Origin of the sequence: Streptosporangium sp. NPDC051022, from assembly GCF_040683035.1 — a bacterium.
In the GTDB taxonomy this organism is placed as follows: domain Bacteria; phylum Actinomycetota; class Actinomycetes; order Streptosporangiales; family Streptosporangiaceae; genus Streptosporangium.
This window is the reverse complement of record NZ_JBFBCF010000012.1, coordinates 1-57,025: the sequence shown is the minus strand read 5'-3', so window position 1 is coordinate 57,025 and position 57,025 is coordinate 1. Positions and strand designations below refer to the sequence as shown.

48 protein-coding genes and 1 pseudogene are annotated in these 57,025 nt (G+C 70.6%); 10 read left to right on the top strand and 39 right to left on the bottom strand.

From position 1 onward, the window contains the following. Window positions 1-15: 15 nt before the first annotated feature. The 5 genes and pseudogenes from AB0N02_RS20695 to AB0N02_RS20675 all read right to left on the bottom strand — a co-directional run bounded on the left by AB0N02_RS20695 (window position 16) and on the right by AB0N02_RS20675 (window position 3,900). Window positions 16-796: pseudogene (locus AB0N02_RS20695) on the bottom strand (IS481 family transposase). A gap of 209 nt (window positions 797-1,005) precedes the next feature. After that, on the bottom strand, window positions 1,006-1,608 hold the full coding sequence (locus tag AB0N02_RS20690; RefSeq protein WP_363948769.1) for a class I SAM-dependent methyltransferase: 603 nt from the start codon (window positions 1,606-1,608) through the stop codon (window positions 1,006-1,008). A 51-nt stretch (window positions 1,609-1,659) separates the two neighbouring features. Further along, entirely contained in the window at window positions 1,660-3,078 is a 1,419-nt protein-coding gene (locus tag AB0N02_RS20685) for an MFS transporter (protein ID WP_363948766.1), read from the bottom strand. A 103-nt stretch (window positions 3,079-3,181) separates the two neighbouring features. Then, the gene (locus AB0N02_RS20680; protein ID WP_363948764.1) at window positions 3,182-3,415 is read right to left on the bottom strand and encodes a hypothetical protein; all 234 of its coding nucleotides are present in this window, start codon (window positions 3,413-3,415) and stop codon (window positions 3,182-3,184) included. After that, window positions 3,373-3,900, bottom strand: a complete 528-nt coding sequence (locus AB0N02_RS20675; protein ID WP_363948761.1) for an FAD-dependent oxidoreductase — start codon at window positions 3,898-3,900, stop codon at window positions 3,373-3,375. Before AB0N02_RS20675 ends, AB0N02_RS20680 begins: the two co-directional genes overlap by 43 nt. A gap of 89 nt (window positions 3,901-3,989) precedes the next feature. On the opposite strand from AB0N02_RS20675, the gene AB0N02_RS20670 reads away from it, so the two are divergent. Then, a complete protein-coding gene (locus tag AB0N02_RS20670) occupies window positions 3,990-4,592 on the top strand; it encodes an XRE family transcriptional regulator (protein ID WP_363948758.1) in 603 nt (200 codons plus the stop codon). A 170-nt stretch (window positions 4,593-4,762) separates the two neighbouring features. Further along, window positions 4,763-5,806, top strand: a complete 1,044-nt coding sequence (locus AB0N02_RS20665) for a DUF2776 family protein (protein ID WP_363948756.1) — start codon at window positions 4,763-4,765, stop codon at window positions 5,804-5,806. Between the two features lie 156 nt (window positions 5,807-5,962). On the opposite strand, the gene AB0N02_RS20660 is transcribed toward AB0N02_RS20665, so the two are convergent. Continuing rightward, window positions 5,963-7,339: a helix-turn-helix transcriptional regulator gene (locus tag AB0N02_RS20660; protein ID WP_363948753.1), complete on the bottom strand. Its 1,377-nt coding sequence runs from the start codon at window positions 7,337-7,339 to the stop codon at window positions 5,963-5,965. A gap of 247 nt (window positions 7,340-7,586) precedes the next feature. On the opposite strand from AB0N02_RS20660, the gene AB0N02_RS20655 reads away from it, so the two are divergent. Beyond that, the gene (locus tag AB0N02_RS20655; RefSeq protein ID WP_363948751.1) at window positions 7,587-8,189 is read left to right on the top strand and encodes an ATP-binding protein; all 603 of its coding nucleotides are present in this window, start codon (window positions 7,587-7,589) and stop codon (window positions 8,187-8,189) included. A gap of 124 nt (window positions 8,190-8,313) precedes the next feature. Here AB0N02_RS20655 and AB0N02_RS20650 read toward each other — a convergent pair whose 3' ends face one another. Further along, window positions 8,314-9,927, bottom strand: a complete 1,614-nt coding sequence (locus tag AB0N02_RS20650; RefSeq protein WP_363948748.1) for a M4 family metallopeptidase — start codon at window positions 9,925-9,927, stop codon at window positions 8,314-8,316. A gap of 76 nt (window positions 9,928-10,003) precedes the next feature. Between AB0N02_RS20650 and AB0N02_RS20645 the strand changes: the two genes are divergently transcribed. Beyond that, window positions 10,004-10,240 (top strand): hypothetical protein, encoded by a 237-nt coding sequence (locus AB0N02_RS20645; RefSeq protein WP_363948745.1) that lies wholly within the window; start codon window positions 10,004-10,006, stop codon window positions 10,238-10,240. 83 nt (window positions 10,241-10,323) lie between these two features. On the opposite strand, the gene AB0N02_RS20640 is transcribed toward AB0N02_RS20645, so the two are convergent. Beyond that, window positions 10,324-12,873: a collagenase gene (locus AB0N02_RS20640; protein WP_363948742.1), complete on the bottom strand. Its 2,550-nt coding sequence runs from the start codon at window positions 12,871-12,873 to the stop codon at window positions 10,324-10,326. A 482-nt stretch (window positions 12,874-13,355) separates the two neighbouring features. Further along, on the bottom strand, window positions 13,356-14,186 hold the full coding sequence (locus AB0N02_RS20635; protein WP_363948740.1) for an ATP-binding protein: 831 nt from the start codon (window positions 14,184-14,186) through the stop codon (window positions 13,356-13,358). A gap of 280 nt (window positions 14,187-14,466) precedes the next feature. Between AB0N02_RS20635 and AB0N02_RS20630 the strand changes: the two genes are divergently transcribed. Next, the gene (locus AB0N02_RS20630) at window positions 14,467-15,423 is read left to right on the top strand and encodes a LysR family transcriptional regulator (protein WP_363948738.1); all 957 of its coding nucleotides are present in this window, start codon (window positions 14,467-14,469) and stop codon (window positions 15,421-15,423) included. A gap of 22 nt (window positions 15,424-15,445) precedes the next feature. Here the strand turns inward: AB0N02_RS20630 and AB0N02_RS20625 are convergent, their stop codons facing one another. The 15 genes from AB0N02_RS20625 to uvrA form a co-directional block, all read right to left on the bottom strand. Next, a complete protein-coding gene (locus tag AB0N02_RS20625) occupies window positions 15,446-16,615 on the bottom strand; it encodes a UDP-N-acetylglucosamine--N-acetylmuramyl-(pentapeptide) pyrophosphoryl-undecaprenol N-acetylglucosamine transferase (RefSeq protein ID WP_363948736.1) in 1,170 nt (389 codons plus the stop codon). Between the two features lie 373 nt (window positions 16,616-16,988). Continuing rightward, entirely contained in the window at window positions 16,989-20,735 is a 3,747-nt protein-coding gene (locus AB0N02_RS20620) for an AAA domain-containing protein (protein WP_363948734.1), read from the bottom strand. After that, window positions 20,732-21,118, bottom strand: a complete 387-nt coding sequence (locus tag AB0N02_RS20615; RefSeq protein ID WP_363948732.1) for a hypothetical protein — start codon at window positions 21,116-21,118, stop codon at window positions 20,732-20,734. Before AB0N02_RS20615 ends, AB0N02_RS20620 begins: the two co-directional genes overlap by 4 nt. A gap of 698 nt (window positions 21,119-21,816) precedes the next feature. After that, window positions 21,817-22,164: an RNA polymerase-binding protein RbpA gene (locus tag AB0N02_RS20610; protein WP_012892502.1), complete on the bottom strand. Its 348-nt coding sequence runs from the start codon at window positions 22,162-22,164 to the stop codon at window positions 21,817-21,819. Between the two features lie 79 nt (window positions 22,165-22,243). Further along, window positions 22,244-22,474 carry a preprotein translocase subunit SecG gene (gene secG / locus AB0N02_RS20605; RefSeq protein WP_363948730.1) on the bottom strand — a complete coding sequence of 77 codons (231 nt, stop codon included), beginning with the start codon at window positions 22,472-22,474 and terminating at the stop codon, window positions 22,244-22,246. Window positions 22,475-22,606: 132 nt separating this feature from the next. Next, window positions 22,607-23,392: a triose-phosphate isomerase gene (gene tpiA / locus AB0N02_RS20600; protein WP_363948728.1), complete on the bottom strand. Its 786-nt coding sequence runs from the start codon at window positions 23,390-23,392 to the stop codon at window positions 22,607-22,609. Continuing rightward, complete coding sequence (locus tag AB0N02_RS20595) at window positions 23,389-24,591, bottom strand: phosphoglycerate kinase (RefSeq protein WP_363948726.1); 1,203 nt, start codon at window positions 24,589-24,591, stop codon at window positions 23,389-23,391. The genes tpiA and AB0N02_RS20595 overlap by 4 nt, the downstream gene beginning before the upstream one ends. Next, complete coding sequence (gap, locus tag AB0N02_RS20590) at window positions 24,591-25,595, bottom strand: type I glyceraldehyde-3-phosphate dehydrogenase (protein WP_363948724.1); 1,005 nt, start codon at window positions 25,593-25,595, stop codon at window positions 24,591-24,593. The genes AB0N02_RS20595 and gap overlap by 1 nt, the downstream gene beginning before the upstream one ends. Before the next feature lie 1,367 nt (window positions 25,596-26,962). After that, entirely contained in the window at window positions 26,963-27,943 is a 981-nt protein-coding gene (whiA, locus tag AB0N02_RS20585) for a DNA-binding protein WhiA (RefSeq protein ID WP_012892507.1), read from the bottom strand. A gap of 91 nt (window positions 27,944-28,034) precedes the next feature. Further along, window positions 28,035-28,979 (bottom strand): uridine diphosphate-N-acetylglucosamine-binding protein YvcK, encoded by a 945-nt coding sequence (yvcK, locus tag AB0N02_RS20580; RefSeq protein WP_363948721.1) that lies wholly within the window; start codon window positions 28,977-28,979, stop codon window positions 28,035-28,037. After that, a complete protein-coding gene (rapZ, locus tag AB0N02_RS20575; protein WP_363948718.1) occupies window positions 28,976-29,848 on the bottom strand; it encodes an RNase adapter RapZ in 873 nt (290 codons plus the stop codon). The genes yvcK and rapZ overlap by 4 nt, the downstream gene beginning before the upstream one ends. Beyond that, on the bottom strand, window positions 29,845-31,830 hold the full coding sequence (gene uvrC, locus AB0N02_RS20570; protein WP_363949199.1) for an excinuclease ABC subunit UvrC: 1,986 nt from the start codon (window positions 31,828-31,830) through the stop codon (window positions 29,845-29,847). The genes rapZ and uvrC overlap by 4 nt, the downstream gene beginning before the upstream one ends. A gap of 167 nt (window positions 31,831-31,997) precedes the next feature. Beyond that, complete coding sequence (locus AB0N02_RS20565) at window positions 31,998-32,441, bottom strand: Rieske (2Fe-2S) protein (protein WP_363948716.1); 444 nt, start codon at window positions 32,439-32,441, stop codon at window positions 31,998-32,000. Between the two features lie 244 nt (window positions 32,442-32,685). Beyond that, complete coding sequence (locus tag AB0N02_RS20560) at window positions 32,686-33,111, bottom strand: Rieske (2Fe-2S) protein (RefSeq protein WP_363948713.1); 426 nt, start codon at window positions 33,109-33,111, stop codon at window positions 32,686-32,688. Window positions 33,112-33,195: 84 nt separating this feature from the next. Continuing rightward, window positions 33,196-36,036, bottom strand: coding sequence for an excinuclease ABC subunit UvrA (uvrA, locus tag AB0N02_RS20555; RefSeq protein ID WP_363948710.1), 2,841 nt, complete (start codon window positions 36,034-36,036; stop codon window positions 33,196-33,198). Window positions 36,037-36,256: 220 nt separating this feature from the next. Here uvrA and AB0N02_RS20550 point away from each other — a divergent pair, with 220 nt between their 5' ends. Together AB0N02_RS20550 and AB0N02_RS20545 are read left to right on the top strand one after the other, a co-directional pair. Continuing rightward, window positions 36,257-37,063: a maleylpyruvate isomerase family mycothiol-dependent enzyme gene (locus AB0N02_RS20550; protein WP_363948708.1), complete on the top strand. Its 807-nt coding sequence runs from the start codon at window positions 36,257-36,259 to the stop codon at window positions 37,061-37,063. Further along, the gene (locus tag AB0N02_RS20545) at window positions 37,060-37,701 is read left to right on the top strand and encodes an MBL fold metallo-hydrolase (RefSeq protein WP_363948705.1); all 642 of its coding nucleotides are present in this window, start codon (window positions 37,060-37,062) and stop codon (window positions 37,699-37,701) included. Before AB0N02_RS20550 ends, AB0N02_RS20545 begins: the two co-directional genes overlap by 4 nt. 127 nt (window positions 37,702-37,828) lie before the next feature. Here the strand turns inward: AB0N02_RS20545 and pssA are convergent, their stop codons facing one another. From pssA to AB0N02_RS20485, 12 genes are all read right to left on the bottom strand, one after another. Then, complete coding sequence (pssA, locus tag AB0N02_RS20540; RefSeq protein WP_363948704.1) at window positions 37,829-38,665, bottom strand: CDP-diacylglycerol--serine O-phosphatidyltransferase; 837 nt, start codon at window positions 38,663-38,665, stop codon at window positions 37,829-37,831. Then, window positions 38,652-39,299 carry a phosphatidylserine decarboxylase gene (locus tag AB0N02_RS20535; protein WP_363948702.1) on the bottom strand — a complete coding sequence of 216 codons (648 nt, stop codon included), beginning with the start codon at window positions 39,297-39,299 and terminating at the stop codon, window positions 38,652-38,654. Before AB0N02_RS20535 ends, pssA begins: the two co-directional genes overlap by 14 nt. A gap of 128 nt (window positions 39,300-39,427) precedes the next feature. Continuing rightward, window positions 39,428-40,420, bottom strand: coding sequence for a TerC family protein (locus AB0N02_RS20530; RefSeq protein WP_363948700.1), 993 nt, complete (start codon window positions 40,418-40,420; stop codon window positions 39,428-39,430). Between the two features lie 242 nt (window positions 40,421-40,662). After that, window positions 40,663-41,880 (bottom strand): glycosyltransferase family 4 protein, encoded by a 1,218-nt coding sequence (locus AB0N02_RS20525; protein WP_363948698.1) that lies wholly within the window; start codon window positions 41,878-41,880, stop codon window positions 40,663-40,665. After that, on the bottom strand, window positions 41,873-43,522 hold the full coding sequence (locus AB0N02_RS20520; RefSeq protein ID WP_363948696.1) for a lipid II flippase MurJ: 1,650 nt from the start codon (window positions 43,520-43,522) through the stop codon (window positions 41,873-41,875). The genes AB0N02_RS20525 and AB0N02_RS20520 overlap by 8 nt, the downstream gene beginning before the upstream one ends. Next, on the bottom strand, window positions 43,519-44,385 hold the full coding sequence (locus AB0N02_RS20515) for a hypothetical protein (RefSeq protein WP_363948694.1): 867 nt from the start codon (window positions 44,383-44,385) through the stop codon (window positions 43,519-43,521). The genes AB0N02_RS20520 and AB0N02_RS20515 overlap by 4 nt, the downstream gene beginning before the upstream one ends. Window positions 44,386-44,389: 4 nt before the next feature. After that, complete coding sequence (locus tag AB0N02_RS20510) at window positions 44,390-45,355, bottom strand: copper transporter (protein WP_363948692.1); 966 nt, start codon at window positions 45,353-45,355, stop codon at window positions 44,390-44,392. Beyond that, entirely contained in the window at window positions 45,352-46,563 is a 1,212-nt protein-coding gene (gene steA / locus AB0N02_RS20505) for a putative cytokinetic ring protein SteA (RefSeq protein WP_363948689.1), read from the bottom strand. The genes AB0N02_RS20510 and steA overlap by 4 nt, the downstream gene beginning before the upstream one ends. A gap of 425 nt (window positions 46,564-46,988) precedes the next feature. Then, window positions 46,989-48,698 (bottom strand): DNA repair protein RecN, encoded by a 1,710-nt coding sequence (gene recN / locus AB0N02_RS20500; RefSeq protein ID WP_363948686.1) that lies wholly within the window; start codon window positions 48,696-48,698, stop codon window positions 46,989-46,991. A gap of 90 nt (window positions 48,699-48,788) precedes the next feature. After that, window positions 48,789-49,694 (bottom strand): NAD kinase, encoded by a 906-nt coding sequence (locus AB0N02_RS20495; RefSeq protein ID WP_363948683.1) that lies wholly within the window; start codon window positions 49,692-49,694, stop codon window positions 48,789-48,791. A gap of 25 nt (window positions 49,695-49,719) precedes the next feature. Then, window positions 49,720-50,538, bottom strand: coding sequence for a TlyA family RNA methyltransferase (locus tag AB0N02_RS20490; RefSeq protein ID WP_363948680.1), 819 nt, complete (start codon window positions 50,536-50,538; stop codon window positions 49,720-49,722). Beyond that, a complete protein-coding gene (locus AB0N02_RS20485; RefSeq protein ID WP_363948677.1) occupies window positions 50,535-50,708 on the bottom strand; it encodes a hypothetical protein in 174 nt (57 codons plus the stop codon). Before AB0N02_RS20485 ends, AB0N02_RS20490 begins: the two co-directional genes overlap by 4 nt. A gap of 617 nt (window positions 50,709-51,325) precedes the next feature. Here AB0N02_RS20485 and AB0N02_RS20480 point away from each other — a divergent pair. After that, window positions 51,326-51,673 carry an SCP2 sterol-binding domain-containing protein gene (locus tag AB0N02_RS20480; RefSeq protein ID WP_363948674.1) on the top strand — a complete coding sequence of 116 codons (348 nt, stop codon included), beginning with the start codon at window positions 51,326-51,328 and terminating at the stop codon, window positions 51,671-51,673. 226 nt (window positions 51,674-51,899) lie between these two features. Here AB0N02_RS20480 and AB0N02_RS20475 read toward each other — a convergent pair whose 3' ends face one another. Together AB0N02_RS20475 and AB0N02_RS20470 are read right to left on the bottom strand one after the other, a co-directional pair. Beyond that, window positions 51,900-52,937: an HAD-IIA family hydrolase gene (locus AB0N02_RS20475; protein WP_363948671.1), complete on the bottom strand. Its 1,038-nt coding sequence runs from the start codon at window positions 52,935-52,937 to the stop codon at window positions 51,900-51,902. A 25-nt stretch (window positions 52,938-52,962) separates the two neighbouring features. Then, window positions 52,963-53,304 (bottom strand): tetratricopeptide repeat protein, encoded by a 342-nt coding sequence (locus tag AB0N02_RS20470; protein WP_363948669.1) that lies wholly within the window; start codon window positions 53,302-53,304, stop codon window positions 52,963-52,965. 210 nt (window positions 53,305-53,514) lie between these two features. Here AB0N02_RS20470 and AB0N02_RS20465 point away from each other — a divergent pair, with 210 nt between their 5' ends. After that, a complete protein-coding gene (locus AB0N02_RS20465) occupies window positions 53,515-55,062 on the top strand; it encodes a DUF1015 domain-containing protein (RefSeq protein WP_363948666.1) in 1,548 nt (515 codons plus the stop codon). A 229-nt stretch (window positions 55,063-55,291) separates the two neighbouring features. On the opposite strand, the gene AB0N02_RS20460 is transcribed toward AB0N02_RS20465, so the two are convergent. After that, on the bottom strand, window positions 55,292-55,897 hold the full coding sequence (locus AB0N02_RS20460) for a hypothetical protein (RefSeq protein WP_363948664.1): 606 nt from the start codon (window positions 55,895-55,897) through the stop codon (window positions 55,292-55,294). Window positions 55,898-56,007: 110 nt separating this feature from the next. Between AB0N02_RS20460 and AB0N02_RS20455 the strand changes: the two genes are divergently transcribed. Further along, the gene (locus AB0N02_RS20455; protein WP_363948662.1) at window positions 56,008-56,934 is read left to right on the top strand and encodes an MBL fold metallo-hydrolase; all 927 of its coding nucleotides are present in this window, start codon (window positions 56,008-56,010) and stop codon (window positions 56,932-56,934) included. Window positions 56,935-57,025 lie beyond the last annotated feature (91 nt).

The following is a 57,025-nucleotide window of genomic DNA, read 5'->3' as shown; positions in this document are numbered from 1 at the left end:
GCGCGGACCGCTGGACTAGATGTATTTACCCGCAGGGTTGTTGACGCGACTGATGGGTGGCTGCCCGTCGAGTGCGGTATGGCACCGGTGGTAGTTGTAGGTGTGGAGAAAGTCCGCCAGGGCTTCGGTACGCTCGGCGTTGCTGGAGTACGGGCGTACGTATGCCCATTCGTCGAGCAGGGTGCGGTTTAGGCGCTCCACCTTGCCGTTCGCCTGCGGACGGTATGGCCGGGTGCGTTTGTGGATGATGTCGGCCGCGCTCAGAGTCCGGCCGAACAGCCCGGACCGATAGCAGGAGCCGTTGTCCGTGAGAACACGCTCGATGGTGATGCCATGAGCCGTGAAGAAGGCGTTCGCGCGCCGCCAGAATGCGGCGGTGGTCTCCTTGCGTTCGTCGGTGAGGACCTCGCTGTAGGCGAGCCGGGAATGATCATCGATGGCGGAGTGGATGAAGCTGTAGCCGATCACGGGACCGCCGCCCTTGCGCACACCGGTGGTGGCCTGCCGGTTGGCGAGGGCTTGCTGCCGGGACATGATCCGGTGGCCGCTCTCGGCGCAGCGCGCAGATCTGGGCTTCGGTATCGGTCGGGGTGCGGTGCGGGGTGGTCCGGGGCCGACTCGTGCGGTCGTACAGCCCCGCGTCGCCTTCGGCTCGCCAGCGCCGGACCCACTTGTGGGCGGTGGTGCGGGAGATGCCCATTTCGTCGGCGACGTGGGCGACGGGCCTGCCGGCGCGAACCCGGCCGACCAGGAGCCGTCTGCCGTGGATGGTGAGCCGGGCATTGGGATGGGACAAAGAGACCTCTGTTGTGTGACTGCTGTGACGAAGCTGCCGGGCTTGGCGACGGCGGCAGGCACTTCCGCCCTCGACGTCTTCAGCCCTGGTGTGTGGTGGGGCAGGTGACCATGGTGGGTGGCGCGGGTGTTCTCGCTCCCTTCGCCAGTGGGTGTGGGTAAGCCTTCCTCAGCGGGACTTCGATGACGACGAGCGCGGCGAGGGGGTGCTCACGGCAGGCGTAGTGCTCTCAGGACGGTGTCGTGGGAGTGGTGTGTGCCGGTGGGGGCCGGGGCGGTGCGGGGGCGGGTCTCGTTGATCAGGATGTTCCAGGTGGGGTCGAGGAGTTGGGCGATGTCGTCGGGTTGGTAGTAGTCGGAGGGGTCGAAGCCCTCCTCCTGGTGCAGGGCCAGGTCCGCGAGGGCGTGGGTGGCAAAGAGCAGCGTGCCGCCGGGGGCGACAGCGTCCAGAAGGCCGCGCAGCGCGGTGTGGCCCGGCTGACGCTTGAGCGGGAAGTAGTGGACGGACACCAGGTCGAAGGCGCCTGCCGGGGGTGGCGTGGTGAGGATGTCGGCCCGTGCCCACACCACGCGGTCCTGGACGTCCGTGGCAGCGGTGGCGGCGCGCCGCAGGGCGACCTCGGAGATGTCGACCGCGGTGACCTGCCAGTCGCGGCGTGCCAGCCAGAGGGTGTCGGCGCCTTCACCGCATCCGACGTCGAGCGCTCGGCCCGGTGGCAGGTCGATGGTTTCGGCGACGAGCACGCCGTTGGGGTTGCCGCTGAATACCTGGTCGTGGCTGCGGTACATCTCGTCCCAGCGTCGGACGTCCATGGCGCTCAGTCCTCTCCTTGGTTCCTTGGTGACGGTCGGTGTGGGGTGCGCTCAGGTTGCTGTCGTCGGCGTGGGTTTACTGTCTGTCGATCCCAACTGGCGTCCTGGCCGGACGATGAGGCCGCACGCGAGGGCAGCGAGGACGAACACCGCCACGGTCACCCAGAAGGCGACGATGTTGCCGTGTACGGATGCCTGCGCGGCGGCATCAGGGGGCTGGGGGTGGTTGGCGAGGTAGCTCGACGTGGCGCTGACGGCGATGGTGTTGAGCAGGGCGGTACCGATGGCGGCTCCGATCTGCTGTCCGGCGTTGACCATGGCGGAGGCGGCGCCGGCGTCGGTGGGGTCCACCCGGTCGGTGGCGAGGTTCATCGCGGGTCCGAAGATCAGGCCGAAGCCGGCGCCGGTGATCAGCAGTCCTGGCAGGATGCCGCTGGCGTATCCGCTGTGCACGGTGAGCCCGGTGAATAGCGAGGTTCCCAGCGCGGTGAGGAGGAACCCGCCGATGACGACGGAACGCGGTCCGGTGCGGGGCAGCAGGACGCTGCCGGTCACGATCGCCATGACCACCAGCGACAGGACCATGGGCAGGAACGCCACGCCGGTCATCAGCGGTGTGAAGGCGAGCACTTGCTGCAGGTGGTAGGCAAGGAACAGGAAGACGCCGAACATGCCGATGCCAGCGATCGCGACCATCAGATAGGCAGCGCCCCGGTTCCGGTCGAGCACGACCCGCATCGGCAGCAGGGGCTGGGCGACCCGGGTCTCGGTCCACACGAACAGTCCCAGGAGCAGCACGCCCGCGGCGAGCGCACCCAGGGGCACCGGGCTCGTCCACCCATCGCGCTCCGCCGCGGAGCATCCGTAGACCAGGGCAAAGACACCGAGCATGGAAGTGATCATGCCGGGTATGTCCAGGCGCGGGCGGGTTGATTCGGGGCTCTGTGCGGGCACCAGGGCCGAGGCCGCCGCGAGGACCACGGCACCGACCACCACGTTGACCAGCAGGCACCAGTGCCAGTCCAGGTACTCGGTCAGCGCCCCGCCGAGCAGCAGCCCGATGGCACTGCCGCTGCTGGAGACCGCGCCGAAGATCCCGAATGCCTTGCCGCGCCTCGTCTGGTCGGTGAAGGTCGTGGTCATGAGCGACAGCGTCGCCGGTGCCAGCAGGGCGCCGAAGAAACCTTGGAGGGCACGCGCGATGACCAGCATGACGAAGCCGTTCGCAAGGCCGCCCAGGACGGAGGCGAGGGTGAACCCGGCCGTCGCCAGGATCAGCATGCGCTTACGGCCGAGTATGTCGCTCAACCGGCCTCCGGCCAGGAGCGTGCCGCCGAAGACGAGGGCGTAGGCGGTGACCACCCACTGCCGGTCCGCGGTGCTGAAGCCAAGATCTGCCTGCACCGAGGGCAGGGCGACGTTCATCACGGTGGAGTCGAGCACCAGCAGGAGCTGGGCCAGGCTCAGCACGGCAAGGATCCACCAGTGACGGGATCCGGATGGACGTGCACTGTCCGCCCGGGTGGTGCGGTCAGCCGCGGTTGGTTCACTCATAACCGTCCTGCCTAGCTGGTCATTGATGCCGGGATGCGGCGGCCGGCGCCCGCAACGGGATCTGCTCGCCGGAGTGCAGGCGGACCCCGCTCAGCCGGTCCTCGGTGACCTCCAGACTGGTCACTTGACCGCTGGCCACCGTGATCCTGCGTGCGGCCAACTGCTCGGCCTCCTCGGCGGTGGGACGTGGGGCGGTGTGCAGCAGCAGGGTCAGCCGGTGGCTCCACTGGCGAAACAGCAGGGCCTGGTGCACCCCAGCGGGCTTGTGGCCAGGACACCGATCGGCTGGTCGCGGATCTCCCACCCGTGGCAGTAGGGGCAGTGCACCACGTCACGTCCCCAACGTGCCGCAAGCCCTGGCACGTCGGGTAGTTCGTCGGTGACTCCCGCAGTGGCCAGCAGCCGCCGTGCCCGCATCCTGCGACCGGTGTCGAGCTTGATCGCGAACCCGTTGCCGTCGCGTGCCGTGGACAGGGCCTGCCCCGCCTGCACGTCACCGCCGTAGCCAGCCACCTCGCGGCGTCCCGCCTCCAGCAGGTCACCGGGCGGAACCCCATCACGGGAAATGAGGCCATGCATATGCGCCGCCGGTGTGTTCCGGGGCCGACCGTTGTCGATCACCAGCACCGACCTTCGGGCCCGTCCGAGCATGAGCGCCGCGCTCAAGCCGGCCGGGCCTCCGCCGACCACCACTACGTCGTACTGATCACGGTTGTTGACCTGCGGATTTCGAGTCATCGTGACCACCTCCGACGCCAGGGTGCGCCCACATCAGCAATCGGGCAAAGTTCTTTGCAGAAAATGCAAAACACAGCCACAGTGAACGTATGAGTGATGACTTCGATGTGGTGCTGGCTGCGGTCGGGCCCCGGCTGCGCGCGTTGCGCCGTCGCCGCGGCGTCACCCTGACCGCTCTGTCGGAGACCACCGGGATTCCGATCAGCACGCTGTCCCGACTGGAGTCCGGGCACCGCAAACCGGGCCTGGAACTCCTACTGCCTCTGGCCAGGGCCTACCAGGTGCCGGTGGATGAGTTGATCGGCGCTCCTGCCGACCTCGATCCCCGGGTGTATCCTCAGCCGTTCACCCGGAACGGCATGACCGTCGTTCCGCTGACGCGTAAACCCGGTGGACTGCAGGCGTTCAAGCACATCCTGCCCGCCGGCCTGACCGACGGCCGCGAACCCGACCCCCGTTCACACGAGGGTTACCACTGGCTTTACGTCCTGCGCGGTCGCCTACGCGTCGTACTCGGCGACCAGGACTTCATCCTCACCGAGGGCGAAGTCGCCGAATTCGACACCCACCTTCCGCACTGGTTCGGTAACGCGGACGAACGCCCCGTGGAGTTCCTCAGCATCCTCGGCCCCCAGGGCGAACGCGTCCACATCAGAGCCAGTTACCGCCCCGATGATCTCCATCACCTCTGAACTCCAAAGGCGCTACGACCTACGGCGAGCCCACCGTTCACCCAGGCGGGCGCTCGCCTGCGGGATGTCAACAACGTTCGTGGTCAATACAACTAGATTGCAACGAAAGGGACAGCCTTAGACATCGGGGTAGGAACCGGGAATTCACCGCCGCGTCTGTCGGGGGAACCATGAATTTCGCGATAAGTGTGCTCTTCCGCGCCATCCCGCTGGTGATCGGGGCCGTCTGCCTCGCCTTCGGCCTCTACATCGACAGCGGCGGCACGGACGCCGACCATTTCGTCGCGGGCCATGTGAACATCGCGCTGACCGCGATCTGTTACGCGCTTTTCACGACCGCCGCGACGATCATCCGCCAGTTGGTTCACCGGTACAACCTGTTCTGGCGGATCGCCCTGCCGCTGTCGGGATACGTCGTCGCCCTGGCGACCATCGGCTGGGGAGTGTTCCTCGTGCTTCGGGGAGACGCCTCCAAGTTCGTCGTCGCCGGCCACGTGGTGCTCGGCGTCGGTCTCATCGCCGTGTGCGTGAGCACGGTCGCGACGGCCTCCACCGCCTTCGCCCTCATCCCGGTCAACGCCGCGAGGAGCCCGCAGGACGGTCCGCCGGAGGAGGCCTACCTGCGAGAGGTGGGCATGGTGCTGGTGGCCATCCCGATCGTCTGCGCCGTCGCGGGATTCGTCCTCGCCCTCGTCCTCATGGCCCGCGGGGGGAGCGCCGACTACGTCGCCGGACACGTCCTGTTCGGGCTGGCGGCGATCTGCGCCAGCCTGGTCGCGCTGGTGGCGAGCATCGTCCGCCAGGTCCGCAACGCCTTCGGCCAGGCCGAGCGGTACCGGTGGAGCTGGCTGGTGGTCCTCATGGGGACGATCAACCTCGTGCTGGGACTGTACGACCTGCTGAGCTCCGACCGGCCCTACCGCATCGCCCCCGGCTACATCCTGATCGGCCTGTCGCTGGTCTGCTTCAGCATCCTGTCCAAGGCGCTCCTGCTGGCCCTGGTGTGGCGCCGTTCCTTCCCGCTGGCCAACCGCATCCCCATCCTGCCGGTGGCCACCGCCCTGATCTGCCTGTTCCTCTCCGCCTTCCTGTTCGAGGCGGCCGTCACCGACACCCAGTTCTTCATCCCGGCGCGCGTGATGGTGGGCCTGGGCGCGGTGTGCTTCACCCTGTTCTCCATCGTCTCGATCCTGGAGGCCGGAACGTCCGGCTGAACACCTCCGCATCCTCCACCGGACGGTGTTCGCGGGCGCCGGTACGGCGAGCACAGGCAGGAGCGCGCCCGGCGCCGTCGAACGCACGCCACCCGCCGAACCCTCCCCGCCACCACATCGGGGAGCCCGCCCACCAGCCGGAGGCGGGACCGCTCCTCAGGAGGCGAGCTCGCCGTCGAGGTAGGCGCGGAACTCCCTGACCTGGATGGTCGTGCCGTACGGCTCAAGCCTGGCGGAGAACTTCCTGAGGCGTTCGACCGAGCGGGCGGAGGTCAGCGACCTGGCCATGGGGATCGCGGCCCGCGCCGCGTCGACGGCCTGCTCCACCTCACCCATGCCGAGATAGGCCTCGGCGGCGTTCACCCGGTTGAGCTGGGCCGATCGAGGCCGCTTCGTCGTGAACTCACGCACCGCCGACTCCGCGCAGTCGGCGGCCCGCCGGTGATCGCCCAGCAGCTTCCAGCACATGCCCATCTCCGCGGTCAGTTCCGGAGCGTCGTACCAGGCGATCCAGGCCGGATCGCGATCAGTGGCGCCCTGGGCGTATGTCCGCTCGGCCTCGGCAAGCAGCCGTTCGACCCGCTTGGCGCTGTGCGCGTCACCGGTCTCGGCAGGCCTCGCCTGCAGAGCCGTCGCCCACGCCTCCATGACCAGCAGCAGCGACATGGCGCGGGGCGGCGCCTGCACCTGACGGGCGGTTTCCACGGCTGCGCGGGCGAGCCACACCGCCTGGGCGGGCTGCTCCAGGTGAATCGCCTGATCCGTCATGCTCGTCATCACCCAGGCACCCGTCAGCGGGTCGTTCCCGGTCTTCGCCAGGGTGAGCGCCTGTCCGAAGTAGTGCTGGGCCTGACCGTGACGGTCCAGATCGAAGGCCGTCCAGCCCGCCAGCTGAGCCATCCCGGCCGCCGCCGTCATCAGTTCGGCCCCGACCCTGTCGTCGTACCGTCCGCGCAGCAGCGGGGCCACGGCGGTGTTGAGGTAGTCGACCACGGCCGGGCGCACCAGCCCGGCGCCGAACTGGTGGTCCATCTGCCCGAATGCCTGTCGCGCCTCGACGATCCGCCGGACGTCGGAGAGCCCGACGGCCGCACCTGCCCCCTGGTAGGCCGCCGATGCCGGTGAGGCGCCGTAGCTCCACGCCGACAGCCAGCTGCCGAAGGCCGCGGGCACGAACGGCAGCGCGGCCAGCAGGTGGCGCCGGTCCGGATCCACGTCACACCTCCACAGTCGCTCGGCTGTCTTGACCGTAGCCGCGAGCGACAGGTCGCTGAAGTCCGGAAGCAGCCAGGCTTGGGTGTCGACGGGGGCTCTCCCCTCTACCCATCGCTCGACCTCGGCCGGGTCGACCCCGAACACCTCGGCCATCCGCGCCCGGTAGACCGGGCGGATCTCCTGCCGCCCCCGCTCCCACCGGCTCCACGTCGTCGGCGACACCCACAGCGTCTCCGCCATGGCGTCCTGGCTCAGCCCCATCCGCTTGCGGGCGCGCACCAGCTCAGGCCGTCCCTCGCCACGCACCGTGTCATCCATGACCACCTCCGTCACACATCACTTCCGGGTGATAACCGATTGTCACCGGACGTGCCGCGCGACTCCACCCGCCGGGGGAAACGACAGGGAAACGACCACCCGGCGCGATGATCCACCCGGCGACCGGCGCGGGCCGTCCGCACCCGGCACCCCTCGGCGAACGGCGACGCCCGCCTCCGGACCTCGCCGCCCCCGTCCGGTCGCGTCTGCTGTCGAGCACAGTCACCGACAGCGATGGAGAGAGCACATGCCGCCACCCTCATACGGCCCCGGGAACCCGTTCGGCGTCCGGACGGAGCGCCTGGACGACTCCGCCCGCGGGACGGGCGCCCCGGGGAAGAGGCGGGACGACGTCCACATGCTGGTCAGGGTCCTGCGGCCCGGTTCGGTCTCCCGCCGTGCCCGCGCCGTCGTGCGCGAGGTGCTCCAGGCCGAGGGGATCTCCGGGGAGGAGATCGCCGACGCCGAGACCGTCGTGGCCGAGCTCGCCGCCAACTGCGAGTGGCACGCCCGCCCGCCGTACGAGATCCGCGTCCTCAGCCTGTGCGGCGTCCCCACCTGGTGCGAGCTGGTCGACGGCGACCCCGACCTGGGCTGGATTCCCGCCATGCTGGACCTGCCGCGCGCCCATCCCCCGCTGGACCTGCTCGCCGAGGGCGGCCGGGGTCTGACGCTGGTCCGCGAGCTGTCCCAGGGGCACTGCCGGGCCTACCCGACGACGACCTTCACCACGGACACCCCCGCCAAGGCCGTGGCATTCGCCCTCCCCACCCGCTCGGGCACCCGCCTGACCTGCCCACCCCTGCCGCACCTCGGCCGCCGCCCGGCTCGCGTCCGCTTGGAGCCGTGAGGCCACGGGCACGCCACGCGCACCTCACAGCGGACACCGGTGCCCCTGGCGTCTTCCAGGTCGGGGCACCGGTGGCACGGTACGTCCCGGAACCGGCGGTCACACCTCCGGACCGGTGGGCGGCTCAGGCGCAGGCCGGTTCGCCAGGTTTCGCGGGGACGTTGACGGCGGCCCAGGCGGCCTTGACGGCGTTCACCTCCGTGCACCTGCCCGGGTAGAGGGTCAGGGCGGCCTGGACGGTGCTCAGGCGCGCCTTGGCGTAGTTCCAGGGGGCGGTCTTGAGCTGGATGCCGTTGTAGAAGATCTCCCCCGCCTTGCGGATGCCGATGCCGGTCAGCGTCGAGGGCCCGGAGCAGACGGGGCTGGCGGGCTTGCCGGACGGGTTGGTGCCCTCGGCGAGCAGGTAGAACCAGTGGTTCTGCGGGCCGGTGTCCCGGGTGTAGGGGGTGTAGCAGTTCTGGTCGCCCAGCTGGGCGGGGTCGTACAGGTTGCGGATCGGCCCGTTGCCCAGCAGGTCGACCTCCTCGCCGATCAGGTAGTCCGGCTCGTCGAGCGCGGCCGGGTGGTTGACGTAGTGTTCGAGCAGCGTGGCGAAGATGTCGCCCGACGACTCGTTCAGCCCCTGGTGCTCCTGGCCGTCCCCGCCCGAGGAGCCGCTCCAGCCCGAGCCGGACTCCAGGAAGACCCGGTGACCGTACTCGTGCCCGACCATGTCCAGTGAGGTGACCCACTTCGTGCCCGCCTGGTTGCGGCCCAGGGCGACCCACCCGCTCAGGTAGGAGCCGACCACGTCCGGCATGAGGCGCGCCGGCGGGCTGTGGCCCTGCCCGTCGGTGCCGCTGCGCCCGAACCAGTCGCGCAGCATGTCCCACTGCTTCTGGGCGCCGAACACCGCGTCGACGCAGGCGGTCTCCTCACTGGCGGGCGTCCCGTCGCCCCAGTCGTCGCCCATCTTGGACTTGGTGATGCCGAGCGGGCCGACGTCGCAGCGCACGCTGGGGCGTGTCGGGTCGCTCATGACGAAGTAGTTGGGGCCGCCCGCGGTCTGGATGGTCACCGGGTCGCCGTTGTAGTAGCTGTGGCCGAGACCGTAGCGGACCAGGTCCTCGGACTCGAACACGGTCCCGTCGAGCGCGTCGACGAAGACGCGCCGGTCCTTGGGCGCCAGGTCGGTGCCGGCGCCGACGGTCACCTCCCAGGCCAGCCGGGGCCGCTCGGTCGTGGCGTGGACCAGCAGGCGGGGTGTGCCCACCTCGCGCACGGCCGCGAGCCCGGCTCTGGCGGCGGCCGCCGCCGCCCCGGCGCCGACGCGGGGGACGGTGGCGACGTTCAGTACGGCCCGCTGGCCGGTGGTCACGGTGTGGACCACGGCCCCGCTGCCGTCGGTGACCACGATCACGTCGCCGCCGTACACCGGCAGCCCGCGGTGGGTGCGCCGGTACAGCAGGTACCGCAGGCCGCGCGGGCCCGCCGTCACCACGGGCCGCTCGAAGGCGTCCCAGGGGCCCTTCCGCAGCTCTCCGGCCCGTGCGGCGAGTGCCCTGTCCGCGGCATCGGTCCGGGAAACGACGGCGGTCCGGGATGCGGTGCCGGCCCGCGAAGCCGTGGTGGTCCGGGACGGAGGCGCGGCTCCCGTCCCCGGGTCGGCGGCGGCCGTACCGCCCGACAGCGCCGGTGCGCCCACCGCCATCATCGCCGTCACGGCGAAGACTCCCAGCCTGGTCCTCGGGGTCGTCATCGGTGACTCCTTCTCCGTCGAGAGCGGCGGCCGTACCGGGCCGGACGTGACACCGGAAATGAACGGAAACAATCCAATGGATTTCCAGAAGCGCGCCACACGATCGTTTCAACTGGAAAATACAAACCCGGAGATCGGAAATCAATCCATCGGTCATTTTCGGTCAAAACGCGCAGCCGATAAATACGCGGCCACCCGGAAAGAAGACGTCACCGCAGCTCAGAGCAGATGTTTCCGGCGGGGAAAGCGGCTCACCGAAACCGCCGTCGGCCGCACGGCGCCGGTACGGCGGGCGAACGCCGCGAGAGCGTGAAAAGGCCGGGGCCGGACGTCGGTCCGGCCCCGGCTGACGGTGACGCGGGGGCGGCGGGCCGGCAGGAGCCCGCCGCCCCCGGGTCAGTACTGGACCTTGACCGAGGCTCCGGAGAAGGTCTGGGCGGCGTACAGACTGATGAAGTGGTAGCCGGCCCGGGGGTTGGCGATGGTCAGGGTCTCGGCGTTGCCGGAACCGGTCGAGCGCCGGGTGTGGTTCGAGGTGGTGGCCCAGGTGCTGTCGCTGTAGTAGAGGTCGGCGTTCCCGGTGCCGCCCGACGAGGTGATGGTCAGCGTCTTGGTGCCCGCGGGCACGTTGAGGTAGAGGTAGGCGTAACCGCCGGAGGTCGCCGACAGGTTGCTCCGCCGGCAGTTCCTGTCGAGCTGCCGGGTGTCGGCCCCCGTGCACTCGGGGGTGGACGAGCCCCCTGTCGACACCGTGACCTGCTGCGTGCTCGTCGCGGTCGCGCCCGCGTCGTCGGTGACGGTCAGCTTCACCGGGTAGGTCCCGTCGGCGCCGTAGGTGTGGGAGGGGTTGGCCGAGGTCGAGGACGTGCCGTCGCCGAAGCTCCACTGGCGGGACGCGATCGTCCCGTCGGGGTCGGTGGAGGTGTCGGTGAAGGTCACGGCGAGACCGTTGGCGGTGAAGGTGAAGGCGGCGGCGGGCGCCTGGTTGCCGCCGCCTCCGCCCGCGCAGGACCCCGACGCGCAGGCCGCCAGCCACGTCGACCAGTCGCCGTCGTAGCGGCTGCCGACCGTACCGGTCAGGAAGGTGCGGGCCGCGTTCCAGTTACCGGTCCGGTAGTGGCCGAGGACGGTGGTGACGTCGGCGGGGTGCTTTTCGAACATGTACCGGACGGCCAGGTAGCCCCAGCGGTAGATGCGGGTGGTGTCGTGGGAGTAGGTGGTGTTCCACAGCGTGCTGAGCGCGTAGGTGCGCTTGGCCGCCTCGGTGATGGCCGCGTCGTAGACGACCTTGCGGTAGGAGTAGGAGACGTACTCGGCGAAGCCCTCGATCCACCAGATGGTCGGGGTGGTGATTCCGGCGTTGAAGTCGCCGTACATGTCGTACCGGCCGTCGAGGTAGTGGGTGTACTCGTGGTTGAGGTTCCAGATCTCGAACGCGGGCCGTACCCACTCGGCCTCGTAGGCGATGAACCTCGGCTGGTTGCCCGCCGCGGCCGGGTCGCCCTCCAGGTACATGCCGCCGTTGTTGGTGTCGATGCCGAACATCGCGCCGGCGTAGGTCTGGTAGTCGGTGCTGGAGTCGAAGACGCAGACCTCGATGGTGGTGTTGTTGTCGCCGGAGACCGGCCGGTCACCGTCCTTGACGAGGTTGTGGAAGTAGGCGTCCTGGCTGGTCAGGCTCCGGCAGCTGTCGGCCAGCTGGGTCGCCGTCATCTCCTGGGCGCGGATCTTGATGCTGGAGCCGCAGGTGTAGTTGACCGTCAGGACGCTGGCGGCGAGGCGCTGCTGGAGGTCACAGGTGTCGTAGTAGGAGCAGTTGGCCTTGTCGTAGGAGTCGGTCATCTCGGCCACGCCGACCCACAGCGGAGCGGTCGTGCCGGTGATGCCGCTGCGGGTGAGCAGGTTCCTGGCCAGCGGCCGTACCCGGGTCAGCAGTGCGGAGTGCTGGAGGAACCGGGCGAGTTCCCGGCCCGCGTTCGAGGTCAGGTAACCACGGTCGGTGCCGAGCAGGCCGAGATGGTTCACCGCGAAGGAGTTGAGGGTGTCGAGCACGCTCGGGTCGGCCTGGACCGCGCTGACGAACGCCGGGACCTGGTGGCCGCGGAAGAGCACCGTGTAGACGTTGTTGACCGCGTTGAGCATCCACCAGGAGGCGTCGTAGGAGCTGTTGTAGCTCGTGAGCATCCGCTTGACAACGCCGAGGTAGCGGTCGTTCTCCTCGGCGCTGTCGATCAGGGTGATCGCCTCGGCGAGGACCTCGCCGTTGGCGTCGCTCACCGTGAAGGCACGGGAGCCGGCGAAGAAGGCGTCCAGACCGCTCTGGATCGCGGTCTTCAGCGTGCTGCCGTAGGTGCCGACGGTGGCCGGGTCGTACCAGTGCACGTAGTAGCCCGCGCGCAAGTACAGCACCAGCTGGGCGGTGCCCGTGGTGTTGTCGCCCGGATAGGAGCCGGCGTTGTCGCGCAGCGCGTAGGCGACCGTGGCCATCTGGGACTCGCGGAAGGCGTAGTAGGCGTCGCTCCCGCTCAGGCTGAACAGGGTGTTGACGCAGTCGGTGGTCGAGGCCTTGATCTGCTGGACGAGCGCGCTTCCCGAGCGGCTGGTGAAGTCGCCTGCGGCACACGCCGCCGCCGCTGATCTCGCCGAGGGACTTTCGGTCCGCATGGAGGGCTTCGGATGCTTCGTCGCGGTGGCGGGCTCGTCGTAGTCGTGGCGCAGCGCGTCCTTGGACGCCGAGGCCGGGGGACGGTCCTTGGCCGCCAGCGGGGACCTCTGGACGTGCCGCGCCTCGTCGGCGGCGGAGTACGCCTTGACCGGCGGGGGTTTCGGAGCGGCGTGCGCCGGGGTGGCCACCAGGCTCTGGAGGGCGAGCCCCAGGCCGAGGGCGAGTGCGAGCAGCGCCGACAGGCGGCTGCGCGGCTCGCGCCGGGATGGTGTGATCGTCACGTACAACCTCCGGGGGGAATCCATGGGACGGACATGAGGTTGGGTCGCTGGAACGGCCTGGGCCGATCGGAGTGGGGTCCGCGGCCTCGTCCCGCCGATCGGCGGGGGCCGTGCTTCCGTGGGGATCTCACAGCCGCGGGAGCGGGAACGACCTTCTGCCGGAAGTCTGGGGGTGGCACCCGGCCCGCACTCATAAAGAGGCACATAATTCTTGGCTATGGATCTAAGCCAGCAGACCCATATATGTATTGACGAGTCCACATAAATCAGCGCAAAACGCACAAAAAGAGGCGACCGGAGCGGTCGCCTCGGGCCGACGGATCACAGGCGGGGAACAACGGGGAACAACGGGGAACGGCAGGCGGGGAACACCGGCGAGAAGGAGTCAGAGCAGCAGGCCGGACCAGGCGGGTCAGGTCCAGGTCGGGTCAGGTCCAGGTCGGGTCAGGTCCAGGTCAGGTCCAGGTCAGGTCCAGGTCGGGTCAGGGAAGCGGGCCGGAGAACGGTGCCGGGACGACGGTGCCGCTCATGGCGACGGACTCCTCGCAGTGACGGACGATCTGCTCGACGACCTCGATCTCGTCGAACGGGGGATGGCTGGTGACTCCCCCTCCGGGCATCCGGTAGGAGAGTGACTCCTCACGGATCCAGATGTGCACGCCGGCGTGGACCCGGATCGCGGCCGTCCGCGGGCCCGCGGACACGTGCGGCCGCAGGCCGCGAATGGTCAGCAGCGCGCGGATCCGCTCCGCCGAGCGCAGGTGGGAGCCCGGCTCCGACCGGGCAGGGACCACACCGCCCGGACCACCGGGAAGCGGCACGGTGAAGAACACCGCTTTGCCCGCCGTCGGCCGGACACCGAGCCTGCTGCGCGTCGGGTGGACTCCCCACCGCCCGCCGTACCCGGCGGTCAGCGCGTCCACCACCTCCAGCCCCCGGCCGCCCGAGGCGTCCCACGGCGGGCGGGACGGAACCCTGCAGGGAGGGCCCTGGAGCGCGGAGTCGAACACCTTGATCACGACCTCGGGCCGGGCGCGCAGGCTCAGATACGCCCAGAGCTCCGGACCGCCGGACGACGGCCGCGTCCATGCCGCCCGGCAGGCGTGCAGGAGGGCGTTGGTGGCCAGCTCGGACGCGACCACCGTGGCGTCGTAGGTCAGGTCGGAGGGTATGCCGAACTCTCGGGACACGGCCCGTACGGCCGACCGCGCGACCTCGGCTCCCGTGCCGTCCAGCGGCAACGGCCAGGCGGGAAAACCGCCTTCGGCCAGGGGAGCGGGATATCCGTCGATCATCGGGGGCACTTCAGGCATGGTTGTCACCTTCGACCGGGCTCCGGGGGAACGTCGGCCTGCCGCCGGTGAACGGGCCGGAACGGGACGGGCGGCCTCGCCCGGCGGTCAGGAACACCTCGCGTCCCCTCACGCGGGTGTCGCGGATTCGTCAACGGCCAGGCCGTGATCGCAGCCGCGCGGTCCCGGACACTCCATTGCGGGGATTTCAGGGATCTTGAGGGTTCTCAAGGGGAGGGGCAGTCACAGTTTGCTCTCGACCCTCCGCCGACAGTCATTACTTGTCGCATAATCCTTGGCTATGGATCTCGATACGAGGCATCTTCGTATGATCTGCGCGATAGCCGAGACGGGCAGTGTCACCCGGGCCGCGGCCCGCATGGGTCTGTCGCAGCCGGCCATCACCAACCAGCTGCACCGGATCGAGAACCTCGTCGGCGGATCCCTGTTCGTCCGCAGCCGCTCCGGGGTCGAGCCAACGCCCCTGGGACGCCAGATCATCGCCCGCGCCAGGATCGTCCTGTCCGAGGTAGACGCGCTCTTCGGCGACATGCGCGGATCCCCCGGCCCGGCGGGCGTCCTGCGGCTGGGATGCGTGCACCTGGCCTGCGTGGCGAGCATCGTCAACCGGGTGGGCGAGACGCTGCCGGGGCGGGAGATCTCACTGCGCATCGAACCCTCGACGGTGTTGCTGGCCGAGGCTCTCACCCACGGTCACCTGGACGCCGCGCTGCTGGGCGTCATCGAGGGCTTCGACGTGACGCTGACGGCACCGGTGGTCAGCCGCACCCTCGTCCCCAGATACCCCATATTCATCGCGCTGTCCGCGGCCCATCCCCTGGCCGACCGTGAGGAGGTCGACCTGTCCGACCTGAGGGACGAGGCCTGGATCAGCCCGCCCGGCGCCGACGACGGATCACTCGCCGCGCTGCGGGCCTCCTGCCGTACGGCGGGCTTCGAACCGAAGGTGCTCTACGACGCCCCGAGCGGCGCGGCCAGGCCACTGGTCGCGGACGGGCACGGGGTCCGCCTGGTGGACCCCACCTGGCCTCCCGCGCCGGGTACGGTCGTCCGCCCCCTGGCGGGAGAGCCGCAGATCGCCAGGCTTGTCATGGCCTGGCGCAGGGATCGGCTGAGCGCCGAGGGGGCGACGGCCCTCTATCGCGGTCTGGCGGCCGCGTTCGGCGACCACATCGACGGCAATCCGGCCTTCAGCCGCTGGTGGAACACCCATCCCGAGGTGCATCCACTCCCCTGAGCCCACGGCCCGCGCCGGCGGTTCACCCGGCCTCGGTGAGGTCGGCCTCCTGGAGGATCACCTGAGCGAGGGCGTCGGCGGCGTCGAGGCGGCCGAGAGATCTGGCGGCCTTGGCCATGGTGACGCGGGCCTGGGAGTCGGCGAGCAGGGCGTCGAGTTCGGCGAGAAGCCGGTCGGGACCGGGACCGGCTTCGAGGAGCGCGTTGGCGGCTCCCGCCTCGACCAGGTAGCGGGCGTTCTGCCGCTGCTCGTCTCCCGCGGACGGGATCAGGGGAATCAAGACGGAGGCCTTGCCCACGGCGGTCAGCTCGGCGATGGTGCCGGCGCCGCTGCGGGAGACGACGACGTCGGCGGCGGCGTAGACGTGGGCGAGTTCAGCGCCGACGTAGGCCACAGGCTGGTAGCGGCCCGCCAGCTCGGGAGGGAGCGCGGCGGCGGTCTCGGTGAATTTGGCGATCCAGTCGGCACCGCACTGGTGCAGGACCTGCGCCCGGGTGAGCAGCGAGGGCAGGATCGCCTCGACCAGGGTGTTGATCTGGCGGCTTCCCTGGGCGCCGCCGGTCACGTAGATGAGGGGCAGCTCGGGCGAGAGCCGGAAGTGCCAGCGGCCCGACGGGGCGTTGCCGTTCAGCAGATGGGGCCGGACGGGGTTGCCGGTGACCACGGCCCGGTCCCGCGCCGAGGCGGGCAGGTGCTCGATCGAGGACGGGTGGGTGAGCGCGATCCGGGTGGCGAAACGCGCCAGGATGCGGTTGGCCAGGCCGAGCGCGGTGATCTGCTCGTGCATCACCAGCGGACGGCCGAGCAGCCGGGAGGCCAGTCCCAGCGGAACGCACACGTATCCGCCGGTGGACAGCACCACGTCGGGGCGGTAGCGGGCGGCGATGCCGAAGGCCTGCAGGACGCCGACGGGGATCCGGAACATGTCGGCGAGGTTGGTGAGCAGCTCGCGGGGGCTGGGCGAGCGCCGGAGCTTGCCCGCCTTGATCGCCCGGAAGGGGATGTCGTGCTCGGCCGCGATGCGGGCCTCCAGGCCGCTCGCCGTACCCACCCAGAGCACGTCGAGGTCGAGACCGCGGGCGGCGGCCTGTTCACGGACGGCCTCGACGGTGGTCAGCGCGGGGTAGGTGTGACCGCCGGTCCCGCCTCCGGTGACGAGCATCCGCAGGGGGCGACGGTTTCCGGCGTTCATGTGTGCGTGTCCTTCCAGCGTTGCGATCGTCCATGTCCTCGGCCGTGCCGACGTGTCCGGCGGCCCCGCGCACGCTACCCGGAGTCCCAATGAAGATCCAATTCAGCGTGAGTACGGCCGCCGCCCCGTCGGGGGGCGGGCGGCCGGTCACGGCACCCCGCCGTGCGCGGCGGGTGACCGTCCGGTCCTCACCCTGGTTTCCGGGGACACCGGAAACGATATTCGGCCTCAACTCCGTACAGCACCTTATCTTCCCGTATCCCCGGCATTCCCCCCGCTTTCACCACGATTCGCCCTCCCCTCGCGCTCCGGGACACAACGCTCCGGGACACGGTGCTCCGGGATGCGGCGTGCCGTCCGGCGGGAAGCCCTCTCAGCCGAGCACCTCACGGACGGCGTCGGCGTCGTACAGCCTCCAGGCCGGCAGCCTGGTGGCGCTCCCCCGCCCGTCCGGGGAGACCAGCAGTTCCCGGCGGCGCAGCATCAGGCGGAGGTGCCGCGCGTGGTCGGCGCCCTCGCCGGGTCCCCGGTCGAGCAGCACGGCGGTGACCCGGCCCCCGCTTTCCAGCACCGCGTCGACGCGGTGACCGTGCACGGTCCCGCCGAGCTCGACGGAGACGCCGGGAACGGCCCTGAACTCCCGGTACAGGCGTAGCAGCAGATCGTCGCCCTCGTCACCGCCCGCTCCCTCCGCCGCGCCCGCCGCGCCCGCGGCTCGCAGGAGCGCCGCGCCGACGCCACCGCGCTCACGCCACAGCTCCGGGTCGCCGACCACGACGAGATGGGACCTGGCCCGGGTGACGGCGACGTTCCAGAGGTTCAGCTGGCGGTCGACCCAGCTGATCGCTCCGGAGTGCATCCCCTCGGCCGCGACGAGGGAGAAGACCATCGCGTCGCACTCGCCACCCTGGAAGGTGTGAACGGTGCCCACCCGCACTCGCTTTTCGTGGGAGAGCCGCTCGCGAAGCGCCTCCTGCTGGGGTTTGAAGGGGGTGACCACCCCGATGGTCGCCTCGGCGGGCAGGTGCCGTACGAGGTAGTCGACGCACTCGCCCACCTTCTCGATCTCCGCCGGGTTCAGCCAGGATCCTCCCGAACGGGGACGCATCGCCTTGCCGGTGACGGGCGCCCAGGTGACCGCCGGGCGTGCCACGGCGGGCCGGGACCGGATGTCGGTGAGAACGGCCAGCCTGCCGCCGTAGAACAGGTCGTTGGAGACCTCGATGATGTCGGGGTGGCAGCGGTAGTGCTCGTCGAGCAGCATGCTCCCGCCCGCGGCGCGCTCGGCCGCGTGGAAGGCCGAGTGACGCCGGTAGGCCAGGCGCTGTTTCTCCAGCCAGTCGGCGCGCAGTCCGTTGTCACGCCGGATCGCCGCCTCGTGCTCGGGCCCGATCCTGGCGATGTGCGGCAGTTGCATGACGTCGCCGATGACCAGGGCGTGCCGGGCCCGGAACAGCAGGGGGACGACGTGGGGAATCGCGCACTGGCTGGCCTCGTCGATGATCACCAGGTCGAAGAGCGCGGGGTCGGGCGGGAAGCGGCGCGCCGACAGGCTGGTGACGGCCCAGCCGCGCACGTGGGCGAGCACCGCCCGTACCGCGGGCCAGTCGCTGCGCGGGCCGTCGGCCGCCTGCAGGAGCCCGGAGATCCCCTGGCGACCGGCTGTGGCCCCGGCCCGGACCGTGCTCTCCAGCAGCGTCGCCGCCGAGGCCTGGACGCTCGCCTCCGCCTCGCCGAGGGCCTCGGCCAGGGGCGTGTCGCCGCGTGCCGTACGGATCCGCTCTCGCCCCCGACGCCAGCGGCGCTCCGCGTCGGCGAAACGCGCGACGGCCGCGCAGGCCTCGGCGTCATCGGAGCCGACGGCCAGGCCGAGCCCGCGCAGCAGGCGGGTGCGACGCCACCGGCCGAGGAAACGCGCGCGGGCCGCGCGGGCGGCTCTGCGCTCCCACCGCGGGAGTCTCTCGTCGGCCCCGAGGGCCTCGGCCAGCGCGGGAGCGGCGACACCGAGCTCGCGGGCGTGCCCGTCCCTGTCCTCTCCCGCCTGGCGCAGCCGTCGCTCGGTGTGCGCGACCTCGGCGAGCTCCGTGCGCAGGGCGTCGAGCCCCTGACCGGCCAGGTCCACCTCCGCCTGGGCACCGAGGAGGGTGCGGACCGGCGGCGGGGTGGTGAGCAGCCGTTGGAGGGTGGCCGCCTCCTGCTGCCGGTAGTCCGTCTCGCCGCCGCGGGAGCCGGTGCGGACGACGGTGCCGGGGACAAGCCGTTCGCACCGCCGCCACACCTCGTCCACGGCCTGGTTGTTGGTCGAGGCGACCAGAACGCTCCGGCCGTTCGCCACCGCGGTGGCGACCAGGTTCGCGACCAGCTGGCTCTTGCCCGTTCCCGGAGGACCGGTGGCCACGGTGAGGCGGCGGGTCAGCGCCGAGCGCAGCACGGCGAGCTGCGCCTCGTTGGCGGGCAGGGGTGTCACCAGACGGATGGTCTCCGTGCTCTCGCCGGGCTCCCGAGGTACGGCGTCCGCCTCCGGGGACAGTGCCGCGAGCGCGGTCCGGGGGATCTGCGAGAGCTTTCCGGCGATGGAGGCGAAGTCCTCGAGCAGTTTCCTCGTCCTCACGGTGTCGCGGGGCATGAGGAAGAGCACGGCGGCGTTGCGCGCCCCGTGGGCGGGAGTGCGGACGTCGATGGGCCCGGCCAGCCGATCCGGTCTGAGCTCCTGGACGCACGGTAGCTCGAAGTCGTTGAGCAGCAGGTTTCGCAGGTCGACGGCCATCCGGTCGTGCTGCCCGGTGTGCCAGGTCGGCTGGTAGGTGAGGGCGAGCTCGGCGGCCTCCTCCGGACCCAGCCGGTCACGGGCCAGGCGCGGGTGGGGCACCACCGGCCCGTACGGCCTCAGCCGCGCCGCCTCCCCCTCGAAGACCACCTCGACCCGGCGCATGAGCAGCGGGGCGAACCGCGGCGACCGCGGGGAACGTCCCGTGGGCGACCCGGTGAGCACCACCGCCGGATATCCGGCCCACAGCTCCGTGTCCTGGGCCTTGCCGGCGGGGCTGTCGAGCAGCTCCGCGACCTCGGGGGTGAGCGGGGTGCAGCCGTCGTCGTCCACGTCTCCCGACAGGAAACGCTCGGGGCCGGTGAGGCAGACGTACGAACCGCCGTGGTCCGCCACCGTCAGCAGGGGCGTCTCCACCTCGTCGGAGATCACGCACCTGCGGTAGTAGTCCAGCAGCCTCGGCCAGGTGGGCGCCGCGGCGGACCCCTTCGAGGGAGGCGCGGCACCGGAGACGCCCGGCGGGACCGACGCGGGCTCGGCCGTTCTCCGGATCAGCGGGGCCAGGACCGGGGCGGCGCCCTGGGGACAGCCGGCCAGGATGATCCGGTCGTCGACGGCGAGGGCGGACTTGACCGGGATCTGCCGCCGGTCCAGGCCGCGCATGCGCCGGTTGACGTAGTCGAAGAGGTCGTCGACCGAGACCTGGCCCGCGCTGTCCCGGCCGGCCTTTCCCGTGCGCAGCGCCTCGACCAGCTGGGCGGTGAAGGCGGAGGGTTCGGGCCCGGCGGAGGTGTCGGCGCCGGAGTAGGAGTCCTCACCCGCCCTGGAGGAGGCGATCACGTAGACCCCCCTGCTGGACAGCGGGGCGGGCTCCGCCGACTTCGCCGCCGCCTGGGGCTTCCCGTCGCCGGTGCGCCAGCCCAGGGCGAAGCCGCCGCTGCGGCAGCAGTCGAGGACGGCCACCTTCTGCGGTGCCCAGCATTCCTCGAGACGCTCGTTGACGAAGCCCGCGCCGACCCCCGTCTCCGCGATCCGGTCGAAGTCGGTGTCCGCCGCCACGAAGAAGAACTCACCGGTGGACTGCGCCAGCCGGGTCCCGTGGCCGGTGATGTACAGCAGGGCCAGCTCGTTCTGCTCGCAGCCCTCGAGGAACTCGGCGATCTCGAAACGCATGTCGTCGGCTGTGGGGTCGGCGACCACCCGCACCGACGCGAACGCGCCGATGCTTCGATGCTCGACGACCTGCCGCATCTGCCAGAGGTCCGCGCGGGTGGACGGCAGCGCCCCGAACCGGCCGTCGGCGTATGTCTCCGTGCCGATCAGCAGGGCCTTACGGCGGAGCGATCCGCTCAACGGGCCTCCTCGTCATCGCGCAGGAACTCGCGCACCAGCCGCTCCTGAGCCGCGTCCGGGCGCCCCGAGATCTCAATCGAACGCTCTCCGTCGGAGAGGCTGACCTTGCGGTGGCGCTCGACCGCGCACCACTCCTTGATCGCCGTGATCAGCAGCTGGGAGACGGGCCTCGCCGACGCCGCGAGCGTCATCCAGAGCACCGCCTCGGCCGCGACCGCGCTCTTGCGCCCGTCGGCCGGGACCGCCCGGGTGACCTCGAACTCCACGGTGACGCCGTCGACCCTCACGAGCTCGTCACGGAGCGCGCGGGTGAGCCGCTCCTGCCTCAGGGAGTCTCCGCCCGTGAGGACCTCCAGTCGCACCGTCGATTCTGTGTTGTCCATGCGGTTTCCCTCGGTTCACGGAGCAGGTCGAAGACAGCGGGAGAGGACACCGGGAGCCTGGCGGCCGGGTATGACGGCGGCGGCGAAGTCATCCGGATGCGTAAAGCGAAAGGCGCCCGAATAATCCCGAGAAGATTATCGCCACAGGGGCGGAAATGTAGCACTTTCCCGTTCGATACGGCTTTTCCAATGAATCCACAGAGGGCGCGACACCTCATTCTCCAGCAGGGAACCCGAAGATCGCAAACGCGATTCCCGCTGCTCAACGCCCTGAGCGGATCCGTAACAACACCTTACGGTCAACCGAAAAAGCATTCCCGAGAGAGCCACGATGACGAATCCCGATTCACCGACAAGAGCCCCCGAGATTTGACCGGTTTACGGGACAGATCAGACAAAAGCGCAATATTGCCCGCATTTCAGCCTCGGTTCCGGCCCGTTCCCGGTTCTCTCCCTCACCACCGCGCCGTATCGGGACCGGGCCACCGGGACCGGGCCACCGAGAGCGGGCGCCCCCGCTCCCCCTGCTCGCGATTGAAGAGACCCGGACCTCCGTGGACGGGGAAAGCGCGAACCGCTGGAAAACAGGCGGGGGATACGGACAGGGCGCAGAGGATCCCCGCCCGGCGGCTTTCCTGGACGACGACATGCCGAAGGGCCCCCGCGGACGTTCCGCGGGGGCCCTTCGGCGTGCCGTACTAGTAAATGGGGCGCGAGGAGGAGCGCAGCCGCTCCAGGGCTTCGGCCAGGATCTGGGCGCCGTCCTTGTCGCTGCGGCGCTCCTTCACGTAGGCGAGGTGCGTCTTGTAAGGCTCGTTGCGCGGCGGCGCGGGCGGGTTGGCCTCGTCCTGACCGGCCGGAAGACCGCACCGGGGGCAGTCCCAGAACTCCGGCACGGCGGCGTCGCTGGCAAAGCTGGGACGCGTCTCATGCATGTTCGCGCACCAGAACGGAACCCTTACACGGGGAGCCGCCTCGCCACGCTCCGCCTCCCCCATCGGGCCGGCGCCGACACGGCTGCCACGGATCGCGTTGCCACTACCCACGGATGAACTCCTCGCTCGATGGCCCCTGCGCTCGTTTGGATGCGAGGGGCTGAACCACTGTCACGCCTGTCGTAGCCGATCAGGGCCTAAGGAGCAGACCCAGCGCGATGATGCACACGAACCAGACCACACCGGTGATGATGGTGAGCCGGTCAAGGTTGCGCTCCACCACGGAGGAGCCGCCGAACGACGACGAGAACCCGCCGCCGAACAGATCCGACAGGCCACCGCCCTTGCCCTTGTGAAGCAGAACAAGCAGCACCATCAGCAGGCTCGCCAGGATGAGAGCGATGGAGATTCCGATTGTCACCGTTGACCTGTCCCTGTGTGCGCGCGACCCGCGTCCGGGCGCGCCCCTTGTATGACGCCTGTGGCGTGACGATTCAAACTTGCTCTAAGAGGGTACGACCTGTTGTCAAGTCGTACCCTCCGAACGGCTCAGTCAGCCAGACATTTCGCTAAAGCGACAGATCTTGGCGAACTCTCCCGGGTCAAGGCTCGCGCCTCCGACCAGGGCTCCGTCCACATCCGGCTGAGCCATGATGCCGGCGATGTTGTCGGACTTGACCGAGCCTCCGTAAAGGATACGGACAGCCGCGGCCACCTCGCCGTCATACAGCTCGGCGAGTCGGGAACGCAGTGCCGAGCAGACCTCCTGCGCGTCGGCCGGGGTGGCCACCTCGCCGGTGCCGATCGCCCAGACCGGCTCGTAGGCCAGCACGATGGATGTGACCTGCTCCGCCGGAACCCCGGCGAGCGCCCCGTCGAGCTGCGAGACGCTGTGGGCCACCTGTCCACCGGCCTGACGGACCTCCAGCCCCTCCCCCACGCACAGGATCGGCGTGAGCGAGTGACGGTAGGCCGCCTTCACCTTGGCGTTGACCAGGGTGTCGTCCTCGTTGTGGTACTGCCGCCGCTCGGAGTGCCCGATCACGACGAAGGTGCATCCGAGCTTGGCGAGCATCGCCCCGGAGACGTCTCCGGTGTAGGCGCCTCCGTCGTGCTGTGACAGGTCCTGCCCGCCGTACAGCAGCCGCAGCTTGTCGCCGTCGACCAGGGTCTGCACGCTGCGCAGATCCGTGAACGGCGGCAGGACCGCCACGTCGACCTTGTCGAAGTCCTTGTCGTTGAGTGCGAACGCCAGCTTCTGGGTGGTGGCGATGGCCTCAAGGTGGTTGAGGTTCATCTTCCAGTTGCCGGCCATGAGCGGTTTGCGCGGCGTGCTCATCGGTCGCTCACCTCCGCCTCCAGCGCGACGAGTCCGGGCAGGGTCTTGCCCTCCAGATATTCGAGGCTGGCGCCGCCACCGGTGGAGATGTGCGAGAAACCGTCCTCGGGGAGGCCGAGCAGGCGCACGGCGGCGGCCGAGTCACCGCCTCCGACGACCGTGAAGGCCTCCGACCGGATCAACGCCTCGGCGACCGCCCTGGTTCCCCCGGAGAACGCCTCGAACTCGAAGACGCCCATCGGGCCGTTCCAGAACACGGTCTCGGCGTCGGCGAGCTTCGTGGCGAACAGCTCGCGGCTGCGCGGGCCGATGTCGAGGCCCTGCCTGTCGGCCGGGATCGCGGTCGCGTCGACGACCTCGTACCCGGCGTCCTCGGCGAAGTGCGTGGCGGCCAGCACGTCGACCGGGAGGACGATCTCGACGCCGCGCTTGATCGCCTCGCTGAGGAAGTCGCGCACCTGGTCGAGCTGGTCGCGCTGCAGCAGCGACTGGCCCACCTCGTACCCCTGGGCGGCCAGGAAGGTGTAGGCCATGCCGCCGCCGATGAGCAGCCTGTCCACCTTGGTGAGCAGGTTGCCGATGACACCGAGCTTGTCGGAGACCTTCGCGCCGCCGAGCACCACGACGTACGGCCTGGCGGGGTTCTCGGTCAGCTGCCTGAGGACGCCGACCTCGGCCAGGACCAGCGCGCCCGCCGCGTGCGGCAGGAGCAGCGGAACGTCGTAGACGCTGGCGTGCTTGCGGTGGACGGCGCCGAAGCCGTCGCCCACGTAGATCTCGCCGAAGGCGGCCAGCTTCCCGGCGAACGCGGCGCGCTCGGCGTCGTCCTTGGACTCCTCGCCCGGCTCGAACCGCAGGTTCTCCAGCAGGGCCACCTGGCCGTCCTGGAGACCCTCGACCACGGCCTGCGCCGACGGTCCGACCACGTCGGCCGCGAAGGCGACCTCGGCCTCCAGCAGCTCGCCCAGCCGCCTGGCCACGGGGGCCAGGGAGTACTTCGGGTTGGGCTCGCCCTTCGGACGGCCCAGGTGGGCACAGGCGATCACGCGCGCGCCCCTGTCCGCGAGCTCCTTGATCGTCGGCACCGAGGCCCGGATGCGGCCGTCGTCGGTGATGACGTCCCCGTCGAGGGGGACGTTGAGGTCGACGCGTACGAGGACGCGCCGACCCTTCACGTCGAACTCAGAGAGATCCTTCATCAGAGGTCGGCGCCGACCAGTTCGATGAGGTCGGCGAGGCGGTTGGAGTAACCCCACTCGTTGTCGTACCAGCCGACGACCTTGACCTGGTTGCCGATCACCTTGGTCAGACCGGCGTCGAAGATGCAGGACGACGGGTCGGTGACGATGTCGGAGGAGACGATCGGGTCCTCGGTGTAGGTCAGGTAGCCCTTGAGCGCGCCGGCGGCGGCGGCCTTGAGCGCGGCGTTGACCTCCTCGACGGTGGTCTCGCGGCTGACGTCCACGGTCAGGTCGGTGGCCGAGCCGGTGGGGATCGGCACGCGCAGCGCGAAGCCGTCGAGCTTGCCCTTCAGCTCGGGCAGCACCAGGCCGATGGCCTTGGCCGCGCCGGTCGAGGTCGGCACGATGTTCAGCGCGGCGGCGCGGGCGCGGCGCAGGTCGCTGTGCGGGCCGTCCTGCAGGTTCTGGTCCTGCGTGTAGGCGTGGATCGTGGTCATCAGACCCTTCTCGATGCCGAAGGTGTCATTGATGACCTTGGCCATGGGGGCCAGGCAGTTGGTGGTGCACGACGCGTTGGAGATGATCGTGTGGTTGGCCGGGTCGTACTTGTCGTGGTTGACGCCCATCACGACGGTGACGTCCTCGTTCTTGGCCGGAGCCGAGATGATGACCTTCTTCGCGCCGTTCTCGGCGTGCACCCTGGCCTTGTTGGCGTCGGTGAAGAAGCCGGTGGACTCGACCACGACGTCCACCCCCAGGTCACCCCAGGGAAGCTTGGCGGGGTCGCGCTCGGCGAAGGCCTTGATCGCCTTGCCGTCCACGATGATCTCGTCGGCGGTGCTCTTCACCTCGTACGGCAGGCGGCCGAGGATGCTGTCGTACTTGAGCAGGTGGGCGAGCGTGGCGTTGTCGGTCAGGTCGTTGACCGCAACGATCTCGATGTCCTTGCCGCTGGCAGCGACCGCACGCCAGAAGTTGCGACCGATGCGGCCGAATCCGTTGACGCCTACGCGGATGCTCACGGTGCCGATCTCCTCGTACGTCGTGCGCCGATCCGTCGGACCGGCGACTTGAGCTGGCTGAAACCTCAATCACGAACCCTATCGGACCCAAATTGGTTTAGACCACTTGCGGGGTCAAGTCCGTTCTCCCTAACCCCATGGGCAGGTATCACACCGTTCAAGTCGAGTGCCCGACTTGTCACTGTAGGCGGGAAAAACCCCAGAATGACCTGCTATGACATGGCGAAATTCACGGACGAAGGGAGCGCTGAAGCGAGCGATTCAGCCCCGGGCGACTCCGCACCCGTGGCACCGGCCGCACGGGGCGGCGGCGAGCGAGGAGCACCCCCGGACGGAAAAGCGCACCCCACCCGGAACACGGCCGGCCGGAAGACACCGTGCCCGAAACCCGCCTCGCCAAAAGCCCCCATCACGACCAACCTCAATCCACCCAAAAACACCAATCACCCACTAATCCACACAAAGTCCCCAGCCAAAACCCGCCTCACCAAAAACCCACTCCACGGCACCACGATCGACCCCAGACCCTCCCAAAGACACCCCCTTCACCTCCCGAGGGCCTCACCCGGAACCTGGCCTGCCCGACAACCCGTCACAGCACCCTGACTTCCCCAACCCGATCAAAGCCACCACCCACCCCACCCCCGGCCTCGGCTCCGACCCCCGAAAGCCCGCCCCGGAACCCGCCCGGCAGAAAGGATCATCACGACCGAGCCCGGCCCCGCCCAGTGCGGTGACCACCGCCGCCTTCACCGCCGCCCTCACCGTGTCCGAGACCGCCCGAGCACCGACACGATGTCCGGCGAAGCCCAAACGGATCCACACCGACGAACAGCGCCTCCCTTGGCGGAACACCCCGGCCCAGCACCGAAAGCCACCACGGGCCCCCAAGAGCCGCCCCCGGTCCCCGGACAGCCCCGCCACCACGATCCTGCGAACCGCTCCTCCCCTCACCCCGCCCGCAACCGCCCAAGCACCGGCACAGGGCTCGGCGAGGCGAAACGGATCGACACCGCCAAGCGGCATCCACCCCGGCGAACGCCTCCGCCCATAACACCAGAAACCGCCGTGAACCCCCCAGGAGCCGGTACGACGGTTGGCGAAACGGAGTGGGCCGACGCCGGTGAACGGTGCTCAATCCGGCGAACGCTCCCGGCCACGGCACCGGGAAGCCGCGCACCGGGAACCGGCACGGCCTCCCAGAACCTGATCCCGGCCGGTCCCCGTCCCGCGGACCGTTCCCGCGTCCTCCGCCCGCCCGGCTTCTCCGCCGGACCGCCCCCGGCCACGCCGGAGGCCGGCCGCAGATCCGTCCCGCACCGGCACGGCGAGGAGCCCGGCCACCGCGCCGGGGGCGCGGGCTAGGGCTAGGGCGCCAGCATGTCGACGGTGAGGTTCGCCTCGGTGTTGGGAATGCCGATGTCCTGGGCGCGCTTGTCGGCCATCGCGAGCAGGCGGCGGATGCGCCCGGCGATGGCGTCCTTGGTCAGCGGCGGATCGGCGAGCTGACCGAGTTCTTCCAGGGAGGCCTGCTTGTGCTCGACCCGCAGGCGTCCGGCGATCACCAGGTGCTCGGGAGCCTCCTCACCGAGGATCTCCAGAGCCCGCTGCACCCTGGCCCCGGCCGCGACGGCGGCGCGGGCCGAGCGCCGCAGGTTGGCGTCGTCGAAGTTGGCCAGCCGGTTGGCCGTCGCCCGCACCTCGCGGCGCATGCGCCGCTCCTCCCAGGCCAGCACGCTGTCATGGGCGCCCAGCCGGGTGAGCAGCGCACTGATCGCGTCGCCGTCGCGGACCACGACGCGGTCGACGCCGCGGACCTCGCGGGCCTTGGCGTGGATCTTCAGTCGCCTGGCGGAGCCGACCAGGGCGAGCGCCGCCTCGGGGCCCGGGCAGGTGACCTCCAACGACATGGAGCGGCCCGGCTCGGTGAGGGACCCGTGTGCCAGGAACGCGCCCCGCCACGCGGCCTCCGCGTCGCATGTCGCCCCCGCGACCACCTGACGCGGCAGACCGCGGACCGGGCGGCCGTGATTGTCGATCAGGCCTGTCTGCCGGGCCAGCGCCTCCCCGTCGCGATACACCCTGACCACGTAGCGCGATCCCTTGCGCAGTCCCGCGGGGGCCAGGACGAGCACCTCGGCCTTGTGCCCGAACACCTCGCCGATGTCCTTGATGAGTCTCCTGGCGGTGACGTTGGTGTCCAGCTCCGCCTCGATCACGATCCGCCCGCCCACCAGGTGCAGCCCGCTCGCGAACCGCAGGAGCGTCGACACCTCGGCCTTACGGCAGCAAGGCTTCAGGACTGGCAACCGGCTCAGCTCGTCCTTCACCACACCTGTCATCGCCATGCGCGTTCGTCCTCCCCCATACAGACCTCGTGCGGCCCGAGAAACCAGGCTCACAGAAGTTTCTCGCACTCCTGAGCGGCGCTGACCAGGATCAACGCTTCTCACGGAAAATCTCGTCCAGGACGGAGGCAAGACGTTGCGCATCGTGCCGCGGCGAGCCGTCCTCGTCGGCCACCTCGGCCAGGACCAGACGCCCGCCCAACCCGGCCACGGCCTTCTCCAGCTCCTCCTCGTCCTCGGCCACGCCGGTGTCGGCGAGCACCACGTCGATCTCCAGGTCCGGAGCGTGCTGGCGCAGCACCTCCAGGTGCTTCTGGGGCGAGAAACCGTCGGTCTCCCCTGGCTGCGGGGCCAGGTTGAGCGCGACCAGGCGGCGCGCCCGGGTGCGGTGCAGGGCGTCGGCCAGCTCCGGCACCTTGAGATGGGGAAGCACGCTGGTGAACCACGACCCCGGGCCGAAGACCACCCAGTCGGCCTCCAGCACCGCCTGGACCGCCTCCGGACAGGCGGGCGGATCCTCCGGCAGCAGCGAGATGGCCCGGACCCTGCCGGGGGTGAGCGCACACGCCACCTGGCCGTACACGGTGCTCACCCGGCCGTCCAGCTCCACCTCGGCGGCGATGTCGAGCGGCACCGACGCCATCGGCAGCACCCGCCCGTGCGCGCCGAGCAGCCGTCCCACCCAGTCGAGACCGGCGACCGTGTCCCCGAGCCGCTCCCACAGCGCCACGATCAGCAGGTTGCCGACGGCGTGCCCGTGCAGGTCGCCCTCGCTGCGGAACCGGTGCTGCACGACCTCACTCCAGGTCCGCCCCCACTCGTCGTCACCGCACAGCGCGGCCAGGGCCATCCGCAGGTCTCCCGGGGGCAGCACGCCGAGCTCGCGGCGGAGCCGCCCGCTCGATCCGCCGTCGTCGGCCACGGTGACCACCGCCGTGAGCCCGGAGGTGACCCTGCGCAGCGCCGAGAGCGAGGCGTACAGTCCGTGTCCGCCGCCCAGGGCGACGACTTTGATGTCTCCGATGTCTCCGCTCACTCCCGGCCCACATCCCGGTGGCTCACCTGCACCTCCATGCCTCCCCGATCTCGCAATCGACCGCCGATCTGCTCGGCCATGGCGACGCTGCGGTGCTTGCCGCCGGTACAGCCGACGGCGAGAGTGGCGTAGCCCTTGCCCTCGCGGGTGTAGCCGGCCGCGATGATGCCGACCACCTCCTCGTAGGCGTCGAGGAGCTCCTTGGCGCCGGACTGGTTGAGAACGTAGTCGCGCACGGGGGCGTCGAGGCCGTTCATCGGGCGGAGCTCGGGAACCCAGTGGGGGTTGGGCAGGAAGCGGCAGTCGACGACCAGGTCGGCGTCGACGGGCAGGCCGTACTTGTAGCCGAAGGAGACCACGTTGACCCGCAGTCCGGGCCGGTCCTCGCCGCCGAAGAAGGCGACGATCTTGCCGCGGAGCTCGTGGACGTTGAGGTTGGAGGTGTCGATGACCAGGTCGGCGTTGGCGCGGACCTCACGCAGGATGCCGCGCTCGCGGGCGATTCCGTCGACCAGCCTGCCGTCTCCCTGCAGCGGGTGCGGACGGCGGACGTTCTCGAACCTGCGGACCAGTTCCTCGTCGCTGGCCTCGAGGAACACCACGCGCACCGCGACGCCGCGCCCTTCCAGCTCCTCGATCGCGGCGTTGAGGTCGGTGGTGAAGGCCAGGCTGCGCACGTCGACCACGGCGGCCACCTTGTCGGCGGCCAGCTTGACCCTCCCGGCCTCCTCCGCCATGGCGAACAGCAGGCCGGGCGGCAGGTTGTCGATGACGAACCAGCCCAGATCCTCCAGGGCCTTGGCAGCGGTGCTCCGTCCCGCCCCCGACATGCCGGTGACGATGACGAACGCGGGTTCTCTTTCGTTCATGGGTTCTCCCCCTTCAACGCCGACACGATCGTCTCGGCCGTAGCGGGGCCGATCCCGGGAACCTCGCAGATCTGGGCAGCGGTCGCCTCTCGCAGCCGCTTCACGGATCCGAAATGCTTGATCAGGGCCTGCCTGCGGGCAGGGCCGAGCCCGGGAACCTCGTCCAGGGCGCTTTCCTTGACGCTCTTCGACCGCTTGGACCGATGGTAGGTGATGGCGAAGCGGTGGGCCTCGTCGCGCACACGCTGGAGGAGGTAAAGAGCCTCGCTCGACCGGGGCAGGATCACGGGCAGGTCCTCGCCCGGAAGCCAGACCTCCTCCAGCCGCTTGGCCAGACCGCAGACCGCCACGTCGTCCACGCCGAGCTCGTCGAGCGCCCGCTGGGCGGCGGCCGCCTGGGCGGGTCCGCCATCCACCACGACCAGGTTGGGGGCATAGGCGAACTTGCGCGGCCTGCCGGTCTCCGGGTCGACGCCCGGCTCGGCTCCCGGCCCCGCGCTCCCCTCTGCGCTCCCCTCTGTGCTTCCCTCCGGGCCCGTCTCCCGGACCGCGTCCGGGCCCGGCTCCGCGTCGAGCTCCCCGGTGGCCGAGCGCTCCTCCAGGTGGCGCTTGAACCGGCGTGAGATCACCTCGTATATCGAGGCGACGTCGCCCTCGGTCGAGTTGACGGAGAAACGGCGGTATTCGCTCTTGCGGGCCAGCCCGTCCTCGAACACCACCATGGAGGCCACCACGTTGGTGCCCTGCGTGTGGGAGACGTCGTAGCACTCGATCCGCAGCGGCGCCTGGTCCAGGCCGAGCGCGTCGGCGACCTCCTGCAGCGCCTTGCTCCGCGCGGTCAGGTCGCTGGCCCGCTTCAGCTTGTGCTGGGTGAGGGCCTCCTTGGCGTTGCGCTCGACGGTCTCCATCAGCGTCTTCTTGTCGCCGCGTTGCGGGACGCGGATCTCGACCCGGGCCCCCCGGTGCTCGGTGAGCAGCTCGGCGACCGCCTCGGCGTCCGGCGGCAGGGCGGGCACCAGCACCTCCCTCGGCAGTGCCTCGGAGGTCGCCTCGCCGTACATCTGCAGCAGGAACTGCTCGACCAGCTCGCCGGGCCCGGCGTCCTCGATCTTGTCGACCACCCAGCCGCGCTGACCTCTGATGCGCCCGCCCCGCACGTAGAAGACCTGAACCGCCGCCTCCAGCGGATCCTCGACCAGCGCGATCACGTCACAGTCGGTGTTGTCGGCCAGCACCACCGCCTGCTTCTCCATCGCCCGCTGCAACGCCTGGATGTCGTCGCGCAGCCGGCCCGCCCGTTCGTACTCCTGCTCGGCGGCGGCCTGGCGCATCTCGCGCTCCAGTCGCCTGGTGAACCGGCCGGTGTTGCCCGCCATGAAGTCGCAGAAGTCGTCGGCCAGCGCCCGGTGCTCGTCGGCGCTGACCCGGCCGACGCACGGCGCGGAGCACTTATCGATGTAACCCAGCAGGCAGGGCCGGTCGATCTGGGCGGCGCGCCGGAACACCCCCGCCGAGCAGCTCCTGATCGGGAACACCCGCAGCAGCAGGTCGACCGTCTCCCTGATCGCCCAGGCGTGGGAGTAGGGGCCGAAGTAGCGGGTGCCCTTGCGCTTGGCCCCGCGCAGCACCTGGACCCTGGGGAACTCCTCCCCCATGGTGACCGCGAGGTAGGGGTAGGACTTGTCGTCACGGTATTTGACGTTGAAACGGGGGTCGTACTCCTTGATCCAGGAGTATTCGAGCTGGAGCGCCTCAACCTCGGTGCCGACGATCGTCCAGTCGACGTCCACGGCGGTCGTGAGCATGGTCTGGGTGCGCGGGTGCAGTCCCGCGAAGTCGGCGAAGTAGGTGTTCAGCCGCTGGCGCAGGCTCTTGGCCTTGCCCACGTAGATGACCCGGCCTCCGGCGTCCCGGAATCGGTAGACGCCGGGGGACTCGGGGATCGACCCCGGCTTCGGCCGGAAACTCGCCGGACCGCCCATAGATCTCGCCACGTTCAAAAGCCTATAGGCCTTCACCGACAGGATCCCCTTCTCAAAGGCCCCTATCCGCCTCACCTCCGCCACACCGCCGGTGGGTCATCGGCACCGGGCGACCCGCCCGATGCCGATGCCGCGGACGGCGCCGTTCACGGCTCCGCCGGCGTCGCTCAGCCGAGGGCGATGGAGTCGCCCTCGACCTTGATCGTCTTTTCGGCGAGCGGCTTGTTGGCCGGGCCGTTGGTGACGGAGCCGTCGGCGATGCTGAACTTGCTGCCGTGACAGGGGCAGTTGATCGTGCCGCCGGAGACGCTTCCCACGTCACACCCCTGGTGGGTGCACACGGAGCTGAAGGCCTTGAACTCCCCCGCCTTCGGCTGGGTCACCACGATCTTCTCGGCCTTGAAGACCTTGCCGCCCCCCTCGGGGATGTCACCGGTCTTGGCCAGCGCCGCGCCCGATCCCCCGGCTCCCGACCCCGTCTCCGGGGCGGCGGCCGTGGAGGCGCCCCCCGTGGCCGGCTGTTCGTTGCCGCCGCACGCGGTCAGCAGCGCCGCCATCCCGACGCCTCCCGCGCCCAGCATCACCGCGCGGCGTGTCGTCGTCTCTGCCATGGTTGCCCCACCAGCTTTCTCATCCTCGGGTACGGCCGGCACTCCGGCGCCGGTTCAGCATGCCGCACCCGGCATCAAAAGGCTGTGAAGAATTACCGTCTCGATAGGTTTGAAGTGTGTCCCGGAGTGCGGCCCTCCGGAGGAGGAACCGGCCCACCGCCCAGCCCGCCCGCGGCCGCCGGGTCACGGGCGTGCGTCCGGTCCGCCGACGGCCCGGAGGGACGCACGTGCCGGACGGCGGAGCTCAGAGCATGACGATGCCGTCGCCGTCGACCTTCATGGCGTACTCGGCCAGCGGGGCCTCCGCCGGTCCCTTGAGGCACTTTCCGGAGTCGGCGGCGAACTCGCTGCCGTGGCAGGGACAGCGGATGATCCCGTCGGCGACCCTGCCGACCGCGCAGCCCCGGTGGGGGCAGCTGGCGTTGAACGCCTTGAACACGCCCGCCGTCGGCTGGGTGATCACGATCTTCCACTGGGTGATGACCTTGCCGCCGCCCACGGGCACGTCGGCGGTCCGCGCGACGACCTTCCCCTTGACCCCCGGGGGCACGACGGCCGGTCCGGTCTCTCCGGCGGCGCATCCGGTGAGCGCCGCCCCGCACGCCATCACGGCCGCGGCACCGATCACGTGCCTGCGCGTGGGCATGCCGGACTCGTCACTGCTGCTCATTACGGCCCTTCCGCAACGTCGCCCGTCGGAGGCGGGCACCCTCGTCAAGGGTATTGACGAGGGCGTTCGCTCCCGAAAACGGGCTCAGCTGCCCAGGATCTTGCGCAGGAAGCGGCCGGTGTGGCTGGCGTCGACCAGGGCGACCTCCTCGGGGGTGCCGGTGGCCAGCACGGTGCCGCCCCTGGAACCGCCCTCGGGCCCCATGTCGATGATCCAGTCCGCGGTCTTGATCACGTCGAGGTTGTGCTCGATGACGATGACGGTGTTGCCGCCGTCGACGAGCTTGCCCAGCACGCCCAGCAGGCGCCGGATGTCCTCGAAGTGCAGGCCGGTGGTCGGCTCGTCCAGCACGTAGATCGTCCGGCCCGTGGAGCGGCGCTGCAGCTCGGAGGCGAGCTTGACGCGCTGTGCCTCTCCTCCCGACAGGGTGGTCGCGGGCTGGCCGAGGCGGACGTAACCGAGGCCGACGTCGTTGAGCGTCTTGAGATAGCGCTTGATGGACGGGATGGCGTCGAAGAAGCCCAGGGCCTCCTCGATCGGCATGTCGAGCACCTCGGAGATCGTCTTGCCCTTGTAGTGGACCTCCAGGGTCTCCCGGTTGTATCGCGCCCCGTGACAGACCTCACACGGCACGTAGACGTCGGGCAGGAAGTTCATCTCGATCTTGATGGTGCCGTCGCCCGAGCAGGCCTCGCAGCGGCCGCCCTTGACGTTGAAGCTGAACCGGCCCTTCTGGTAGCCGCGGACCTTGGCCTCGGTGGTCTGCGCGAACAGATCGCGCACCTTGTCGAAGACACCGGTGTAGGTCGCCGGGTTCGAGCGGGGGGTGCGGCCGATCGGCGACTGGTCCACGTGCACGACCTTGTCGACGAGATCCATGCCGTTGACCCGGGCGTGGCGGCCCGGGACGGTCCGGGCGCCGTTCAGCTCCTTGGCCAGGGCGTTGTAGAGGATGTCGTTGACGAGCGTGGACTTGCCCGACCCCGAGACGCCGGTGACCGCCGTGAACAGCCCCAGGGGGAACTCCACGTCGACGCCCTTGAGATTGTGCTCCCGGGCGCCCTTCACCGTGATCTGCCGCTTCCTGTCGCGTTTGCGGCGGTTGGCGGGGATGGTGATGCTCCTGCGGCCCGACAGGTAGGCGCCGGTCAGCGACTCCTCACAGGCCAGCAGTTCGTCCACGGTGCCGGAGACCACGACCTGGCCGCCGTGCTCGCCCGCGCCGGGGCCGATGTCGACCACCCAGTCGGCGGCGGCGATGGTGTCCTCGTCGTGCTCGACCACGATGAGGGTGTTGCCCATGTCACGCAGCCTGATCAGAGTCTCGAGCAGCCGCTGGTTGTCGCGCTGGTGCAGGCCGATGGACGGCTCGTCGAGCACGTAGAGCACGCCGACGAGCCCGGAGCCGATCTGGGTGGCCAGGCGGATGCGCTGCGCCTCGCCACCGGCGAGGGTGCCCGAGGCGCGGTCCATGGTCAGATAGTCGAGACCCACGTCGAGCAGGAAGCCCATCCGGGCGTTGATCTCCTTGACCACCCGCTCGGCGATGTGCATGTCCCGGTCGGACAGCGTGAGCCCGGCCAGGAACTCGGCGCAGTCGCCGATCGACATCGCCGAGACCTCGGCGATCGAGCGGCCGTCCACCGTGACGGCCAGCGAGACCGGCTTGAGCCTGGCCCCTTGGCAGGCCGGGCAGGGGATCTCCCGCATGTAGCCTTCGTACTTCTCCCGCATGCCGTCGCTCTCGGACTCCGCGTGACGGCGCTGCACCCAGGGGACGACCCCCTCGAAGGTGGTGTAGTAGGAGCGCTGGCGGCCGTAGCGGTTGCTGTAGCGGACGTGGACCTGCTCGTCGTGACCGTACAGCAGCGCCTTCTGGGCCTTCTTGGAGAGTTTCTCCCAGGGCGTGTCGAGCTTGAACCCCATCGCTAGGCCGAGCGCCTCGATGAGACGGACGAAGTAGTCGCTGGTGTGCCCGCCGGCCCACGGGGAGACGGCGCCGTCGCCCAGGGCCTTCTCTGGGTCGGGGACGATGAGGTCGGGGTCGACCTCCATGCGCACCCCGAGGCCCGTGCACTCGGGACAGGCCCCGAAGGGCGAGTTGAAGGAGAAGGACCGGGGCTCCAGCTCCTCGAACGACAGGTCGTCGTAGGGGCAGTAGAGGTGCTCCGAGTAGAAGCGCTCGCGGTTGGGGTCGTTCTCCGGAAGGTCGACGAACTCCAGCGTGATCGTGCCGCCCGACAGCTGCAGGGCGGTCTCGACCGAGCCGGTCAGCCGGCTGCGGGAGCTCTCCTTCACCGAAAGGCGGTCGACGATCACCTCGATGTCGTGCTTCTCCTGCTTCTTCAGCGTCGGCGGCTCGTCGAGGCGGACCACGGTGCCGTCGACCCGGGCCCGGGCGAAGCCCTTGGCCTGGAGCTGGCCGAACAGCTCGGCGTATTCTCCCTTGCGGCCGCGGACGACCGGGGCGAGCACCTGGAAGCGGGTGCCCTCCGGAAGCTCCATCACCCGGTCGACGATCTGCTCCGGGCTCTGCCTGGCGATCGGGCGGGAGCACTGGGGGCAGTGCGGCTTTCCGATGCGCGCCCACAGCAGCCGCAGGTAGTCGTAGACCTCGGTGATCGTGCCGACCGTCGAACGGGGGTTGCGGCTCGTCGACTTCTGGTCGATCGACACCGCGGGTGAGAGCCCTTCGATGAAGTCGACGTCCGGCTTGTCCATCTGCCCGAGGAACTGCCTGGCGTAGGCCGACAGCGACTCGACATAGCGACGCTGCCCCTCGGCGAAGATGGTGTCGAAGGCCAGGCTCGACTTACCCGACCCGGACAGTCCGGTGAAGACGATCAGAGAGTCTCGTGGCAGGTCCAGCGAGACGTCCTTGAGGTTGTGTTCACGTGCGCCACGCACGATGAGGCGGTCAGCCACTGCGATCCCGACGTCGTTGTGAAGGTTGAGAAGCGGTCGCGGGAAGACTAGCCACGGGGTCCGACAGTTTTTCGGAGCAACGTCTGGGGGCTGGTGAGATCCCCGCCCTCACCAGGTTACGGCCTCCCCGCGGGGCCTACAGGCCACTTGGGATTTCAACCATCCGGACACCCCGTTTATGCCCTGGCCCAACCGCCTCACCAGGTGATGGAGTGTAGGGATGGATGTCACAGACGCGCTCCAGGCCGAGTTGACCGCCTCGAACGACCGCCTTCTCGCCACCGCGGCCAGACTGTCCGACGCCGACGTCGCGGCCGCCTCCCGCCTGCCCGGCTGGACCAGGGGACATGTCCTGACCCACCTCGCCCGTAACGCCGACAGTCACGTCAACCTGCTGACGTGGGCCAGGACCGGGATGGAGACCCCGCAGTACCCCGATCCGGACAGGCGCGACGCCGAGATCGAGGCGGGAGCCGCCCGGCCGGCGAAGGAGCAGCTGGCCGACCTGGAGGACAGTACGGCCCGGCTGGCGGAGGCGATCGCCACCCTGCCCGCGGAGTGCTGGGCGGCGACGGTCAGCGGCATGAACCCGCCCGGCCACCCCGCCTGGTACGTGCTGGCCCGCCGCCTGCGCGAGGTGGAGGTGCACCACGTGGACCTGGGGACGGCCTACGAGGTCGCCGACTGGCCCGAGGCGTTCGTCCGCCGGGAGCTGCACGACGCGATGGTGTGCTGGCCTCGCGACCCCGGCACGGTCAGTGAGATCGTGGTCGAGGAGGTCAAGGACTGGGAGACGCATCACCAGGTCTGGCGGGACCTCGGGTCCGGCCCCGTGGTGCAGGGCGACGCGTGGAGCCTGCTGGGCTGGCTGACCGGCCGCGCGTCGGGCGCCGGGCTTAGGGTGATGCCGGAGGGTGCGACGGGCAACCGGCCCGCGAGCACGGAGACACCTCCGGTGCCGCCGCCGTGGCCCGCGCTGTCCGCACCCCCCGGTCTTCCCGCGACCCCTCCGGAGGAGTACCCATGACATACACCGGCGACGTTCAGGTGGGCGGCCCCGCCGACGTCCGCGAGCTGCCCGCCCTGACGATCTCCAAACTGGCGGTCGGCCCGTTCGACAACAACGCCTATCTGGTGCGGTGCAACGAGACCGGCGACGGCGTGCTCATCGACGCCGCCGCGGAGGCCGACCGGCTGCTGGAGCTCATCGGCGACCGGCCGATCAGCAAGATCATCACCACCCACCAGCACCGCGATCACTGGCAGGCGCTGGAGCAGGTGGCGGGCGCGACGGGCGCGACGGTCGTGGCCCACCCGCTCGACGCGGCGGCACTTCCCGTGCCCGTCGGCCTCCTGGTCGAGCACGGGGACGGGGTCACCGTCGGCACGGTCACCCTGGAGGTCGTCCACCTGCGCGGGCACACGCCCGGCTCGATCGCCCTGCACCATCCCGGCCACCTGTTCACCGGCGACTCGCTCTTCCCCGGCGGTGTCGGCAACACCAACAAGGACCCGGAGCGGTTCGAGCGGCTGTTCACCGACGTGTCGGAGCGGATCTTCGACCGGCTGCCCGACGAGACCTGGGTGTATCCGGGGCACGGCAGGGACACCACGCTGGGCGCCGAACGCCCGTCCCTTCCGGAGTGGCGCGAGCGCGGCTGGTGACGGCCCCGCGGCACCCACGCCGATGACCCGCGGCGGGCGGGCCCGGTCATCGCCGGCCCCGCCCCCGCAGCCCGGACCGCCGTACGGCCCGGGCGACGCGGCCCCCGCAGGAGCGGGGGCCCGAAGGTCAGAAGGAGGAGAGGCTCTCGGCCTCCTTGCGCTCCCTGCGCTTCTCCCGCTTGAACATCAGCACGCGCAGCGGGATGGCGGAGACCATGGCGATCTGCATGATGGCACCGACCTTGATCAGGGTGTCGCCGCCGGCCAGGCCCGCGGCCCAGATGGTCAGGCAGGCGACGTTGATCATCATCCAGGCCAGGACCGCGGCGGCCAGGTTCCCCTTGGGCTTGGGATACTCGATCCGGCTGACCATGAGGTAGGCGATGCCGAAGATGGGCAGCACGGTCCAGGTCGAGGGCGCGAACAGCAGCACGACCGCGACCACGGTCATGGCGCCCATCGGGATGGGCAGGCCCATGAAGTCGCCGCTCTTGGTCTTCACGCACGCGAATCTGGCGAGCCGGATGACGCCGGCCAGCAGCACCGACGCCGCGGCGACCATCACCAGCGGGAACGAGATGTGCGGGTTGAACCCGGCCCAGATGACCACCATGAAGGCGGGGGCGAACCCGAAGCTGATCACGTCGGCCAGGTTGTCCAGCTCCGCGCCCATGGCCGAGGCGCGGAACTTGCGCGCCACCAGGCCGTCGAACAGGTCGCAGGTGGCACCGATCAGCAGCAGCACCACCGCGGTGCCGAAGAACCGGGGATCGGCCGCGAAGGGCTTGTGCTCCTGCAGCGCGCGGATCGCCGACCAGGCGAGCACGCACACCGACAGGAAGCCGCACAGCGCGTTGCCGAGGGAGAGGGAGTCGGCGGCGGAGAGCCGGAAGGCCTTGCCGACGGGCCCCCGGGGCTCGTCGTCCGTCTCGTCCAGGGGCCAGCTCGCGTCAGCCGTGGTCAAGGCCGGTCACCCCCGCGACGGTGCGCTGGCCGACCGACACCGCGGGCTCGATCCCCTCGGGCAGATAGACGTCCACCCGGGAACCGAGCCGGATGAGCCCGACCCGTTCGGCCCTGGCCACCTTGGCCCCCACCGTCAGGTAGGGGATGATGCGCCGCGCCACCGCGCCGGCGATCTGCACCATCTCGATGTCGCCGAGCTCGGTGTCCAGGTGCCACACGACCCGCTCGTTCTTGTCGCTGTCCTTGTTGAAGGCGGGGACGAACCCTCCGGCGACGTGCTCGATCGAGGTCACCGTACCGGCCAGCGGGGCGCGGTTGACGTGCACGTCGAGCGGGCTCATGAAGATGGCCACGCGCGTGCGGCCGTCCGGCCACGGGTCGATGCTCTGTACCACGCCGTCCGCGGGCGACAGGATCCTCGCCGTGCCCGGTGTGCGCTCGGGGTCCCGGAAGAACCAGAGCATGCCACCGGTGAGCGCGGTCAGCGGAACCGCCGCCAGCGCCCAGCGCCGGTCGCGACGGCTGAGCAGTGAGGTCACGGCGGCGGCCGCCACGGTCGGAAGCAACCACGGGGAGACGCCACGTGCCAGCCGTACGCGGCCCGGCTGGTGGCTTACTGAATCGTGGGACACAGGGAACCTTTTGTGATATCTGGCGGCGATAGACCGGTATGTCTACCCGCTCTGGGGCAGGATGCTACCCATCTCTCGGCCCTTGTACGGCGTAACGAGACAAGCAAAGCGCGTCACATGCCGATCCGCTAGCCTTGCTCGGCACTCGCGGAGGTCGTGATTTGCTTGCTTTCGCGTCCGTCGCGACGAGCCTTGATCAGGCTGGCCCCGGTGGTGACCACCATGGTGACGGCGATGACCGACAACGACAGCCAGATGGGCACTTCGGGCGCCCAGGACACGCCGCTGGAGTGCAGCGCCTCGGCAATCAGCTTAACCCCGATGAAGCCGAGGATGAACGCCAGCCCGTAGCTGAGGTAGGCCAGCCGCTGCAGCAGATCCCCGAGCAGGAAGTAGAGCTGGCGCAGGCCCATCAGCGCGAACGCGTTGGCGGTGAAGACGATGAAGGCGTCGGTGGTGAGGCCGAAGATGGCCGGAATCGAGTCGAGGGCGAAGAGCAGGTCGGTGGTGCCGATGGCGATCATCACGATGAGCAGCGGGGTGACCATGCGCCTGCCGTCGACCTTGACGACGACCTTGGAGCCCACGTAGTCGTCGGTGTGCGGCAGCACCCGGCGGGCCCAGCGCAGGACCGCGTTCTCCTTGACCTCCTCCTCGTCATGACCGTGCTGGCGCACCAGCTGCACCGCGGTGTAGAGGAGGAACAGTCCGAAGACGTAGAACAGCCAGCTGAAGCTCGACAGCGCGGCGGCGCCGACGGCGATGAAGCCGCCCCGCATGACCAGGGCCATCAGGATGCCGACCAGCAGCACCTTGTGCTGATGGACCTTCGGCACCGCGAAGCGGGTCATGATGATGTAGAAGACGAAGAGGTTGTCGACGCTCAAGCTGTATTCGGTCAGATAACCGGCGAAGAACTGCCCGGCGGAGGTCGCCCCCGCGAAGATCCACAGTGCGACACCGAAGAGCACCGCGAGCGTCACATAGAAACCGACCCAGAAGCTCGCCTGCTTCGTGGAGAACTCCCGTGGTTCACCCCGGTCCACGATCCACAGGTCAAAGGCCAGGACGACAAGAAGACCACCAATAACGGCAATCCATGCCCATACAGGAATAGTCACAACAAAACCTCCGGCGGCGCGCACGACTGACTGCCGGAGGTCTCTCCCGCCCGCGCGTGACCTCACGCGAACCGACAGCCCCGGGGGCCTCGTGGAGCGAGGCGGCACCGTGATGACGAGACTGTCGCGAAGGGATACTCCCCCCCTAACCAAGCCAGTATAGATGTGCGGCCCGGCTGCGCCTAATTCAACAATCGACCGCGGGTCGGTGTTCCCGGCCTTCGGGGTTCTGTCCGAGACCTTCAGGCGGCCCCGCCGGGCCCGTTCCGGCTCCCTCCCGCCCCTCCTCGGGCCGCCGACAGGCCGCCGTAGACCGTCAGCACCGCCTCCAGCGCCTGCTCCTCGCCGGGCAGCTCCCGGCCCCGCCGGGCGGCCGCCTCCCCCAGCGACACGGCGAGATCGTCGTCGGCCAGCAGCCTCCCGACCGCGTCACGCATCGCGGCGACGTCCCCGTACGGCACCAGCAGCCCCGCCTCACCCACCATCGGCGGGATCCCTCCCACCGAGGTCGCGATCACCGGGGTGCCCGCCCGCAACGCCTCCTGCACGACGAGCGGCTGCCCCTCCCAGCGGCTGGGGACCAGCAGCGCCCGGGCGATCCCGAGCAGGTCCCCGATGTCGTCCCGGTTGCCCAGCAGCCGTACCGGCAGGCCCTCCCGATCGATGCGCTCCCGCAGTTCCCCGCGCAGCGGCCCCTCCCCCGCGATCAGGAACACCGCCCGCCGCGCGGGTTCCCCCGCTCCGGCGGCGGTCCCGGAGACGGCGGAGCCGGAGGAGAGGGCCGCCGCGACGTCGAGGAGGGTTTCCAGCCCCTTCTGCTGGGCGAGCCTGGCGACCGTCAGGAGGAGCGGCCGATCGCCCGTGCCGAGTTCGGCCCCGAGTTCGGCGGGATCACGGCCCGAGACGGTCAGGACGGGCGCCGGGACGACGGCCGCCTCCACGCGCCCCGCGCCCAGCCGGGTCATCCGCTCCCCCAGGTCCGGTGAGACCACCAGGACCCGGTCGGCGCGGCGGGCGACGATCCGTTCGAGGAGACCGTAGATCGCGCCGACGGCCCCGCCCGCGGTGGCCGCGTTGTGCAGGGTCACGACCAGGCCGGTGCGGGTCCCGGTCAGCGCGAGCGCGGCCAGCGCCCCGGCCCGCAGCCCGTGAGCGTGCACGACGTGCGCCCCGCGCAGCGCCCGCAGCGCCAGCACCGCGCGCAGGTCGCTCAGCGGGCGGGGCCGGTCCGAGATCGGCACCGGCACGAACCTCGCCCCGAGCCGCCCGAACCCGAAGGTCTCCTCCGTGTCCGGCGGACCGGCCACGACCACCCGATGTCCCCCGCGCACCAGGCCCCCGGCCAGCATGGCCACGTGCCGCCCCACACCACCGGCGCTGGTTCCCAGCACCAGCACCGTCCTCAGTACCCCCTGCGCCCCGTGGGCTTCCTGTGCCTTCCGGGCCTCCGGATCAGCCATCGGAACGGCTCCTTCCTGAAGGGGACACCCGTCTGAACCGCATCAGCAGCATCCGGGCGTCCGGTCTGTCGATCACCGCGGCCACGGCCGCGAACGCCGCCGAACCGGCGGCCGCGGCCCCCAGCCCGACCGGCACGCACATCCACCTGGACACCCCGCCGAGGGCGGTGGTGACGGCCAGGCCCGCAGCCCAGGCCGCCAGCCCGCCCGCGACCGAGGCCAGCAGTCCCCGCCATGTCCCGCGCAGCGCCGCCTTCCCCCTGGCCCTCAGCACGGCGAGCACCAGCAGCACCCCCCCGACGGTCATGCCGGCCGTACTGCCCAGCGCCAGCCCGCCGACCACGTCGGTCCGCTCGCCCGCGGCGTGGGCCAGCACGATCTGGGCGACCAGCGCGACCGCCCAGCCCGCGACCGAGGCCGCCGCGGCCGACCGGCCACGGCCGCAGGCGTACAGGACGCGGGCGAGGTGGAACATCAGCGCGTACCCCACCAGGCCCGGCGCGAACAACGCGACGGCGCGCGCCATCTCCGCGGGATCGCCGCCCGGCGTGCCCTCGACGAACACCCGGGAGACGGGCACGGCGACGGCCGCCATCACCCCGGCTGCGAGCCCCATGACCAGCAGGATCACCCGGGTGGTCGAGGAGGCCAGATCGTCGAATCCGGCCAGGTCCCCGTCACCGGCCCGGGTGGACAGCACCGGGAAGGAACTGGTGGCGATCGGCACCACGAGCACCGCGAAGGGAAGCTGGTACAGCGCCCAGGCATAGGTGTAGACGCCCGTCGCCCCGGCCCCGCCCAGGTCGTTGGCCAGCCGGACGACCACGGTCAGCGCGACCTGCTGGGCGATGAGGACGGCGAGGCCCGCGGTGGCGAGCCCCCGCGCGCGGACGGCGACCCCGGGCGGGAAGGACAGCGAGGGCCGCAGGCGCAGCCGCAGCCGGGCGACGGGGCCGATCACCGTGAGCACCATCGCGGCGGCGGCGATCGTCGCGCCGAGGGAGAGCGTCAGCTGTCCCGCCGTGGTGAGGGCCGACAGGTCCTTCGCCGCCTCACCGCCGATCGGCTTGAAGACCAGGTAGGAGGCGACGATGAGCAGGCTGGAGACCAGGGGCGCCAGGGCGGGCCCCATGAAACGCCGGTGGGCCTGGAGCACGCCGTACAGGATGACGGCGAGCCCGAAGAAGATCATCCGAGGCGCGAAGACGACCAGCATCTCCCGGCCGGCCTCGACGACCCGCGCCACGTCGCAGTCGCCGACGTCGCCGACCAGCAGCGTGACGATCGGCCCCGCGAACGCGGCGATGAGCAGGGTCAGCGGGACCAGGACCAGCAGCACCCAGGTGAGCAGCGCCGACGTGATCCGCCCGACCTCGGCCCTGGCCTGGGGGTCCGTGCCGGACCTGGAGGCGGCCGAGGCCAGCACCGGCACCACCGTGCCCGCCAGCGCGCCCCCGGCGACCAGCTCGAAGACGATGTTGGGAACGTAGTTGGCGGTGTTGTAGGCGGTGCTCAGGCAGAGGTTTCCGACGGTCTGGGATTGCACGAGATAGCGGCCGAACCCCACGACCCGGGCCACGACGGTCACGATCCCGATGAGGAGCGCCGCCCCGGCGACCCCCTGCCCGATCTTTCTGATCATCGGTTGGCGGGTGCCTGCTCCACGGGACGGCGGCCCAGCATGTCGATGCGGTTGAGCACCGGGTTGGCGGCGATGACCCTGGTGAAGCTGATCCGCTCGGAGGCGGCGGTCAGCGCGACCACGGTGCCGAGCACGGCCAGGCGTCCCGGCCTGCCCAGGGTGACGGCCGCGGCCAGGCCGACCAGCGCGCCCAGCGCGTTCGCCCCCGCGTCGCCCAGCATGGCCCGCTCGCCCAGGTCCTCGGGCAGCAGCGCCACGGCGGCGCCGACGGGCAACGCGGTCAGCGCGGCGGGAACCGGGTCGTCACGGCGCAGCCCGGCCGCCAGCAGGGGGGCGCCGACGAGCAGGCCGACCTTGATGGCCCGCCCGGGGCGCAGGTCGAAGAGGTTGGCCAGGTTGGCGGTGCCCGCGACGATCGCGCCGTCGACCACGACGTCGACGGGCCCCCGGGAGGTCAGCGCGGCGGCGGCCAGGCCGGTCAGGCCGATCCCGAAGATCTTCACGGCGCCGCTGGTGACCTCGCCCTTGACCAGGGCGCTCAGATGCCCCTTGAACCCCTTGGAGGAGGTGGCACCGTACAGGTCGTCGTAGGCCCCCAGGACCCCACTGCCCGTCACCGCCAGCAGGGCGGCCGCGCGGATCCTGGCGGGCAGGCCGGGGAGCACGGCGGCGGCCGCCGCGGTACCGGCGACGAAGGCCGGTCCCTCCAGCAGGGTGATCTGCTCGTCCCTGTGGTTGGTCCTGGCCCAGGTCTCCACGTCGCCGACCGGCGGCCTGCGGGTGAAGGCGGCGTAGGCGGCGCGGGCGGCCGCCGCGCCGAGAAACGCGCCGGCCAGAGCGCCGAGAAGAGCGCGACGAGCCATGGGGTCATCCTCCGGAGGTGGCCGTGGGGGTTGGAGACGCGCTGGGCTCGATACCCGAGACGCCGGGGCCCATGCCGTACTGGCCGGAAGCACCGGACAGCTGCTCCCGCAGAGCGTAGACCACGACGACCCTGCCCGCGGGCATATCGGCGTTGTCGACGCTGGAGACCTTCTCCACGGCGACGGCGTCATCGCGCAGCGCGGCGACGGCCCCGCCCGCCGCGCTGCTGCTCGGCGCCCCGGCCAGCACGGTCCCGCGGCCGGCCTCGTCCAGCCCGGTGGCCAGCGAGACGATCGCCCCCGCCTGCGTCACGGCGTCGTCACCGGTGTACGGCTCCGCGGGCGCGATCAGCACGACCAGGTCGGCGCGCTTGGCGGGCTGCTCGGTGAAGGTGATCAGGCCACCGCGCTGGAAGGCGTCGAGGACCCCGGCGGCGACCGTGTTCGTCTTGCCCACCTGGGCGGGATCGCCGGTCACGATCGCGTTCGCGAGCACCGCGGCCGCCTTGTCGTAGGGCGTGTCCTCGGCGAGGAAGGTGAGGTCGACCGGCTTGGCGTCGGTGGCCAGTTTGTCGACGAAGAGCGACTGGGCGGTGTCGATGTACTTGTCGGTGAGGGTGACCCGGCCGCTCACGGTCGCCCCGGACGCGGTGATCACCTGCTGCACCGCCTCACGCGTGCCCACCGAGCCGCCGGGGGCCTCCACGATCACGACGCGCTCGCCCGCGAGCGCGTCCCGCACGAGCCGCGAGGTGTCGGCCGTGATGAAGGCGTCGTTGGCGGCGTTGCGGCCCTGCACGGTCTTCAGCTCGGCGCGGAGCTCGGTGTTGCTCAGCCTGAGCTGGTTGGCGAGGGTCTCCGCGGTGTCGATGGCCGGTTCCTTCAGCAGGGTCGTGCCCAGCACGATGCCGACCGACAGCGCGAGGAAGATCGCGACGATGGAGACAAGGTGATAACGGAAATCGATCACGAGAAGAGTCCGACCAGCCAGAATGTGAAGCCGTTCCAGACGTCGCGGACGCTGTCGAGCCAGATCTTGCCCACCGGGGAGACGATGATGGCCAGCCCCATGGTGATCAGCGTGGTGGCGACGAGCAGGAGCAGAGACGGAGTGGAGATCCGGCTGCGGTAGAGCCGGCTGACGCCTTTTGCGTCGATGAGCTTGCCCCCGACCCGCAGGCGGGTGAGGAAGGTGCTGGCCATGCCGGAGCGGCCCTTGTCGAGAAACTCGACAAGCGTGGCGTGGGTGCCGACCGCGACGATCAGGTCGGCGCCCTTGTCGTCGGCGAGCAGCATGGCGATGTCCTCGCTGGTGCCGATCGCGGGGAAGACCACGGCGCTGTGGCCGAGCTGCTGGACCCGCTCCAGGCCCGGCGCCCTGCCGTCCCGGTAGGCGTGCACGACCAGCTCGGCACCGCAGGTCAGGGCCTTGGCGGACACCGAGTCGAAGTCGCCGACGATGACGTCGGGCACGTAACCGGCCTCCATGAGCGCGTCGGCGCCGCCGTCGACTCCGATCATGACCGGGCGGTACTCGCGGATGTAGGGGCGCAGGGCGGCGATGTCCTCCTTGTAGTGGTAACCGCGCACCACGATGAGGACGTGCCGCCCCTCCATGACGGTCCCGATGTCGGGAACGCCGACCCCGTCGATGAGGAGGTCGCGCTCGCGCCGGACGTATTCCATGGTGTTGGCCGCGAACGCCTCGATCTGGACGGTCAGCCCGGCCCGCGCCTCGACCATCGCGGCCTCGACCGACTCGGCCGTCTGCACGTCACCCTTGCCGACCACCTCGTCGTCGAGGTAGACGACGCCCTCGTGCACCCGGACCAGGTCGCCGTCCTTGATCCGGTCGAACAGCTCGGCGGTGGCGTTGTCGAGGAACGTCACGCCCGCCTCGACGATGATCTGCGGCCCCAGGTTGGGATAGCGGCCGCTGATGCCCGCGGCGACGTTGACCACGGCCGCGGCACCGCACGCGACAAGGGCCTCCGCGCTCACCCTGTCGACGTCGACGTGATCGATGATCGCGATTTCCCCGGCCCTGAGGCGCTTGGTCAGCCTCTTGGTCCGCCGGTCGATCCTCGCCACTGCCGTCGCCCCGGGGAGGTCCGTGACCTTCCTGCGGCGGAGGTAACCGTTGAGCCTGTGTTGCAGCCCGTCAGTCGGCACCTTCATCACGACCATCCTGCCAGAGGGAAAGAGCGGCGGAGCCGCGCGGCCGACGGCGTGTCAGGTTCGTCACTGGAGATCCACACGTGGCCCCGCTCCCCCGAGCTATCCAAAACAGTCCTTGTTATTCCTTCTCACCCGCCGACGGCAGGCGTCTCCACACCCCACACGGACGACGACCACCCTCTCACGCCCCACCGGTGACGACGGCCCGCTCGGCCCCGTCCGTGACGGCCGCCTCCGGACGCCCCGGCCGCGGCGGTCCTCCCCCGCCCCGAGTGCGGCGCCGTGGCACGCTCCCGTCACGCGCTCTCTCCGCGCTCCCCCGGTGGGGGCCGTCCTCACCGGCCCGGCCCACGACGTTCCCCTCCCGCCTCCCGCGGGCGCCCCCGTGGCCGCGCGCCCTCACGCCGTGCGGGCGCGGGCCCGCTTCAGGCCTTGTCCGCGGCGGCGATCGAGAGCAGCTCCTCGGCGTGCGCCCTGCCCAGCTCCGAATCCTCCAGTCCCGCGAGCATACGCGACAGCTCGCGGGCTCGGCCGTCCTTGTCAAGAGCGAGCACGCCACTGCGCACCACACTGCCGTCGCTCGCCTTCTCCACGACGAGATGCTGGTCGGCGAAGGCCGCGACCTGGGGCAGATGAGTGACGACTATCACCTGGGCGGTGCGCGCGAGGCGCGCCAGCCTGCGGCCGATCTCCACCGCGGCCTTACCGCCGACCCCCGCGTCGACCTCGTCGAACACGAACGTGGGAACCGGGTCGGCACCGGCGAAGACGACCTCGATGGCGAGCATGACCCGGCTCAGCTCACCGCCCGAGGCACCTTTGTTCAGCGGCAGCGGCGGCGAGGCGGGATGCGGGGACATGCGCAGCTCGACCTCGTCGACGCCGTGCGGCCCGAAGTCGCCGACGGTCATGGCGACCACCACCCTGGCGTGCGGCATGGCCAGCGCGGTGAGCTCCTCGGTCACCGCCTGCCCGAACCGTTCGGCGGCGGCGGCGCGGATCCGGGTCAGCTCGGCGGCCAGCTCGGTGAGGCGCCCGGTGAGCTCCTCGTGCTCACGGGCGAGCTCGCCGATCCGCTCGTCGTCGCCTTCGAGCTCTGCGACGCGCTGCGACGCCCGGGCCGCCCAGTCCAGCACCACCCCGGTGTCCTGGCCGTACTTCCTGATGAGGTGGGTGAGCACGGCCCGGCGCTCCTGCACGACCGCCAGCCGCATCGGGTCGGCCTCGACCGACTCGGCGTAGGCGGCCAGCTCGGTGGCGACGTCGGACAGGAGGTAGCCCGCCTCGGCCAGCCGGTCGGCGATGCCGGCCAGCGCGGGATCGAAGTCCCGTACGGCCTCGACGGCGGTGCGCGCCTGGCCGACCAGGGTGACGGCGTCCTGCATCTCCTGCTCGACGGACATCGGGTCGCCGAGCAGGGCGCGGTGCGCGGTCTCCGCCGCACTCCTGAGGGAGTCGGCGTGCGAGAGGCGCTCCTCCTCCTCGCGCAGCTCGTCCTCCTCCCCCTGCCGGGGGTCGGCCTGCTCGACCTCCTGCAGCCCGAACCTGAGCAGGTCGGCCTCCTGGGCGCGCTCCCTGGCCTTGGCGGTGAGCTCCGCCAGCTGGTCGGCGACCTGCTTGTGCCGCTTGTAGGCCTGTTCGTAGGCGCGCAGCGGCTTGACCAGCTCATCGCCCGCGTAGCGGTCGAGGGCGGCGCGCTGGCGGCCCGGCTGGAGCAGCCGCTGCTGGTCCATCTGGCCGTGCACGGCCACCAGGTCCTCGGCCAGGTATGTGAGGGTGCCCACGGGGACCGTGCGCCCGCCGAGCCAGGCCCGGCTGCGGCCTTCGGCGGAGACGGTGCGCGAGATGATCAGCTCGCCGTCCTCGACCTCACCGCCCAGGTCCTGCACCTGCTGGGCGACCCGGCCGGCCGGATCGACCACGAGCGTGCCCTCGACGGTGGCCTTGTCCGTGCCAGGACGGACACGGGCCGGGTCGGCCCTGCCGCCGAACAGCAGCCCGAGACCGGTCACCACCATGGTCTTACCCGCACCGGTTTCGCCCGTGAGCACGGTGAAGCCCGGCGAGAGCACCAGAACGGCCTCGTCGATCACACCGAGCCCTTGGATGCGGACCTCCTCGACCCTGGGTCGCACTGGTCCCTCCCGTCACATCGAATTCACCGAACATCAGTGCGGTGCGCGGGCACGATCCTACGCGCTCGGGAAGCCCACCGCCCGGACGAGCTAGGGTCGCGTACGGCCACGCCATCCTTGGACCGGAAGGTCGAACTTGGCGACCAGCCTGTCGGTGAAAGGCGCCCCGGTGTCCTCCACACCGTGCAGGCGGGCCAGCCGTACCGGAAGCTCCGCCCTGCGGACCTCGACGCGCGCCCCCGCGGGCAGATCGAACCTGCGGCGGCCGTCGCACCACAGCACCGCCCCCGCCGTCGCGGGCTGGATCTCCAGCGCCAGCGTGGAGCGCGGGGAGACCACCAGCGGCCGGGCGAACAGCGCGTGCGCGCTGATCGGCACCAGCAGCATCGCCTCGACCTCGGGCCACACCACGGGACCGCCCGCCGAGAAGGCGTAGGCGGTCGACCCGGTCGGCGTGGCGCAGATGACCCCGTCACACCCCCAGCGCGACAGCGGCCGCCCGTCGATCTCCGCGACCACCTCGAGCATCCGCTCGCGCTTCTCCACCGTGGCCTCGTTCAGCGCCCAGGTGTCGGCCAGCAGCTGCCCGTTGAGGCGGGCGGTGACCTCCACGGTCATCCGCTCCTCCACGTCGTAGCGGCCCCGGACCACGGAGTCGACCGCGTCCGCGAGGTCCTCGACCTCGGCCTCGGCCAGGAAGCCGACGTGCCCGAGGTTGACGCCGAGCAGCGGCACCCCGGCGGGCCGGGCGATCTCCGCGGCCCGCAGCAGGCTGCCGTCGCCGCCCAGCACGATCATCATCTCGGCGTCCTGGACCGCCGCCTCGCTCGCGGGCATCACGTCCACGCCCGCGCACGCGATCGACTCGGCCTCGGCCCGCAGGACCCGCACGGTCAGCCCGGCGTCGAGCAGCTGTCCGATCACCAGGCGGGCACTGTCGACGGCCGCTCCCCGCCCGGTGTGGGCGGTGACCAGCATGGTGCGCTCGGCAGTCATTTTCCACTCTCTCGGGGAGTAGGCACTACTGAGGGCCCTCCGCCACCGCTCGTTCGATCTCGGCGGCGAGATCCTCGACCGGCGGCGCGCCCTCCCCCTTGCCCAGCCAGATGACGTACTCGACGTTGCCCGACGGACCCGGCAGCGGACTCGCGGTGACGCCCCGCACGGTCAGGCCGAGCGTCCGCGCGGCCTCAGCGACATCCTGTACGGCCTGAGCCCGCAGTGCGGGGTCCCTGACGACCCCGCCCGCGCCGACCCGCTCCCTGCCGACCTCGAACTGGGGCTTGACGAGCATCGCGAAGTCCGCTTGCCCGGCGGCGCAGGCGGCCAGGGCGGGAAGCACCAGGCGCAGCGAGATGAACGACAGGTCGCCGACGATCAGTGTCGGCGGCTGTCCCACCATGTCGGGTGTCAGGTCCCTGACATTGACCCGCTCCATGACCGTGACCCGTTCGTCGGTCCGCAGCGACCAGGCGAGCTGGCCGTACCCGACGTCGACGGCGAGCACGTGCGCCGCGCCGTTGCGCAGCAGCACATCGGTGAAGCCCCCGGTCGAGGCACCGGCGTCCAGGCAGCGGCGCCCCGCGACGGTCAGCCCCAGGGGCCCGAAGGCCTCCAGCGCGCCGAGGAGCTTGTGCGCTCCCCGGGAGACGTAGTCGGGCCCCTCGAGGGCCTCCGCGACCACGATCGCGGAGGCGGTCTCCACCTGGGTGGCGGGCTTGGCCGCGGTCCTGCCGCCGACGGTGACCCGGCCCGCCTCGATGAGCTGGGCCGCCTGCTCACGGGAGCGGGCGAGCCCGCGACGTACCAGCTCGCTGTCGAGGCGCGTGCGCCGGCTCATCGCTGCCGATCCGGGGTGCCGTCCACCGACGCGAGCGCTCCCTCAAGTTCGGCGAACACCTGTTCGAACACGCTCACGTGCCCCGCTACGGGCACCCCGCCCAGCCGGGCGAGCCCGCCCAGCGCGGCGTCCACCCGCTCCTCGCCGATCTCCCCCGGCAGGTCCGTCATGCGCCCCCTCCGGAGCCGTTCTTCACCGACTTGACGTCCGCACGGGCGCGCGGCGCGCGAGCCGCCTCGCCCGTTGACGCCTCGAACCGTATCGGAAGCCGCCGCCCTCGTCGTCCCGGCGACCTCACCCGCGCTCCCGGCCGTGTTCCCGCCCCTGTTTTCGCCCCTGTCTCCGGCGCTGTCTCCGGCGCTGTTTGCGGCCTCGTTCCCAGCCGTGTTTCCGGCCGTCCCCATCTCCGGCGGGCCCACCGGGGCACCCGCCGTTCCTCCCTCCACGGCGGGTCTCCCGGCCTTCCCCGCCGCCCGGCCGCGTGGCCGGGAGGGGCCACTTCCCCGGAAGGGCCCGGTTCCCCGGGAGGCGGATGATCGTTCCGGGAAATCACGCGATCGGCGAACTACTGCGGGCACCTCGTTCGTTGTCCCCTCAATGAGATCGGTAGTCACCCACACATATCCTCGCGACGCTTCGAACACCATGGCAGAAGCCCCCTTCCCCGCGTACCCCCCGTGTGCCGGACCACATGCCGTGTTCATGTGGAACGCTACCGTCCGGAGAAACAAGGGATTCGGACCGGCCCGAACAGAGGCCCGGTTCGAACAGAAGGGAGCGCCAAGCGATGGCGACGGTCGACGAGTGCCGGGTGGCACTGCGCAAACTCGGCGAGCAGTTCGACGAGCTTGACCAGGAGAGTCGCGCCAGGCACGTGGTCGAGCGCAGCATCAGCTGCCGCATCAGCGACCTGGGGGTCACCTTCTACGGCCGTATCCACCACGGCGGGCTCGGCCCCTTCGACGACCTGCCCCCGGCCGACGGCAAGCCCGTCAACGTGAAGCTGACCATCGGCAGCGACGACCTGATCGCCCTGGTCGACGGCGAGCTCGACATGGGGCGCGCGGTGTTCAGCGGCCGGGTCAAGGTGGACGCCAGCTTCGGCGACCTGATGCGGCTGCGCAAGCTTCTGTGAGCGTGGTCCGCCGTGACCGGCGGCGGCAGGGCGGCGGACCCGTACGGATCACGCACCCTTCCGTCCTCCCCCCGGAACGGCCCCGTGCCCGGGAAACGGCCCGCATGGGAACGGCCCCGCGTCCGGGAATCGGCTCGCATGGGAACGGCCGATACGCCCTACGGGGTGTGACGGACAGGGTCCGGCACGGGAAAGAGGAGGCGTGGAGCGTGCCACGGCAGCGCCGTCAGCGGTGATCGCCGTTCTCCCCGGGGAAGGGAGCCCCTCCTGAGAGCACGGAGGCGAGGACGGCTTTCACGGCGTCCTCGTCCGCCCTCCCGTCACCGGCGGCCTCCCAGGTCGCGGCGCAGGCCGCCCTGAGCCCGTCGACAGGATCCCCCCTACCGTCGAGGTGGAGACGGCCGCCGTCCCAGCGGGCGCTCCACCCTCCGCAGCCCCAGCCGTCCTCGCCACGCCGTACCCGGGGGTAGGGCCGGTGCAGGGCCGACAGGTCGGCGGCGACGTACGTGGGCCGATGCCGGGGGGTGGCGGTCAGCAGGTCGAGCGGGGTCGTCACGCCGGTCAGTACCAGCAGGCCGTCGACCCCGGCGTTCGTCGCCCCCTCGATGTCGGTGTCGAGCCGGTCGCCGACCACCAGCGGCCGTTTCGATCCGGTGCGCAGCATCGACTCTCGGTGCAGCGGCGGCTCGGGCTTGCCCGCGACGATCGGCTCGACGCCGGTCGCCGTGGCGATCACCCGGGTCATCGCGCCGTTGCCCGGGAGCTCCCCCCGCCTCGTCGGCATGGTCGCGTCGGCGTTCGCGGCCACGAACAGGGCCCCCTGCCGTACGGCCAGCGTCCCCTCTGCCAGCAGGCCGTAGGAGAGGTTGGGGGCCATCCCCTGCACCACGGCCACCGGGGCGTCCAAGGCGGTGCTGACCGGGCGCAGCCCGTGGGCGCGCAGCGCGCTGCGCAGCCCCGTCCCGCCGACCACCAGCACGGCCGCGCCCGGTTCGACCCGTTCGGCGATCAGCCGCGCGGCGGCCTGCGCGGAGGTGACCACGTCCTCGGGGGACGCCGGAGCGCCGAGCGCCTCCAGATGCTCGGCGATCGCACCGGGGGTTCGCGAGGCGTTGTTGGTGACGTAGGCGAGCCGCACACCGCGTTCCATCGCCCGCCGCAATGCCTCGGGAGCCCCCGGCACGGCATCGTGCCCGAGATACACCACCCCGTCCAGGTCGAGGAGAAGGGTGTCATATGGGTCGATCAGCGTCTGCGTGTCCACCCGCCCATTTCACCATCCGCGAGGATCACACCTGGCGGGCACGTAAGGTCGCCCGGACGCTGCGCAGCGCCGACACGTAATGTCGCTGATCAGGACGCATGGCGGCGGCGATGGCCAGGGGTTCCTGGGCTCCCTCCATGTCACCGGCCCGCCACAGGGCGAGGCCGAGCCCGAAATAGGCGTAATCTTCGGCTGGATTGGCATCGATAATCCACCGGAAGCTGTCGGCGGCATCGGCGTACTGCCTGGAGTTGAACTGGGCGCGGGCGAGCGCCTCACGAATGCTCCGCGACTCCGGCTCGGCGCCGGCGGCGCGTTCCAGCAGCGCGGCGGCCGCGGCCGGGCTGCCCTCGCCCAGGAGCTTCATTCCTCGTTGAAACCATTCGTAGACGTCCCCGACCGGAGCGCCCGTCTCGGGGTTGGGGGAATCAGACGGACCGCTACGTCCTTGGACCATACGTGAGGCCTCCTTCATCGACAGACGACAGATCTGGCCGACTCCCTGACGGACCGGGGCGCCGCCGCGCCATCGCTGCGACCCCTGGACGTTTCAGGCCTTTATGGCAGCATGCCCTATATGGCGAATCCTGAACTGCCGATACCCGATGGGCTCGTGCTTCGCCCGTTCCGCGGTGTACGGTTCGCGATCGACAATCCCGCCGAGGTGACCTCTCCACCTTACGATCTCATCGAAGAAAACAACGAGCGGGAACTACTCGACTCACATCCCAACAACGTGGTGCGGCTGATCCTTCCCGGCTTCGACCGTCACAGGTACGCCGAGGCGCGGGAGACCCTGGACACCTGGCTCTCCTCCGGGGTGCTGATCGCCGATGAGACTCCCGCCCTCTACGTCTACGAACAGACGGGCCCCGGAGTCCTCCAGCGCGGGATCATCGGCGACGTGGGCCTCGCCACCCCACAACAGCGGATCATCCTGCCGCACGAGGACGTGATGCCCGGCCCGGTCGCCGACCGGCTGGCCCTGATGCGCGTGACCGAGGCCAACCTGGAGCCGATCTTCCTGCTCTATCAGGGCGAGAACGGCGCCGCCACCCGCCTCGTCGACCTGGTCGCCACCTCCCGGCCGCCGCTGGTCGAGACGGAGACCCGCGACGGGGTCAGGCACCGGCTGTGGGCCGTCACCGACCCCGGCGAGCTCGACACCGTCAACGCCGATCTCCGCGGCCGGCAGGCTCTCATCGCCGACGGTCACCACCGCTACGCCACCTATCTCGCCCTCCAGCGGGAACACCACCTCTCGACGGGTGAGGACGCCCCGGACGCGCCTCTCACGAGCACGGAAGACACGGATCCCCCAGGCGCGGACGTCCGGGCCGGGGAGACCCTCAACGCGACCCCCTGGAACGAGGACACCTCCCGGACGAGAACCCCGAACACGGGGACCTCGAACACCGACGTCCGGGACACCTCCGACACGTCGCCCCCGGACACGCCCTCTCACCCCGCAACCCCGGGCACGCCCGGCCGCCCCGCAGCCCCAGGCGCATCCGCCCGGGCCGCGACCCCGGGCGCCCCCGGCCGCCCCGCGACGCCGGGCCCGTGGGACTTCGGCCTGGCGCTCCTGGTGGACGCGGGCTCCTACCCGCCCGATCTCAGAGCCATTCACCGGGTCATCCTGAATCTGCCGCTTGAGGAGGCGCTGTCCAAGGCGGGAAGGGCCTGGCAGGTACACGAGTACGCCGACCTCTCCGAGGGACTGGCGGCACTGGCGGACGCCGCCGAACCGGCCTACCTCCTGTCCGACGGCGGTACGGCACATCTGCTGGTCCATCCCGACCCCGAACAGCTCGAACACGCCATGCCCGCCGACCGCTCCGCCCGATGGCGTGCGATGAACACCGCCGTCCTCGCGGAGTTCGTACTGCCCAGGCTCTGGGGGATGCGAGACGACGAACACTCCGTGCGCGTCGTGCACCACGATCCGGCGACGGCCGTACGGCTGGCCCGGGACTCCGGGGGGACCGCGGTGTTGCTCAACCCGCTGACCGTCGACGACGTGCTCACAGTCGCGGCACAGGAGGAACGAGTGCCCCGTAAGTCCACCTCCTTCGGCCCCAAGCCCCGCAGCGGGCTGGTGCTGCGAATGCTCGCCCTCGACTGACTGCGACGTTGACCCCGGCGACGGCGGCCCTCGCGATCGCGCATCGGAACACGGCACAGTCCCACGGGCGAGACGTCCGAGGCCATCGGGGGCGGTCGCCTCTCCGGAACCGGTGACCCCTCCGGAACATCGCATGACTTCTCCGGGAGGCGGCGCAGCGCCTCGCCGCGGGGTACGTCTCCGTATCTCACGGGGTACGTCTCCGCATCGGCCGACCGCTCGCCTTTCCTCACCGGTTCACCGGCTCACCGGCCGCCTCCGGTGACGCATCCGTTTCCCCACCCGGTGGCGCGTCCGTTCGCCCGCGCGGCGGCTCGCCGTCTCGCGGATGGGGCACCGTCATGCAGCGCCGGACGGACGCCGGATCGTTCTGCTCGATGTCCGGAGCCAGCCCCGAACCGGAGAAACGCCGTGCCTTCCCCCTCTCGGGAACGTCCCTCGCGGGCAGGAGTGACCGCACCGGCCGGGGCGGAGCCGAGGCCGAAACGCGTCCGTCATCGTCGGCGGCGACGGCGACGGCGGCCGGGCGCTCAAGACGCCTCGCCGACCGGACCTCGACCTCGTAACCCGACGACTTCGCCCCGTCGGCTCCCCACCAGCGGCGGCGCAGCGCGCCCACTACCTCGACCATGTCGTCGGGAAGCCACTCGGCCACGGCGACGGTGACCTCTGGCTCGAACGACGCGCACGGAATGGTGTCCACCCGGGTCCCGCGACCGCGTTGCTGCCGCCGGACGATCATCCTCCAGGTGCCGAGCGTGCTCCCGCTCTGCAGTGACCTGACACGCACCGCCTCGGGTAGCCGGCCCACCAGGATGACCTCGTTGCGATCCATCGAATCCTCCTTCGATCTCTGCCGATCAGGAACGACTCTTTACGATTGAGCTATGCCGGAGCGGTCCGAACGCCGTTCTGGGGATATCCGTTCCAGTTCTGAGGTGGCCTGTGGACAACGTCACCGCCCTCGGCGGAGAGGTCTATGAGATCGATACGAGGATGGCGGGATATTCCGGCATCACGGCTGGATACCTGATCCTTGGAGACCGTCCCTGTCTGGTGGAGACAGGCACCGCCACGTCGGCTCCCGTGGTGCGCGACGCCCTGGCCTCTCTGGGCGTCGGTCCGGAGGACCTCGCGACCGTCGTGGTGACCCACATCCATCTGGACCACGCCGGCGGGGTCGGGGACATCGCCGGGTTCTACCCCCAGGCGGAGATCGTGGTCCACGAGAAGGGGGCCCGGCATCTCGCCGACCCCTCCCGGCTGATGGCCAGCGCCCGAATGGTCTGGGGCGACAAACTCGACACCCTGTTCGGCGAACTGTCCCCCACCGAGTCCGCGCGGATCCGCGCACTCGGCGACACGGGGACCATCGATCTCGGCAACGGGCGCACGCTGAGCAGTCACTATTCTCCCGGACATGCCAAGCACCACGTGGGGCTGATCGACTCCGGCACCGGTGACCTCTACGTCGGCGACGCGGCCGGGGTCTACCTTCCACAGACGGGTGATCTGCGTCCCGCCACCCCGCCACCGGACTTCGACCTGCAGACCGCGCTGGACTCGATAGCGCTGTTCGAGGCACTGGGCCCGCAACGACTGCTGTTCAGTCACTACGGGCCGGTCACGGACGTGGAGGAGACTCTGGGACGCTCCGCCGAGGAGCTACGCGTCTGGGTCGACCTGACCCGCCAGGCGCACTCCGAGGGCCTGGACCTGGACCACGCGGTGGCGATGGTCAGAGAGCGGACGCGGGAGCGGTACGCGGCGATGAAGGCCGACGACGCGACCGCCGAGCAGTTCGAAATCCTCAGCGGCGCTCCGTCCAACGTGGCGGGCATCCTTCACTGGTTGAACCGCGTCCAACCCTAGTGCTGCGTTCCTCATAGCCGGTAGACGAACGTGCGGCGCAGGACCCGAGGTTGAGGTGGTGGTCGCCCCCAGATCCAGGGCTGGGCGCGGG

Bases quoted from the DNA above. Each gene is read 5' to 3' on its own strand.
- AB0N02_RS20470 (WP_363948669.1), bottom strand. From the start codon at position 53,304: ATGAAGCTCCTGGGCGAGGGCAGCCCGGCCGCGGCCGCCGCGCTGCTG.
- AB0N02_RS20670 (WP_363948758.1), top strand. From the start codon at position 3,990: ATGAGTGATGACTTCGATGTGGTGCTGGCTGCGGTCGGGCCCCGGCTG.
- AB0N02_RS20485 (WP_363948677.1), bottom strand. From the start codon at position 50,708: ATGACGGACCTGCCGGGGGAGATCGGCGAGGAGCGGGTGGACGCCGCG.
- AB0N02_RS20665 (WP_363948756.1), top strand. From the start codon at position 4,763: ATGAATTTCGCGATAAGTGTGCTCTTCCGCGCCATCCCGCTGGTGATC.
- AB0N02_RS20465 (WP_363948666.1), top strand. From the start codon at position 53,515: ATGGCGAATCCTGAACTGCCGATACCCGATGGGCTCGTGCTTCGCCCG.
- AB0N02_RS20660 (WP_363948753.1), bottom strand. From the start codon at position 7,339: ATGGATGACACGGTGCGTGGCGAGGGACGGCCTGAGCTGGTGCGCGCC.
- AB0N02_RS20635 (WP_363948740.1), bottom strand. From the start codon at position 14,186: ATGCCTGAAGTGCCCCCGATGATCGACGGATATCCCGCTCCCCTGGCC.
- uvrC (WP_363949199.1), bottom strand. From the start codon at position 31,830: ATGGGCGGTCCGGCGAGTTTCCGGCCGAAGCCGGGGTCGATCCCCGAG.
- whiA (WP_012892507.1), bottom strand. From the start codon at position 27,943: ATGGCGATGACAGGTGTGGTGAAGGACGAGCTGAGCCGGTTGCCAGTC.
- AB0N02_RS20675 (WP_363948761.1), bottom strand. From the start codon at position 3,900: ATGACTCGAAATCCGCAGGTCAACAACCGTGATCAGTACGACGTAGTG.
- AB0N02_RS20690 (WP_363948769.1), bottom strand. From the start codon at position 1,608: ATGGACGTCCGACGCTGGGACGAGATGTACCGCAGCCACGACCAGGTA.
- tpiA (WP_363948728.1), bottom strand. From the start codon at position 23,392: ATGAGCACGCCGCGCAAACCGCTCATGGCCGGCAACTGGAAGATGAAC.
- AB0N02_RS20645 (WP_363948745.1), top strand. From the start codon at position 10,004: ATGGATTTCCAGAAGCGCGCCACACGATCGTTTCAACTGGAAAATACA.
- AB0N02_RS20495 (WP_363948683.1), bottom strand. From the start codon at position 49,694: ATGACTGCCGAGCGCACCATGCTGGTCACCGCCCACACCGGGCGGGGA.
- AB0N02_RS20545 (WP_363948705.1), top strand. From the start codon at position 37,060: ATGACATACACCGGCGACGTTCAGGTGGGCGGCCCCGCCGACGTCCGC.
- AB0N02_RS20490 (WP_363948680.1), bottom strand. From the start codon at position 50,538: ATGAGCCGGCGCACGCGCCTCGACAGCGAGCTGGTACGTCGCGGGCTC.
- AB0N02_RS20650 (WP_363948748.1), bottom strand. From the start codon at position 9,927: ATGACGACCCCGAGGACCAGGCTGGGAGTCTTCGCCGTGACGGCGATG.
- steA (WP_363948689.1), bottom strand. From the start codon at position 46,563: ATGAAGGTGCCGACTGACGGGCTGCAACACAGGCTCAACGGTTACCTC.
- AB0N02_RS20515 (WP_363948694.1), bottom strand. From the start codon at position 44,385: ATGGCTCGTCGCGCTCTTCTCGGCGCTCTGGCCGGCGCGTTTCTCGGC.
- AB0N02_RS20615 (WP_363948732.1), bottom strand. From the start codon at position 21,118: ATGGACAACACAGAATCGACGGTGCGACTGGAGGTCCTCACGGGCGGA.
- AB0N02_RS20655 (WP_363948751.1), top strand. From the start codon at position 7,587: ATGCCGCCACCCTCATACGGCCCCGGGAACCCGTTCGGCGTCCGGACG.
- AB0N02_RS20630 (WP_363948738.1), top strand. From the start codon at position 14,467: ATGGATCTCGATACGAGGCATCTTCGTATGATCTGCGCGATAGCCGAG.
- AB0N02_RS20525 (WP_363948698.1), bottom strand. From the start codon at position 41,880: ATGGCTGATCCGGAGGCCCGGAAGGCACAGGAAGCCCACGGGGCGCAG.
- AB0N02_RS20595 (WP_363948726.1), bottom strand. From the start codon at position 24,591: ATGAAGGATCTCTCTGAGTTCGACGTGAAGGGTCGGCGCGTCCTCGTA.
- rapZ (WP_363948718.1), bottom strand. From the start codon at position 29,848: ATGAACGAAAGAGAACCCGCGTTCGTCATCGTCACCGGCATGTCGGGG.
- AB0N02_RS20565 (WP_363948716.1), bottom strand. From the start codon at position 32,441: ATGGCAGAGACGACGACACGCCGCGCGGTGATGCTGGGCGCGGGAGGC.
- AB0N02_RS20550 (WP_363948708.1), top strand. From the start codon at position 36,257: ATGGATGTCACAGACGCGCTCCAGGCCGAGTTGACCGCCTCGAACGAC.
- AB0N02_RS20625 (WP_363948736.1), bottom strand. From the start codon at position 16,615: ATGAACGCCGGAAACCGTCGCCCCCTGCGGATGCTCGTCACCGGAGGC.
- AB0N02_RS20460 (WP_363948664.1), bottom strand. From the start codon at position 55,897: ATGGATCGCAACGAGGTCATCCTGGTGGGCCGGCTACCCGAGGCGGTG.
- AB0N02_RS20560 (WP_363948713.1), bottom strand. From the start codon at position 33,111: ATGAGCAGCAGTGACGAGTCCGGCATGCCCACGCGCAGGCACGTGATC.
- AB0N02_RS20520 (WP_363948696.1), bottom strand. From the start codon at position 43,522: ATGATCAGAAAGATCGGGCAGGGGGTCGCCGGGGCGGCGCTCCTCATC.
- AB0N02_RS20480 (WP_363948674.1), top strand. From the start codon at position 51,326: ATGGCGACGGTCGACGAGTGCCGGGTGGCACTGCGCAAACTCGGCGAG.